We start from the raw sequence: 57,671 nt of genomic DNA on the forward strand, positions 1-57,671 counted from the left end.
GATCAAAATGGCGGCTATCACTCAATGGAATATTATTATCATGATAAGCGAATCCGACAAGTAATGGATCAGCTAACAAATGGTTTTTTCCCGGATTCAGATAATGAGTTTGAACCCATTTTTGATTCCTTGCTCATCGAGAATGATCAATATTTTGTCCTAAGGGACTTCGATTCATATTCGGCTATACAAGCACAGGCCGGCAAGGTTTATGAAAATCAAAATCAATGGAGAAAAATGAGCTTAATGAATATTGCAGAATCTGGCTATTTTTCTAGTGATCGTACCATTAAAGAGTACGCAAAAGATATTTGGAATATAAATCCAGGTCACTATTAACTTCTAGAAATAGGCAAAGTACAGCATCGAAAAGCTCCACCAGATTTAGTGATTTCAGAGATATCTACTTCTACAACTTTGTACCCTCTCGATAGGAGCTTTTTATTCACATTTTTATTTATTGGCATACTAAAAACTTTATTATTGCCAATAGAAAGGACATTGGCGGAATGGGTGAGCAGTTCTTCTTTTGTCATTTCAATTAAATCGTAACGTGATTTTAAAAGCTTGACTTGTTCACTTTTCACTTCACTTGAACAGATTAAAGCCTCTTTTGATGACAATATATTAAAAACATAATCGAGATGAAGGAATTCATCATTAAAAGGAACAGGAATGACTTCATGGTGGGGCAAAATTTCTTGCATATGATTGACGGCCTGCATATCCGTCCGTGTACTGATTCCAACATAGACTGTTTCTCTGTCGATGATAACATCACCGCCTTCGATGTTGCAGCCAATTAGTTGTTGAAAGGGGATATTTTCCAAATCCAACCGTTGTTTAAGCAGGGTTTCTTCGTTTTGACGATGATAGGTTTGTATTTCGGTAACATAGATCGTATCGCCGATCGTAAAACCAATATCACGAGTGAACACTTGATCTGGAAATTTTTTGTCTGGCGGAAGAAGAATTACATCTACACCGTGGCTTTCTAGAGCACTAACAAAATGTTTATGCTGTTTTATGGCAAGATCAATATTAATTGATACATTTTTAAATACCTTATGGTTAGGATCATTTATGGACATATAGGTTGGTTCACATAAGACAACTTTTTGAAGGGTACTGTATTCGGTATGACAGAAAATATTGCGCTTTACGGCCATATATTGATCCTCCTGATAGGCTTTAAAAGAAATTTACACCCTTACAGGATGAAAGTGGCGTATAAGGTTTAGTATGAGCGTTAATGGTAAAATCATGACGGAAAGAAAAAAGCCTTTGCTTGAAGGCAAAGGCTTTCGTGTTTTTTTAGATGAAATAACCAATAAAAAGACCAATGGATAATAAGAATCCGAAGATCGTATTTGTTTGTGCAGTTGCTTTCATGGCAGGCATCATTTGAATCGGAATTGTTTTTCCGATAAATCCCTTTGTCGCTTTAATCGCTTTCGGTGCACTTAGTACAACGATAGCAAGCCATGGAGAGATAATATTTAACGCAATTAGGATGAAAACCCATGCATAGGAAACAGTAAACATTCCAGCAAGTAATTTAATAGCCGCTTTTCTGCCGATTAAAATAGCTAGTGTTTTCCGGCCAAATTCCTTGTCACCATCTAAATCACGGATATTATTAGAAAGCATTATGGCTCCAACTAGAATAAAAATTGGAATTGATACTAAAACGCTTGTAGAAGTCACGGTACCAGTTTGAATAAAGAATGAAATCAGGATTATAATCATTCCCATAAAGAACCCAGATACGATTTCCCCAAAAGGCGTATGAGCGATTGGCAGTGGACCACCCGTATATAAATAGCCAATTAGCATACAGAAGAGGCCAACAAGCGCAAGCCACCAGCTGCTGCTGCTGCAAATATAAATTCCTAAAAGTAGAGCGATACCGTAAAGAGAAAGGGCTACACTCAGAATGGTTTTTGGCTTAATGCCTTCACGGACAATCGCCCCGCCGATTCCGTGTGAATCTTCCGTATCCAGTCCTCTTACATAATCATAGTATTCATTAAACATATTTGTTGCAGCTTGAATAAGTAAGCTTGCAATTAACATCGCCAGAAATAATCCAAAATGAAGATCTGTTTCGTACATAGCTAATGCTGTTCCAAGCAAGACAGGTACGAAAGATGCGGTTAGTGTGTGTGGTCTTGTTTGCTGCCACCAAACCTTCCAGGTTTTCTTCGAATTAGAAGGCTGAACATTCATATGCGTCTGTGGTTGCATCTAACTCTCCCCTTGTTATCTATATTTAAGTAACAACTCATTTTAACTTTATCAAACCTATTTATTATATCGAACAACTCCTGCTTCTGTCAAAATGCATGGTGCAAACTTTTATCTTTTAATAGTTGGTTTTGCTCAAATTCTTTGGTTTATGATAGAAGAGAAAAACAGTCACGAGTGAGTACGATCATTGACATTTGAATGATAAGAAGTGTATGTTAAAATTAGCTTAGACGATGGATAACAGCTATAGGCTGTTGTTGGAGGGATTTTTTTGGTTACGATACTAGAAACGGAACTAAAAGAAGGAATCCTGAAAGCGATTGAGAGGGCAAAGGCCTTATCTAAACCAGTTTTAGTAAGTGAAGTGCAGGAAATTAATCATATAGAACCTCTTACTTTTTTCGCAGCAGGACACGAGCCTTTTTTAGGGGAGCGTTTTTTCTGGAAAGACCCAGCCGATGAAACTTTTATAATCGGACTTGGAATATGCAAGCAAATTCAATCGGATCAGGCGGCTGACCGCTTTTTTCTTGTGGAAGAAGAATGGAAAAACTTTATTGAGGATGCGATTATCGATAATCCATTTCAACTGAATGGAATCGGTCCTTTAATGTTCGGAGGATTTTCATTTGATCCGTATAAAGAGAAAACAAGATTGTGGTCTAAATATTCAGACTCTCTTTTTCATATTCCAAAATTTATGTACAGTGAAATAAATGGACGCACCTTTTTTACAACGAATATTGTATGCACACAGCATGATGATCTATCTCTTGCAGAGGCTGTACAAAAGGAAAGAAGAACACTATTTACAGCACTTGCAGATGACATTTTTCAAGAAAAATATGAACTCATAAATGAAGACGAGATCAATCCTGAAAAATGGAAGGATACCGTAGCAGAAGTTGTAAATGAACTGAAACAAGGAGAGTTAAATAAAGTTGTCCTTGCAAGAGAAACAAGATTGCATTTTAGCCAATCCATTCAGTTAGAACAAGTTTTGATGAATTTATTTAAACTACAGCGTGAAAGCTTTATTTTTGCATTTGAATCGAATGGGGATTGCTTTATCGGTGCTTCGCCTGAACGTCTGGTGAAAAAAAGTGGGGCAAGCTTTTTCACCACCTGTCTTGCAGGTTCAATAGCAAGAGGGAAAACAGAAGAGGAAGACCGGGTATTGGGTGATACATTGTTAGCAGATCCGAAAAATATCATTGAGCATGAATATGTTGTACGGATGATAAAAGCGGCAATGGAAGAGGTATGTGAAGAAGTCACTATGCCGAGTAAGACTCAACTGCTGAAAACGAGAGATATTCAGCATCTTTACACCCCAGTAACGGGAAAGGCAAAAAAAGATACTTCCTTGCTTCTATTAGTTGACCGATTGCATCCGACACCTGCCTTGGGAGGACTGCCGAAAGAGAAGGCAGTCGAGAAGATAAGGGAAGTGGAGGAACTGGATCGTGGCTTTTATGGTGCCCCATTAGGCTGGGTGGACTATAAAGGAAATGGGGAATTCGCAGTATCGATCAGATCGGGACTAATTCAAGGAGACGAGGCTTCGCTCTTTGCAGGCTGTGGTGTTGTTGAGGATTCCAACCCAGAAAGTGAATATGTGGAAACGAAGATTAAATTTCGACCGATGCTAACGGCACTTGGGGGGAGTAATTAATGAATCATCAAGAAGCTTTAACCTCTTATATTGCAGCATTTGTATCCGAATTATATAAGAATGGGGTAGAGGACGTAGTTGTAAGCCCTGGTTCTAGGTCTACCCCGATGGCAATGGTAATGGCAGAACATCCTGAACTTCGTGTACATGTTCATGTAGACGAACGTTCCGCTGCCTTTTTTGCATTAGGTATCGCAAAGGCTTCCAAAAAGCCAGTAGCTATTTTATGTACATCAGGCACAGCTGCTGCTAACTATTTTCCAGCAATTGTAGAGGCGAATATAGCAAGGGTTCCATTAATCGTTATGACTGCTGATCGTCCGCATGAATTAAGGGATGTAGGAGCTCCACAAGCAATTGACCAAATTCATTTATATGGCAACCATGTTAAATGGTTTGTAGAGATGGCATTGCCGGAAAATTCTACAGAAATTACTCGGTATGCGCGTACAGTTTGTGCGAGAGCAGCAAGTACTGCCCTTCGAGCCCCAGCGGGACCTGTTCACTTGAATTTTCCGTTTAGAGAACCATTAATTCCACAATTGGACCGAGAAGATTTATTTGAACCACGTGAGCGTTCTAACGGGTATGTGAAGATTCAGTCTGGTGAATTGACTTTAAGTAATGAGCAATACAAGGAAATAGCTGAAAGTATCAGCACATACAAAAAAGGTATGATTGTTTGTGGATCGCTTGAGTCTGATGGGTTTGCTGAAGCTGTAACAAGTCTTGCTAAGAAGCTGCAGTATCCTATTCTTGCAGATCCACTTTCTCAATTGAGAAGTGGAAAACATGACGGAACATATATTATTGATACATATGATACATTTTTAAAAAATGAGGATGCAAAGGATGTTTTAAAGCCAGATCTCATCATCAGGTTTGGTGCTATGCCAGTATCTAAGCCGTTAACCATTTTCCTTAAAGAAAATTATGATGTCCGGCAGTTTGTAGTTGATGGCGGCGGCGGATGGCGTGATCCTGGCATGGTATCCTCTGAGATGATCTATAGTGAAGAATCATTGTTTTGTAAATCGGTCAGCACTTTTATTAGTCCAGTGGAAGATACTAGCTATTTTGCACAGTGGGAAGAAATTAATCAATTAACACGCCGTGAATTAGCAGCCATCAGCGAGCTGGACGTATTAAGTGAAGGCAAGCTATTCTATCAATTAGCTGAAAAGCTTCCTGATGGAGCAACATTATTTGTTGGCAATAGCATGCCTATACGTGATTTAGACACCTTTTTCCATTTTAATAACAAGTCGATTCGAATCATGGCGAATCGAGGAGCAAATGGCATTGATGGGGTTATTTCAACGGCTTTAGGGGCAGGAACCTGTTCACAGCCACTTTATTTAGTTCTAGGGGACTTAACCTTTTTCCATGATTTAAATGGGTTAATTGCTGCGAAGCAGTTTGGCATCAATATTCATATTCTATTAATTAATAATAATGGGGGAGGAATTTTTTCATTTCTGCCACAAGCAAGCCATCCAAAGAACTTTGAAAAATTGTTTGGCACTCCATTAGATTTGCAATTTGAGCATGTAGTAAAAATGTACGGGGGACAGTATGAGTTGATTTCTAATTGGACACATTTTACAACTGTCCTTCAATCAGAAGTGTCTGGTTTAAGAGTGACGGAGATTACCACAAATAGAGACCGGAATATCTTGGAGCATCGCGAATTATGGGATGCGGTTTCCCGGGAAATAGGTCGATTACTGGATGACAAATGCTGATGAATTTTGACATTGATGGACTTACCTATTATGTAGACGTATGGGAGACCGCTCATAATCAAAGAGAAACAGTATCTATTGGGAATAAACCTTTAGTTTTGCTGCATGGTTTTACAGGGAATGCAAGCTCTTGGAGAAAACTAAAGCCTCATTTTGAGGGGATCACGAATGTATTTGCCATTGATATTGTAGGTCATGGGAAAACAGATGCTCCTGAGGATGTTTCTAGATATACGATCGAATCAGCAGCAAGGGATATTGATTTGATCTTTGAACAAATGGGGATTGAACAAACCAATATTTTAGGCTATTCAATGGGAGGCAGACTTGCGTTAACGTTTGCGCTTAAATACCCAAATAGAGTAGAAAAGTTAATTCTAGAGAGCGCTTCTCCTGGTCTTGAAGAAGAGGAGCAGCGGGCAGCAAGGCGAATCCAAGATGAGAAGCTTGCGATACGAATTCTGGAGGAGGGTATCCCTTCCTTTATTGACTATTGGGAGAACATTCCTCTGTTTGGCACTCAAAAAAGATTAGCAGAAAATATTCAAGAAGAAATCCGTAATCAGCGTCTAACAAATTCTCAGATTGGAATAGTTAACAGCCTTAAAGGAATGGGAACGGGTTCTCAGCCTTCGTGGTGGAATCAGTTAGATGAGCTTTCCATGCCTGTTCTTTTGCTTACAGGAAATCTAGATGAAAAATTTTGTCAGATTGCTGATAGGATGCAAGGAATCATGAAGAATGCGCGCAGAATAACGATTTCTGAGTGTGGCCATGCAATACATGTGGAGAAACCAAAAATATTTGGTACAATAGTAAGTGAATTCTTGTCGAATGAAAAAGGACAGGCTTTAAGCCCCTTTTTAATGAGGGAAGATATACATACAAAGGAGGATTCAGTTATGTCAGCAGTAGAATGGATTGCGGGAAAACAGTATGAAGAAATTATTTATGAAACATACAATGGGATTGCAAAGATAACAATCAATCGTCCTGAAAAACATAATGCGTTCACACCAAGAACCGTTATGGAATTGATTGATGCATTTGCTTATGCACGTGATGATGCAAATGTTGGAGTTATCATCTTAACGGGTGCAGGAGACCGCGCATTTTGTTCAGGTGGAGACCAGTCTGTTCGTGGACATGGTGGATATGTGGGTGATGACCAAATCCCTCGCTTGAATGTCCTTGATTTACAGCGTTTAATTCGTGTAATTCCAAAACCAGTTGTTGCAATGGTTAAAGGGTATGCGATAGGTGGAGGACATGTATTACATATCGTTTGTGATTTAACAATTGCTGCAGATAATGCTGTATTTGGCCAAACAGGGCCAAAAGTTGGCAGCTTTGATGCAGGCTATGGTTCCGGTTATTTAGCTAGAATTGTTGGTCATAAAAAAGCTCGTGAAATTTGGTACTTATGCCGTCAGTATAATGCACAGGAAGCATTAGATATGGGTCTGGTAAACACTGTTGTTCCTCTTGACCAAGTCGAGGAAGAAACAATTAAATGGTGTGAAGAAATGCTTGAAAAAAGCCCAACTGCTCTTCGCTTCTTAAAAGCTGCATTTAATGCGGATACAGATGGACTTGCAGGCATTCAGCAATTTGCTGGAGATGCTACATTACTTTACTATACTACAGATGAAGCAAAAGAAGGCCGCGATGCATTCAAAGAGAAGCGCAAGCCTGATTTTGGTCAATTCCCACGTTTCCCTTAATGAAAAAATAAAACTTTATTGCAGCTTGATGGTTATGCCATCAGGCTGTTTTTATCTAGATACGACCTTTTAGACATAAAAATGCTTATTTGCAAAATAAAGCAGTTTTTTGCAGTATATATTGGATTTCAAGAATGAGGTGTACAAATGGCAAATCAAGTGATGCCAAATCTTTTATTAAAGAGAGCCTTCCTCACACCTGACAGGCCTGCTATTCAGTTTAAGAACGAAACATACTCTTTTAAAGAAGTGTATGAGAAATCTTATCAGATTGCCGGTCAATTAATCCACCTTGGCTTAACAAAGGGTGATTATGCTGGTGTTTTACTAAGTAATCATGCGGAGACAGCATTTATATATTTAGCATTTCAGTTGCTTGATATCAAAGCAGTTATTTTAAATAATCGGTTAACAGCTGAAGAAATAGCCTGGCAATTAACCGATTCAAAGGCAGTCGTTTTAATAACGGAGACAGCCTTTGCCTGCAAGTACGAAGAAATATATAAAGCATTGCCAGAGTTGACAGTTACTTCAAAAGAAGAGCTGTTTTCAGCAGATTTTATTGAACCAATTATTACAGAGGAAATCAACCTTGATGATGTGTGTACAGTTATGTATACATCTGGAACGACAGGACATCCAAAGGGCGTGCTGCAAACATACGGAAATCATTGGTGGAGCGCGGTTGGTTCTGCCCTTAACCTTGGACTTTCTGAAAAAGACTGTTGGCTATGCGTTGTTCCAATGTTTCATATTAGCGGGTATTCGATTCTTATTCGGAGCATCGTCTATGGCATGAGAATGGTGATTCAGGATACATTCAATGAAAAAGAAATTATTAAAGCGATTCAAAATGAAAAAGTAACGATTATGTCTGTTGTGAGCACGATGCTTATTCGTATCGAGGCAGAGCTAGGAGATAACAAATTGCCCGAAGAATTTCGCTGTATGCTATTAGGAGGCGGACCGGCATCCAAAACATTACTTGAAAACTGTATGGTGAAGGGAATACCAGTATTCCAGACGTATGGTATGACAGAGACCGCCTCTCAAATCGTGACGCTTTCACCAGAGTATAGCTTAAGTAAATTAGGCTCTGCAGGGAAACCCCTCTTTCCCTCTCAATTAAAAATTATGGATCCAAATGGGGAAGAAGCAAGGGGTAAAACAGCAGGCGAAATTATAGTTAAAGGACCAAATGTAACGATAGGGTATTTGAATCGGGAGGAAGAGTCATCTGAAAAAATCGTTAATGGCTGGTTTTCAACTGGAGATATTGGATATTTAGATGAAGATGGATTCTTGTATGTTCTGGATCGCCGTTCCGATTTAATTATTTCAGGCGGAGAAAATGTATATCCTGCTGAAGTTGAAGGTGTGCTTACTTCCCATCCAGACATAGTGGATGCAGGTGTAATAGGCGTGGAAGATGAAAACTGGGGGGAAGTCCCTATAGCTTTCCTAACAACAAAAACAGAGATAGATAAAGATAAGATTTCCACGTTTTGCCTGCAGAAATTAGCAAAATATAAAGTACCAAAACAATTATACATCATCGATCAAATCCCAAGAAATGCTGCTAAGAAAATTTTACGTAGAGAGCTTCGGCAGTATTTGAAGGAATTAAAAAGACAGGATTGCAACTAATATGCAAATCCTGTCTTTTCTTAAAAGTGACTATTACCGGTGAAATTTAAGAATATTCTGGTTCAAAGGTTTTACAATCAGTTTCACGGCTATTTTCTGCCGTATCCCCTTTGTGGCTGACTACGTAAATTTGTTCAGCTCCACATTTATTCCCTTTTTCCCAGAATGTACAATTATTGACCTCACATAAAACATCTTTTGCCACTTCGCTTCACTCCTCTATGTGCAGAACATGCGCATGCACCGATTCGATAAAAAACGCAGGTGGTGTCTTTCCACCTATTTTAGCTTGTGACTGATTGCTGCTATGGATTCATTCCAATTGAAGGTTGAACTGGTAATTAGTTATTTAATGCAGTTTTTAGCGCCTCTAAGTTCGTTTTCATAATAGAAAAATAGGTACTCTCATTACTTATATCTTCATCAGTTAAAACAGATAGATTATGAAGTATGAGCGGCTCTGCGCCAAGCTCATTCTTAATAATTTCTGTGAGCTTAGAGCTAACATTTTGTTCAAAGAATACGTATTTTAACTGATGTTTCTTTCCTTCAGCTATGATCTTTTCAAGATCCTTTTGGGTTGGTTCATTCGCAGAGTTTAAGCCTGAAACACTAATTTGGTGTATGCCATAGCGCTGCTCCCAATAGCCGAATGCTGAGTGGGATACGATGATTTCTTTATGCTTTGCATCATGGATGGTTTGTTCAAAGTCTTCATTTAATTGGTCAAGTTCATCTGCTACTAAACGATAATTGGCTTCAAATTCTTCTTTATGTTCTGGCATTTTATCAGTTAAAGCAGTTTTGATAGTTGCTGCTAAATCCTTCGAATATAATGGATCGATCCATACATGCGGGTCAATATCTCCATGATGATGGCCATCATCTTCATGACTGTGTTCATCCTCTTCATGGGCTTGAACCTCGTCAAAATGAATATTTTCCCCTGCTCCGATCATCGTTACATCTTCGTTTTTTAACGTTTTTTTAGCCTTTTCTACGAATCCTTCTAAACCAAGACCGACAAATATAAACAGGTCAGCATCTGCTAGCTTAGTCATATCTTTTTGTGTAGGCTCGAACGAATGCTCATCTGCTCCAGGCGGATAAATAGTCTTTGTTTCAACATATTCCCCACCGATTCGGTCAGTAAAATATTGCAATGGATAAACAGTTGTATAAACGGAAAGTTTACTGCTATCTTTTTGCTCATCCTTTGATTCGTTTGTACAAGCAGTTAAGAGCATACTAATTATTAGTATAAAAACAAAAATAATCTTTTTCATATTTTCCCCTTTCTAACTCATTAAATCGTATTAATTACGATTTAATGAAGAAAAAAATAACTTTTTGCCATAAATATCAAGATAATCCGTAATCATTACGATTCCCAAAAGTAATTCTACAAAAAAAAATCGTGAAAATCAAGTATTAAATTTGTTTGTATGAAAAGTATTTTGTATCCTTATAATGTAGAAATAAAAATAAGTAAGGAGTAAAGCATATGAAACTACTTGATGAAATATTAGAATTTAACAATGAATTTGTGGAAGAAAAAAAATATGTAGAATTTGCAACAACAAAGCTGCCGAATAAACGAATGGTTGTACTAACATGCATGGATACACGTTTAGTGGAACTCCTGCCAAGAGCCTTGAATGTAAAAAATGGCGATATAAAGCTTGTTAAAAATGCAGGGGCACTTGTTACTCACCCGTTTGGAAGTATTATGAGGAGCTTGCTTGTAGCCGTTTATGAGCTTCAGGCTGATGAGGTATTAATCATCGGTCACCATGATTGCGGGATGAGCGGGATGAAGCCAGATGGTATTATGGAACATATGAGAAAAAGAGGAAAATCTGAAGCAGCACTGGATACAATTACATATTCGGGTGTAGATGTGAGAGAATGGCTTAAAGGCTTCGATAACGTAGAAGAGAGTGTTGCTCATAGTGTTTCTATGGTGAAAAAGCATCCGCTTATGCCAAACGATGTCCCTGTTCATGGGTTGGTTATTCACCCTAGTACAGGGAAATTAGATTTAGTAGTAAATGGATACGAAGACTAATTTTCCTTTATCTTTGGTGATTTCTCTGGTACTGGATCAAAACCACCGGGATGAAACGGATGACATTTTACGATTCTTTTAATGGCTAGCCATCCTCCTTTAAGTGCGCCAAAGCGTTTTACTGATTCTAACCCATAATGAGAGCAAGTTGGGTAGAATCGGCATGTTGGAGGTTTTAGCGGGGAGATAACAATTTGATAAAAGCGAATGACTCCAATCATTAATTGTTTCAGCATGTTTATCAGTCCAATCTTTTTTCTAAAGGAATCTCAAGTAAAAGATAGCATACAATGATGTAATAGTCGAAAAATAAATTCCTTATTTTGTTGATGAAATTACTCGGGATTTAAGTTACAATAATAGGAGAATCGAAAAAGGAGTGGACATACATGCCTTCAGTTGAAAGCTTTGAATTAGACCATAATGCCGTTAAAGCACCTTATGTTAGACATTGCGGAGTTCATAAAGTCGGAACAGATGGGGTTGTAAATAAGTTTGATATTCGTTTTTGCCAGCCGAATAAACAAGCAATGAAGCCTGATGCGATTCATACATTAGAACATCTTCTTGCTTTCAATATTCGTACGTATTCGGAAAAATATGATCACTTTGATATCATTGACATCTCTCCAATGGGCTGTCAGACAGGCTTCTACTTAGTTGTAAGCGGAGAGCCGACTGTAGGGGAAATCATTGACTTGCTCGATGAAACAATGAAAGCTGCAGTTGAAATTACAGATATCCCAGCTGCTAATGAAAAGCAGTGCGGCCAAGCTAAGCTTCATGATTTAGATGGGGCGAAACGTTTAATGCGGTTCTGGCTTGAGCAGTCAAAGGAAGAATTGAAGCAAGTTTTTGCATAAAAAGTCGAAAAACCGGACTATTGCAGTCCGGTTTTCTTTATGATGTTTTTTTATCATCTTCTTGTTCAAAGGTATTTTCATTCGTATATGGATTTTCATCTATTGTATCAACCGTATGCTTGTACGTATACGCTTTAGAGGTTGTAATAACAGAAAGAAAAATAACAATTGCAATAATAATTACCGAAATAGCTAGAATGGCAACCATGATCAAACCTCCTTTTACTATACATAGTGTAACATGAAAACGGTTTGATTTACTTATGCTACAATAAAAATATTCTTGTGTTTAGCTCGTCCTATCTCAGGGTACTATAAAAATGGGAGGATGATAATATGAGTGAAAATTTAATCCAATCAGTGAATAGGCAAGTTGCAAACTGGACGATCTTGTATGTAAAGCTTCATAACTACCATTGGTATATCAAAGGAAGACACTTCTTTACTTTGCACGAGAAATTTGAGGAGCTATACAACGAAGCCAATCAGCATATAGATGAATTGGCAGAGAGAATTCTATCCCTTGAGGGTAGCCCTGTTGCAACAATGAAAGAATGTTTAGAAATGGCATCTATCGAAGAGGCGACTGGAAAAGAAAAAGAGGAAGACATGGTTAAATCCATTTGTGCAGATTTTGTTAAAATGGCAGACGAGCTGCAAGAAGGCATTCAGTTAGCAGAAGAAGCAAATGATGAAGGCACCGGTGATATGCTTATTGCCATTAAGCAAAGTCTAAAGAAGCATATTTGGATGTTAAAGGCATACTTAGGTTAGGGCATAATAAAAAGATGGTTCAATATAGGGCAATCAGCCTTTATGAACCATCCTTTTTTATGTATAAAATATAATTTTTTAGTGAATATTTCGCTGCTGCAGATTCGGATTGCGGGGCTGTCTGTAGTCTTCACTCGCAAACTTTCCTTTTAAGCTTTCAATTAAATAAATTCCCATTAAGTTGTACAGTTCCTGGTTATTTAACTCGTTAATCATACCCAATAAATCCTCTCGGTTCATTTCCTCTAAAAAAGCGAAAGCAAGCATGTCAATATCCTCTTCGTCTCCAGTAAGCTTATTCCGATAAAGTTCATAAAGCTCATCAATAATTTTCATTCTTACACCTCCAGCCTTCGTTTTTATTTCTTTTATTGTATACTTTTTTAATACCCTTGATGATAAAAATTAATCGCTTACGCATAGTTTTTTTCTAAGATTAAATGTAGTATATGTAATTTTCATCAGAATGATCGTAAATTCGCATATTTTTAATCGAAATGTGGGAAACGATAAGTAATGACAAAAAGGGGCTGAACAGGATGGAACAAAATAAAAAAACGTATTATATAACTATTGCACATGGACAAATCTCACAAAGTGCAACAGATTCCCCATGGGATTTCAAAATTGAAGCGACAGATAATGAAATTCATACGTTACGGGAGTATTTTAATCAGAATTATGGAACAGAATGGGCGGGATTTTGGCGAGCCCATGTCCCATTTATAGAATACCATAATGATAAGTCAAATGATGAGTATGACAGTAAAATCAAGAAGGTATACGGATTGATTTATCAGCTCGGGGACGAAGAAGCAAAAGAACATATTGAAAATATGGGGATATTGAATGAAGAAATTCAATAATGGAGCTGAAAAAAGGAAATCGGCTAATTGCCGATTTCCTTTAAATTACATACCCATTTCTACAGCCGAATCAATTACTTCTTGAGGAACAGTGATCGCTTCAACGCTGTTGTAGTTTGAATATTGTCCGTTCATTTTTTGCTTCATGGCGATGGTTTGGCCTTCGATCGTCATTTCTAAATCCATATCCATATTTAATTCAACTGGATAAAATGTCTTTTTGTCGACAAGGATTTCATATTCAACAGCATTAATTTTCATCCCGCTTAGCGCGTCTTCCGCCGACATTTCAGGCGGCAATTGCTGAACAGCTGTTTCTTTAATGAAATCATTAAACTTTTCTCCAGATGCCTTTAATTTAAGTATATAGTTATTTGAATCTTGCTCAAAAGTAAAATCTTCCATGAATTGCTGTAATTTCTTTAGCTCTTCCCCTGGATTGGATTGCTGACCCGACATTTGCAGGAATGTATCGGTCATTTCCTGCGGGAACTTCATCCATTGACTAGTTGAAGGTTCATAGAAAAACATTCCAGCCTCTGAAAAATAGCTTTCTGTTTCAAAGCTTTCTGCTTCTTCTCCCATTGACATTTTCATTTTTTGATAGTAAGCCATTGGCTCGGTAACGATGTTCATATCGATGACCGAGTTTGTTTGGACATTCAGTTCACCTTGATCAGTCATATCCTGAGTTAAATCCATTTTTACAGAAAAGCTTTTTAAGCCTTCTGAAGCTTCTGTGGATTTATTCAATACTTCTTCAAGTGTCAGTTCCGATGCTTTTTCCTCGGTTTTCTCAGTTGATGAAGCTTTTTCATTTTCTTTTGCGGGCTCATCCACAGGCTTGGCTGTTTGATTACAAGCGGCTAACATAAATACTAATAAGAAGCCTGCAAGAATGGAAAGTGATTTTTTCAAAATAAGCACTCCTTTAATATTAATGAAATAAGAAAAACTTTACATAAATTATAACAGGTGTGGTTTCTCTTACCCTCTAATTCTACGATAAAAAAATAGGTAAAGTTTCAAAATATTGTAATTTGATACTTTTATCATATAAGAAAAATATGGAAGATGTCATTAGTCACAATTTTTTTTTCGCTGTATAATAGCTGTATGAATGAAGAGTGAAAGGAGGAATTCGATGGAAACATTTATTGATGCAAATGGTGGAGTAGTCAAATTTTCATTTAACTCACATGCGTTTAATAAAAAGCCGGAGCACGTCCTTGTAATATGCAAAAAAGGCAAGGGATGGCTGCTAACGAACCATAAAAAAAGAGGGCTGGAATTTCCAGGAGGAAAGCTTGAAAAAGGGGAGACATTGGAAGAGGCGGCGCGCCGAGAAGTACTGGAGGAAACAGGAGCTACTCTAAAGCAGCTGGAACGTATCGGTGAGTATGAGGTGTCTTTGAATGAAAAGACTTTTGTTAAAGCTATATTCTATGGGGAAGTAGAAGAGATTGGCGAAAATCTGCATTATTATGAAACAGAAGGACCCGTACTTATTGAAGGAAATATATTAGATTTAAGGTGGGGGGACGAATACAGCTTTATTATGAAAGACGAAGTGGTCGAAAGGAGTATTCTAAGAATAGAGGGATAGGGGCAGAAAGGGTGAATTCAATGCTGCATATCAATCCGGATTCATTTATCCTAATACCAGCGTTTGCGACGATCCATTGCGAGCCGAACTGGAAATGGAGGAAACGAAATAAACCACTTCCTAACTATGATTTGTTTTATGTTTGGAGTGGAAAAGGGACTGTGGTGCTTAATGGGAAATTATATGATGTACATAAAGGAAGCTGTTTTTTATTTAAGCCAGGTGATTGGACGACGGCTACCCATGATCCGCAAAATCCGTTAGTGTTGAGCTATATTCATTTTGACTTAGAGGGAACCCCAGTATTGATGCCAAAAACCTACCGGATTGTTCAAGACCCTATCCCCTTTGAATCCCTGCTAACACGTTATATTCGTTTATTTTTGGTGAAAACCTTCGGAGCCGAAATTGAGGCAAAGCTAATCCTAAAGCAATTAATGATTCACTTATTAAGGGAAGAGCGGGAAATAGATAAGCAGCTGGAGCATTCAAGCAACGATCTTTTAGAGACGATTCGAGAGATCGCAAACTTTATCCAGCAGCATCCGGGTGATCCGCACTCAATCGAAAGTTTAGCAATGCGGGCCAATCTTTCTCCACGCTATTTTTCCCAGAAATTCAAAGAGATTATTGGACATACGGTTAGAAATTACATTATTCATTCTCGGATTAATCGAGCAGAGCACTTGCTTCATAACATGGGGATGACAGTAACAGAAGCAGCAAATGCTCTCGGCTATAATGATCTTCATTTTTTCAGCAGACAATTTAAAAAGTATACAGGGAAGAATCCTTCCGATATACGTTAAAAGCTAGACTCGTTTAATAGTTGGATTTTGATAATGCCTTTTTCATTGAGAAGGTTGTTGAATCGGCTGACAAATAAATGTGAGAAGGTGTTTTAAAGTGTTCGCTAAAGCACAAGAACTAGATTCAATCGAGAGTTATATAGATTCACCAGAAAAGCTAAAAAAGCTTTATAGACGAGTGTTGTTCATTGTGAGTCTATCACAAATCTTTGGTGGGGCAGGGCTTGCCGCAGGAGTTACTGTAGGTGCCCTATTGGCACAACAAATGCTAGGAACTGATGCTTTTGCAGGAGTCCCTGTAGCCTTACTTACTTTAGGATCTGCAGGAGCAGCTTTTATCATAGGAAAACTTTCTCAACGATTTGGACGCCGTACAGGTTTATCGACAGGTTTTATTGTAGGGGGAATCGGTGCAATTGGAGTTGTGATTGCTGCCATGGTGAATAGTATAATTTTATTATTTGCGTCTCTGCTGATCTATGGTGCGGGAACTGCGGCAAATTTACAAGCTCGTTATGCAGGGACCGATTTAGCAAATAAGAAACAAAGAGGAACTGCTATTAGTACGACGATGGTTATGACAACATTTGGGGCGGTTGCAGGTCCGAACCTAGTAGAAGTTATGGGTGAATTTGCTAGTCTCATTGGTGTTCCGTCTCTTGCAGGTCCATTTATATTATCAGCTGCTGCGTTTATTTTAGCAGGTCTCGTTCTTTTTATTATGCTGCGTCCTGACCCATTATTTATTGCAAACAAGATAGCAGCTTATAACCAAGAAGATGAACATGTAAATAAAACGGATTCCTTTGATAAATCAATAAATAGAAGAGGAATAATGGTAGGTGCCACGGTTATGGTTCTTACTCAAATTGTAATGGTTGCAATTATGACTATGACACCGGTACATATGAAACATCATGGTCATGATCTAGCTGAAGTAGGAATTGTTATTGGTTTTCACATAGGTGCAATGTATCTTCCCTCACTTATCACAGGCGTACTTGTAGATAAAGCAGGGCGAACATCTATGAGCATAGCTGCGGGCATTATATTGTTATTCGCTGGTTTATTAGCAGCATTCGCACCAAGTGATTCAATGATTCTATTAGTAATTGCTCTAACTTTACTTGGATTAGGGTGGAACTTTGGCTTAATAAGTGGGACTGCTCAAATAGTTGATTCAACAGAGCCTTCAATACGTGCGAAAACCCAAGGTACACTTGATGTTTTTATTGCATTAGCAGGAGCTTCCGGCGGTGCACTTTCGGGAATGGTGGTAGCTAATACCAGTTATGCAACGTTATCTTTGAGTGGAGGACTTTTATCTTTAGTTCTCATACCTGTTGTGATATGGTCCCGTAAAGCCAAGGCGTAATAGAGTTATAATGGTATTCTTTTATATTTAACTTATTATGAGGAAACGATTATCTTGCTGAGGTGAATAGGTTGGTTCGAACGGCTTTAGTTACAGTTACCCATGATCCACATGGGAGAAACGTCAGGCTTTTTCAAGAGTTCAAAGATCTGTTGGAAGATGTTTATTCCGAGCTTTTTATTACCGTAAGTGAGGAATCATCAATTAATCTAATGGATGTGTTAAAAAATAGTAAATTCAAAACAAAGAAAATCCCCAAATTAGGTGCAGCTTACGCAAGGAGAGAGGCTGTTAAGTTTGGTCTATCTGGAACAAGCCAGTACTTTCATTATTGCGATTTTGATAGGTTATTAACCTGGGTACAGAATCACTCGATTGAATTAAGAAAAATTGTAAGTTTACTCCCTCAATTTGATTATTTAATTTTAGGCAGAACAGAAAGAGCATTTAATACTCACCCAATTGAGTGGATAGAAACGGAAAAAATTACTAATAAGATTTTCTCTATAGAGCTTGGGAAAGAAGTGGACATTACTGCTGGTTCTTGTGGGTTCTCGAGAGAGGCTGGGAACTATATAAAGGACTACTCTAAAGAAAAAATGACAGATGCAGAATGGGCTATGATTGTACATAGAATCGCAAACTTAGAGGTTAAGTATCTCCCAGTGGAAGGATTGGAATATCAAGAGGATATAAATAGTATCAATGGACGTGTAACTGATTCGGAAGCATGGTTAAGTCGTTTAAAGTTAAGTTTCATAATAAGTGAGACAGCATGTAAAGTAGGGAAATATAAATAATTTATTATAGTGTTTACCAATCTGTACTGAACAAATAAAGGGCTAGAGAGCGTTGATCCAAGAAGGATTTACGCTCTTTTTCATAGAAGCTACTATACAAGGATATATGTAGTTTATAAGAAAGTAGTATATTATTAACCGAATGAGAGGTAGATTAAATGATTTCACACCGATTGCTTACACAAGAAGCTATAGTTCAATTAATCGATCAAGTTGATAAGGATCAGCACTTACTTTTTTACAGCTATTTAACACAACGAAAGGAAAAAGCCCAATTTATTGGTCAATATGCAGATAATCAGTTGACTGCTGTCTTAGCTTATCTAAGGGAGCTATCTTTTCCCGCCTTTTCCTTTTATCGAATCAATCATCAAGAAGTTTTCTTCCCAGAACTAATTGTTTTTACAAGATCTACTATTAAACTTGATAAAAATGCTATTTGCGGGATTATTCTATGTCAACGTGACCTTCAGCTTTTTCAGTCCTTTGGTCTCATTACAGGTATCCCGCGGCGTTTTTTTACAATGAAACATATAGATCAATCGAAGCTGCTCGAATCGAGCATGACTCAACTAGTTAAGGAGAATGAGTTTTCCAAGGTGATTGCTTTTTTACAAAAGGGAGAAATGAAGTTTTTTACAAGAAGTGAATTAGAGCGGTGTCCTTTCCTCGGAATAAAGGATGGTGGAGAATTCATTGCAATAGGTGGTTTTCATTTCTATGATCCTCAGCTTGTAGAGCTTGGGAACATTGTTACTAGACCAGACCACAGAGGGAATGGCCTTGCGAAGCTTGTAACGAGTGAACTTACACACATAGGCAAACAACTTTCATCAGATGTTTATCTCGGTGTATTAGCAGAGAACTTGCCTGCTGTACATATATATGAAAGTCTTGGTTTTCAAACAACAGCTGAGCTATCATTGTGGATTTTACAATGTCTTTGTCATAAAATTTCTTCCTTCTCCTATGTATAGTCTTGTTAGCAAGGAACACTGACTGGAGCAATAATGAAATTTCATTCCTCCTGTAGACTCACTGAATGCGTCTATTTGTCCTACCATTATCCAATTCCCTTCCCTTCAAGCTTTATGTAAAACATACAGCTTATCTCTGCTTTATCAATTAGTTAGCTAGCTAACTAATTGATAATGAATATCTATTCTCTTTTTTTTATGTGTAAAAAAGTGCAAATATTTAATTAATGGGTGTAAATCCAAATGGCCATTGAAATGATAAGATGTATCATAACATTTTAGATTAGCAGACCTACATTGGAGGATTCATAATGACAACCGATTATATTCAGCAGCTGTTTGCAGACCGTATAGGCGGATCGCGATTTGGATTGAAAGAGGAAATATATAAATTCGAAAAGATTAAACGAGCAAAAAGAGAAGCCATTCAAGCGAATCCTCATATGGAGTTGATTGATTTAGGAGTAGGTGAACCTGATGCCATGGCGGATGACAGGGTCATTCAAAAATTGACAGAGGAAGCAGGCAAGCCCGAAAATCGCTTTTATGCAGATAACGGCATCGCTGAGTTTAAGCAAGCGGCTGCTTCTTATATGGAAAAGGTATTTGGTGTTTATCATCTTAATCCGGAAACTGAAATTAACCATGTGATCGGTTCAAAGTCGGCATTAGCCATGCTGCCGACAGCTTTTATTAACCAAGGAGATCTTATACTAATGCCTTCTCCTTGTTATCCAATATTAGCTACCCATACAAAGTACTGTGGTGGGGATGTCGTTCAGCTGCCTCTTACGGAAGAAAATTTGTTTCTTCCAAAGCTAGACACATTGAGTGATAGTGTTCTAGAAAAGGCGAAGCTTTTGTATTTAAACTACCCGAATAATCCGACTGGAGCGACTGCAACTGCAGCATTTTTTGAAGAAGTTGTTCAATTTGCAAAGAAGCATAAGCTTATTGTTGTGCATGATGCCGCTTATTCAGCACTTGTTTTTGAAGGGGAAAAGCCGCTTAGCTTTCTCTCCGTACCAGGGGCAAAGGAAGTTGGCATTGAGCTTCATTCCTTGTCAAAATCTTTCAATATGACAGGATGGCGTATCGGTTTTATCTCAGGAAATGAAAAGCTTGTAAAGGCGTTTGCGACAGTTAAGGATAACAATGATTCCGGTCAATTCATCGCCATTCAGAAAGCGGCTGCCTATGCTCTTGCGCATCCGGAAATTACCATCCAAACTGCTGAAAAATATTCACGGAGGCATGAATTATTGGCAAATGCACTGGTTGCATGTGGCTTTAATGCGGAGAAGCCGAGGGGATCATTTTTCTTATATACGAGGGCGCCGAAAGCAGTGGCAGATGGTCCATCATTTCAATCGGCAGAGGAGTTTAGCCAATATTTAATACGAGAGCATTTAATCTCTACTGTTCCATGGGATGAGGCAGGTCAATATGTACGATTTTCAGTTACCTTCCAAGCAAATGGGATCGAGGAAGAGCTACGAGTAATCGAAGAGATTGCAGTTAGATTAAGGCGAGATACATTCATCTTTTGAAAGGAGGACCCTTATGCAATTTACGAAAATGCATGGATTGGGGAATAATTATATTTTTTTTAACCTATTGGATATGCCAATGGAAGATCAAGACTTTGAACTGCTTGCTAGAACAGTCTCTAATGTAAATACCGGAATCGGATCAGATGGCATGATCTTAATTTGTCCTTCTGAAATGGCTGATTTTAAAATGAGGATATTTAATGAAGATGGTTCAGAAGGGAAGAATTGTGGAAATGGCCTGCGATGTGTAGCGAAGTATCTCTTCGACCACATGTATGCAACAAGCACTGATTTTTCAATTGAAACGTTAGGCGGAATTGTTCATGTCAAGGTGGAACCGGATAAAAAACGGATTGTCCGATCGGTGACCATTGATATGGGAAAGCCAAAACTGACTAAAGGAATGATTCCGATGAAAGGAGACCCAGAAGCACAGACGATAAATGAACTCCTTACAATTGGCAAGCATAGTTTTCCTGTGACATGTGTTTCGATGGGCAATCCACATGCGATTCTATTTGTTGATAATATAGACACTTTTCCATTAGAAGAAGTCGGCCCTGAAATTGAATACTCCGATTTATTCCCTGAACGAGTGAACTTAGGTATTGTCCACGTGAAAAGCCGCCAAGAGATCTATTACCGTGTATGGGAGAGAGGCTCGGGGCTAACAATGGCATGCGGCACAGGTGCGTGTGCAGCTGTTGTTGCCGCCACATTAAATCACTTGGTAGATCAATATATTCCAATAACCGTTCATCTCCCAGGAGGGCAACTGACAATAAGCTTGGATGAAAATGACCATGTTTGGAAAAAGGGGGAAGCTGCCTATATTTGCCATGGTGAATTAGTTATGGAGAGGTAATCAAACAAGTGAAAAAATTTAGTAGTAAAACAAATTGAATCCAGTTCTCCTATGAAAAAGTAAAAAGGACATCAATAGCCCCTATTGAGTTCAGTTTTCCTGTAAAAAAAGCAAAAAAGGTTATCAATAGCCTCTATTGAGTTCAGTTTTCCTATAAAAAAGGCTAAAAAGGACATCAATAGCCCCTATTGAGTTCAGTTTTCCTGTAAAAAAAGCAAAAAAGGTTATCAATAGCCTCTATTGAGTTCAGTTTTCCTGTGAAAATAGCAAAAAGGTTATCAATACCCCAAATGATTCCAGTTTTTCTTATAAAATACTAAAAAAGGTCACCAATAATATTATTATTTTGCAAAAGGGAGGAATTTAGATGACAAAGTCTTATAGCAAAGACGAAATTATGAAAGTTGCCAAAGAGGAAAATGTTCGATACATCCGTTTACAGTTTACTGATTTATTCGGAACGATAAAAAATGTGGAAATTCCAATCAGCCAGCTTTCAAAGGCATTGGATAATAAAATGATGTTTGATGGCTCGTCAATCGAAGGATTTGTCCGTATCGAAGAGTCAGATATGTATTTATATCCTGATCTAGACACATTTGTTATTTTTCCATGGACAGCTGAAAAAGGAAAGGTTGCCCGATTGATCTGCGATATTTATCATCCAGATGGCACCCCTTTTGAAGGAGACCCCCGCAGTAATTTAAAACGTATTTTAAATGAAATGAGAGAATTAGGATTTACGGATTTTAATGTTGGACCAGAGCCGGAATTTTTCTTATTTAAACTAGATGGAAATGGCCAGCCTACGCTGGAGCTGAATGATCAAGGCGGATATTTTGATTTGGCACCAACCGATCTTGGCGAAAACTGCCGTCGTGACATCGTTATAGAGTTAGAAGAAATGGGCTTTGAAATCGAGGCTTCCCATCATGAAGTAGCACCCGGGCAGCATGAAATTGATTTTAAATATCAGAATGCATTAAAGGCATGTGATGATATTCAAACATTTAAGCTTGTTGTGAAAACTATTGCCCGCAAGCATGGCCTACATGCAACATTTATGCCTAAGCCGTTGTTTGGAGTCAACGGATCTGGAATGCATAGTAATCTTTCCTTGTTTAAGGAAGGGGAGAATGCTTTCTATGAGAAGAGTGGTTCGTTAGAGTTAAGTGAGACAGCGAGACAGTTTATTGCAGGTATTTTAAAACATGCCCCTAATTTTACAGCAATTACAAATCCGACAGTTAATTCGTATAAAAGGCTAGTGCCTGGCTATGAGGCACCGTGTTATGTCGCGTGGTCAGCGAGAAATAGAAGCCCGCTTATACGCATCCCAGCATCCCGTGGAATGAGTACCCGTGTAGAAGTAAGAAGTGTGGATCCTGCTGCTAATCCGTACTTGGCAATGGCCGTTTTATTAGCTGCAGGACTGGATGGAATAAAAAATAGTTTAACTCCTCCTGAGCCGGTGGATAGAAACATCTACATTATGTCTAAAGAAGAACGGATTGAAAATGGCATCGTGGATTTGCCGTCTACTTTAGCACATGCACTTGAAAATTTAAAATCAGATGAAGTAATAACAAGTGCGCTAGGTGTGCATCTTTTTGAACATTTTATTGAAGCGAAAGAAATCGAGTGGGATATGTTCCGTACGCAGGTCCATCCATGGGAGCGGGAACAGTACATTTTACAATATTAATAGCCAAAAAATAACGAAAGAGTGTGATAATCTGTGTGTGGAATAACAGGATGGATTAATTGGCATCGAGATTTGACAAAAGAAGAATTCATCGTGGAAAAGATGGCGCAAACCTTAGCAAAGCGCGGTCCAGATGCTTCGAGTGTCTGGAGCGCACGCCATGCCACATTTGGACATAAACGGCTTATCGTTGTTGATCCTGAAGGTGGCGTACAGCCGATGACTAAAACAAAAAACGGAAACACATATACAATCGTATATAATGGGGAGCTTTATAATACGGAGGACATTCGAAAAGAGTTAATTCAGCGTGGCCACTCATTTAAAAGCCATTCTGATACGGAAGTTTTTTTAACATCTTACATGGAGTGGGCAGAGGGCTGCATAGTCCATTTAAATGGAATCTTTGCCTTTGCTGTATGGGACCATAGGCAGGAGAAGCTTTTCATGGCGAGAGATCGACTAGGTGTGAAACCTCTTTTTTATAAGGAAGAGCATGGTTCATTATTATTTGGTTCAGAGTTAAAAGCCATTTTGGCTCATCCTAATGTGAAAGCGGAAGTCGATAGGGAAGGACTTCAGGAAGTGTTCGGATTAGGTCCGTCAAAGACTCCTGGTCATGGGGTTTTTAGGGGAATCAAGGAACTTCGCCCCGCCCATGCCCTTACATTTACGAGAGATGGCATGAAAATTTGGCGCTATTGGAATGTAGAAAGCAAGAGACACCAGCATTCATTAGATGATACCGTAGACCAAGTAAGATTTTTAGTGAAGGATGCTGTTGAACGCCAGTTGGTTGCAGATGTGCCTGTTTGCACTTTTTTATCAGGCGGTATTGATTCAAGCGCCCTCAGTGCCTTTGCTTCTGCTTATTTTAAAAAGGAAGGAAGGGGTTCACTCCATACGTATTCGATTGATTATGATCGCAACAGTGAGTATTTCAAAGCAAGTACGTTTCAGCCTGATCAGGATGGTCCATGGATTCAAAGGATGCAGAAGCATTTGGGCTCGATCCATCACTCAGCAATCATTGATAATGAACAGCTTGCTGACCGTTTGGAGGATGCTGTCCGGATGAGAGATTTGCCAGGCATGGCAGATGTCGACTCTTCTCTTCTTTGGTTTTGTGAGCAAATAAAACAGGATTTCACTGTTGCTTTGTCAGGCGAATGTGCAGATGAAATATTTGGAGGATACCCTTGGTTTTATAGAGAAGAATTGCTTCATACAAATGGGTTTCCATGGATGAGGTCGCATGCTGAAAGAGAGCAGCTGCTTCTTCCGAAATGGCAGGAAAAACTTGATTTGCAAAGCTATGTGAAGGATCGCTACAACGAAACAGTTGCAGAAACGCCGCTATTAGATGGAGAATCGTCAGTAGAAGCTCGCCGCCGGGAAATGTTTTATTTAAACATGGTCTGGTTTATGCAAACATTGCTTGATCGTAAAGATCGTATGAGCATGGGGGCAAGCTTAGAGGTGCGGGTGCCATTTGCTGATCATCGCATTGTTGAATATGCCTGGAATATCCCCTGGGACATGAAAATGCTAAATGGCCGTGAAAAAGGGATATTACGAAAGGCTTTAGAAGGGGTGCTTCCAAATGAAGTGCTATACAGGAAAAAGAGTCCATACCCAAAAACCTATCATCCACAATATATGAAACTCGTAAAAAATCGTCTAACAACTATCCTCAACAACAAAACATCTCCAATCCTAGAACTAGTCTCAAAGCAAAAAGTCCAAGATATTATTGATTCAGACGGATCCTCATTCAAAGTTCCGTGGTATGGTCAGCTAATGACTGGCCCTCAGCTCATCGCACATCTAGCGCAAATCAATATGTGGCTTGATCATTATAAAATTAATATTATTGATAACTAAAAAATGGGTCGTAAGAAAAGTGTGATCTACTTTTCTTACGACCCATTCTTAATTAATTTTCTTTCTAATAGTTCAACCAGTTGATACATAATTGTTGCACATACGGCAATCACAAGCAAAGAAAGCATGACAAGTGTGAAATTAAATACTTGGAATCCATAGATGATCATGTATCCAAGACCCTTTGAGGCGACAAGGAATTCACCAACAATGACACCGACCCAGGATAAGCCGACATTGACTTTGAGTGTGGAGATGATGACAGGGAATGAAGCAGGTAAAATGGCTTCCTTGAAAATTTGAAATCGGGTTGCACCAAAGGTTTGCAATACTTTAATATAGTTTGGATCGACTTCTTTAAATGAAGTATAGACAACAATTGTTGTGATGATGATGGAGATGATTGCCCCCATTGCCACGATGGATGTAAAGCTCGGACCTAGTGCTACGATCAAAATCGGGCCAAGTGCTACTTTAGGCATCGAGTTTAAGACGACTAAATAGGGATCCGCTATTTTTGAAAGCAGCGGTGACCACCAAAGGATGGCTGCAAGCAAGGTACCCAGTACAGTTCCTAAAATAAAACCAAATATAGTTTCAAAAAGGGTATAGCTTAAATCTACAAATAAGGTTCCGTCTTGTACTTTTGCAAGGAAGAGCTCCCATACTTTGGAGGGGGAACTAAAGATTAACGGATCAATCCATTGCAGCCTGCTAGCAATCTCCCATCCAGAAAAAAAGACTAGAAAAATAATAAGCTGGTAAAAACGGACCCATTTCTTTTCACGCTTTAACGATTGAAGATATCTACGGTGCCCCTGTTCAATGTTTGTTTGCGGGTTCAAGAGATTCCAGCTCCTTCCAGACAGTTTGAAAGATACTTGAATAAGCTTCATGGTTCCGTGCATTGAATGGAGTTGCTTCCCTTAATTCATCAGGCATAATAAACGTTTTATGAATCTGTCCTGGACTGGAAGAGAAGAGGAAAATTCGATCGCTCATCGCAATGGCTTCTCCAATATCATGGGTGACTAGAATCGCAGTTTTTCCAAACGATTTTAACGTATTTGAGACGAGATCCTCTAGCTTTAGCTTTGTTTGATAATCAAGTGCTGAGAAAGGTTCATCAAGCATGAGCAGCTTCGGCTCGGTTGCTAATGTTCTTACTAATGCAACACGCTGTCTCATTCCGCCTGATAGTTGTTTTGGATATTGTTTCTCAACTCCTTTTAGTCCCATTTTCTCAAGTAAGGTGAGCGCGTAATCTCTATTTGAATCATTAAGACTGCCATCAATTTTAAACCCTAATAAGATATTTTCTTCGATTGTTTTCCATGGAAAAAGATAATCCTGCTGGAGCATGTAGCCAATATTTTTGCTTGCCTCTTGAACATCCTTTCCCTCTAATGTAATCGCTCCTGCAGTCGGCTCAAGCAAACCGGCAATAATCGAAAGCAGGGTTGTTTTTCCGCATCCGCTTGGACCGAGGAAGGAAACAAATTCTCCCTCCCCGATCTCAAGGGAAATATCTGAGAGGGCCGTTGTGGCAGAGGTTTTTGTAAAATACGTATGGTGAATTTCCTGTAAACTTAAGAAATCCATTGGAGCCCTCCTTACTATCCTTTTTTTCATCATTTTTAACCTTGGTTTAGGAACGAAAAGCGAGTAATCATACCTGTTATTGAGTAAAAAGCAGATACACGGGAATGAATAGGAGTTACTTCATTACACCTTTAGCAATTTTTGTATTGACAAGTGTTTCATAGTCAATTCGTTCTGGAAGCTCGCCAGCCTCCTCCATGACATCTTGCAGGTTATTCCAGCCCTCTTCATTTAATATTGGATTTGTTGCAAAGGAGCCTTGATTTTTATACCGTTCAACAACCATTTCAATTGTTTCAATATTTGTGTTGTCAAAATAGCCTTTAATTGCATCAGCGATTTCTTCTGCACTATGTGTGTCAACCCATTGTTGAGCCTTATAAATAGCTCGTGTAAACTTTTCAACTGTTTCTTTCTTTTCTTTAATGGTGCTTTCTTTTGTCATAAATGTCGTGTATGGAAGGTTCCCAGATTCCTCACCGAATGAGGCAACGATGTAACCTTTTCCTTCTTGTTCAAACACACTGGCTGTTGGTTCGAAAAGCTGGACAAATTCACCAGTCCCTGAGGCAAATGCTGGAGCGATATTTGCAAAATCAACATTTTGGATTAAATCTAAATCTTGATGTGGATCGATGCCATGTTTCTTCAGAACGAATTCACCAACCATTTGCGGCATGCCGCCTTTGCGCTGCCCAAGGAAGATTGCTCCTTTTAATTGTTCCCAAGAAAAATTGTCTATTTTTTCACGAGAAACAAGAAATGTTCCATCTGTTTGAGTGAGTGCCGCAAAGTTGATAACAGGATCATTTGAGCCTTGTGCATAAACATAGATAGATGTTTCAGAGCCTACAAGGGCTATGTCGATACTATCTGACAATAATGCTGTCATGGTCTTATCTCCGCCAGCAGTAGTGGTCAGTTCGACATTCAGACCCTCCTCTTCAAAAAAACCCTTTTCAAGTGCAACATATTGCGGCGCATAGAAAATGGATCTTGTTACTTCTCCGATACGAATATTTTGAACCTTATCTTTTCCACAGGCTGCAAGGGGTATAATAAGAATGGCAATTAAAACAAGGGAAAAACTAACTTTTAGCCATTTTTTCATCGCTCAAACCTCCATTAATCACAAGATATATCAGCTTCAAAGCCTACATTATCGTATGAGGGTGCAAAAAATGTGTGAATGCCTAGAAAAACTTTTTATTTATAGATTTATTAGGGAAATCCGGTCAATATAATGATATTCCGGTCAGATTTAGGAATAATCCGGTCAAAATTACAATAATCCGGTCAGATTAAGAATGAATCCGGTCAATTGCAAGAATAGGAGATGAACTATAGATGGACCAAATCATACATAAGGAAAGGTTTCCATCACCTAACCCTGGCATCGAGTTATCTATCGTTACCTATCGATCAGATGGTTTAAAAGTAAAGGGGCTTTTAGCTGAGCCAAAAGGAAATGAAATCTATGATGGTTTTCTTTACTTACGCGGTGGTATCAAAAATGTTGGGAAAGTGAGGCCGGGACGTATTGTTCAGTTTGCTTCAGAGGGTTTTATTGTCTTTGCGCCATTTTACCGGGGAAATCAAGAAGGGGAAGGCAACGAGGATTTTGCTGGCGATGATCGAGAGGATGCCTTTTCAGCTTTTAGACTTTTGCAATCTCATCCAAGGGTAAAAGGTGCACATATTTTTGGCTTTTCTAGAGGCGGTGTCATGGCACTATTGACAGCCATTCAATTTCCTGAGGCAAAGTCAATGGTGACCTGGGGCGGAGTCAGTGATATGTTTCTAACATATGCAGAGAGAGAGGATTTACGACGAATGATGAAAAGGGTGATCGGTGGGACACCAACGAAGTTTCCGGAGCGGTACGAGTATCGAACGCCACTTTTTCAAATAGAGAGGCTACAGTCTCCCGTATTAATAATCCATGGGGAAAAAGATGAAAATGTCTCAGCCGAACATGCCTATCGTTTAGAGAAAAGATTAAAGGCACTAAACAAAAAAGTAGAAAGCTGGTATTTTCAAGGATTTACTCATTACTTTCCACCCGCAATTAATCGAAAGGTCGTCCAGGATTTAACGAATTGGATGAAGAAGCAGTAAGAAGTTGAAAAAGGAATTGCCATTTAAGGCAATTCCTTTTTTCGGGGAATGAAGCTGAATTTACAACATCGATATATAGAGTATATTAAGCGGTTGGACCGCCTTTTTCTTCAATTTCAGATGGAACGTTTGAGAACTTCTTGAAGTTTTCACGGAACTTAGCTGCAAGTTCTTTCGCTTTTACTTCATAGGCTGCTTGATTGTCCCAAGTTTTGTTTGGCTGGAGCACTTCATCTGGTACACCAGGTACATGCAGTGGAATTTCTAGGCCAAAAATTTCATCCTTAATGGTTTCTACATTGTTCAATTCGCCTTCTAGAGCAGATTGAACCATTGCACGAGTATATGGAAGCTTCATACGATTTCCAACCCCATATTCGCCGCCAGTCCAGCCTGTATTCACAAGGTATACCTTTGCATTATGCTCATCGATTTTCTTACCAAGCATTTCAGCATATTCAGTCGCTGCACGAGGCAAGAATGGTGAACCAAAGCATGTAGAGAAGGTTGCTTCTGGTGAAGTCACTCCACGCTCTGTACCAGCAAGCTTAGATGTATAACCGCTAAGGAAATGGTACATTGCTTGCTCTTTCGTTAATTTAGAGATAGGAGGAAGGACGCCAAAGGCATCAGCCGTTAAAAATATAATCGTATTAGGGTGTCCAGCAATACTTGGATCTACAATATTATCAATCGCTTGGATTGGGTAGGCAGCACGAGTATTTTCAGTTAATGTGTTGTCATCATAGTCGGCCACTCGGCTCTCGCTATTAATAACTACGTTTTCTAGCACTGCACCAAAACGGATTGCATCAAAAATTTGTGGTTCTTTCTCACGAGTAAGGTTGATGCATTTCGCATAGCATCCACCTTCAATATTGAAAACACCGTTTGGAGACCATCCGTGTTCATCATCACCGATTAAACGACGATTTGGATCTGCTGATAAAGTTGTTTTTCCAGTTCCAGAAAGACCGAAGAACAGAGCAACATCCCCTTCAAGTCCAACGTTAGCAGAACAATGCATAGGGAGAATTCCGTTTTCTGGAAGCAGATAATTCATGATAGAGAATATTGATTTCTTGATTTCACCAGCATATTCAGTTCCGCCAATTAATACCGTACGTTTTTCAAAAGAAACAATAATAAAGGTTTCAGATGCAGTTCCATCAACAGCAGGGTCCGCTTTAAAGTTTGGTGCGGATATAACTGTGAATTCTGCTTGGTGATCCAATAATTCTTCATCTGTAGGGCGAATGAATAGCTGATGTGCAAATAAGTTATGCCAAGCGTACTCGTTAATGACTTGGATTGGCAGTCTATGTTTTTTATCAGCGCCTGCAAATCCTTTAAAAACAAACACTTCGTCTTTTTCTTGTAAGTAGCTTAACACTTTATTATATAAATTAGAGAATACTTCTTCAGAAATTGGCTGGTTCACACTTCCCCAATCAACTGTATCTAATGTTGAAGCTTCTTTCACAATATACTTATCTTTAGGCGAACGGCCTGTATATTTGCCAGTTGTTGCAGCAACAGCTCCAGTTGATGTCAGTGATCCTTCATTACGGTTCAATACCTTTTCAACAAGCTGAGGGACAGACAATTGAATTTGAATATTATTACCTTTTAGTAAATCAATCAATTTATTTGGAATGCTAACAGAATTCATCTGATGAATACCTTCCTTTATCCAGGATTATTTTTGAAAGTGATTACATCTCCTAATTAGTATAACACATTTAGATGATTAATCTATACTATTAAGAAATTTTTCTTTAAATTAATAAAAATGTCACAATTGGTTTTAAGCCAATGTAAGAAGGACACTTGAAAAAACAGGAAGAACTCCTTCCATATATGTTAAAATCGTAATAACAAAACATAAATGGGATGATCTTATGAAATCGACTGCATTATACGATGGAACATGCTCGTTATGCAAGGAATCTAAGCGAATTTTTTGTAAGCTTGACTGGTTTCGTCAAATCGAATGGGTTTCATTACAGGAATATGAAAAAAATGAACATCCACTTTCGTTTGATAAAGCTAGTTTGCGAAAAGAACTTCATATTATTACATCCAATGGTCATGTGTTAAAAGGCTTTTACGCAATAAGATATTTGTTTCTTCGTCTCCCTATGTTCTACCTTTTAGGAGCTTTTTTATATATCCCATTTTCCTATTTAATTGGAAATCCAGTGTATCAATGGATTGCAAAAAATCGCCACAAATTTTTAAAAGGAAAATGTGAAGATGGAAGTTGTTCATTATAGTATAGGTTATTAATGAAAAAACAAGAATTTTATACAGATAGTTATTGACATGAATTCATTTTATACGTTATGATTTTACCTTGAACGGATACTCTCTTATCCCGAGCTGGCGGAGGGACAGGCCCAATGAAGCCCAGCAACCTGTTAAAGATTTTTTTTAGCAAAGGTGCTAACCTGACGCAAGGACTTAGGGCCTTGAACGATAAGAGTGAAAGGCGCGAATCGATTTGTTTTCAACCTTTTCACATATGAAAAGGTTTTTTTGTACTTTATGAACTTTTAATTATGGATTAAAGTATAATAAAAACGAAGGCTTTCGCCATAACAACTTGGCGATAAGCAAAGTTTTTATAATGCAAATTTGATGGACGGCTTTTGGTTTTTTGAGTTTTTTAATATGACTGTGTTTAAGTGTTAAAGGGGCATATTAATAAAAACTCCCTGTTTATTTCATACTACTTAGGGAATGAGTTCCGTATCAACCTAAGGTTGCTTTCTGCTAAGTAATCTTGCCTATTATATAAATAAGGAGGAATCCAGATGTCAACAAAGCGTCGTTTGTTTACTTCTGAATCAGTTACTGAAGGCCATCCGGATAAAATTTGTGATCAAATTTCTGATGCGATTTTGGATGCCATTTTAGCAAAGGATGCGAATGCACGTGTTGCTGCAGAAACTTCTGTAACAACAGGTCTCGTTCTGGTAGCTGGTGAAATTACTACTTCTACGTATGTAGATATTCCGAAGATTGTACGTGAAACGGTGAAAGAGATTGGCTATACACGTGCAAAATACGGTTTCGATGCGGAAACTTGTGCGGTATTAACATCGATTGATGAGCAATCTGCGGATATTGCGATGGGTGTTGACCAAGCACTTGAAGCACGTGAAGGTTCAATGAGTGATGAAGAAATCGAAGCAATCGGTGCAGGAGATCAAGGCTTGATGTTTGGTTATGCTTGTAACGAAACAAAAGAGCTTATGCCGCTGCCAATTTCATTAGCACATAAATTATCCCGTCGTTTAACAGAAGTGCGTAAAGAAGATATTCTTCCGTACCTCCGTCCAGATGGTAAAACGCAAGTAACAGTAGAATATGATGAAAATAACAAACCTGTTCGTATTGATACGATTGTTATTTCAACTCAGCACCACCCTGAGATTAGCCTTGAGCAAATTCAACGTAATCTGAAGGAGCATGTGATTAACCCCGTTGTTCCGAAAGAGCTAATTGATGAAAATACAAAGTATTTTATTAACCCAACAGGCCGTTTCGTTATTGGCGGACCTCAAGGGGATGCTGGTTTAACTGGTCGTAAAATTATTGTTGATACTTACGGCGGATATGCTCGCCATGGCGGTGGTGCATTCTCTGGTAAGGATCCTACAAAGGTTGACCGTTCAGCTGCTTATGCTGCGCGTTATGTGGCGAAAAATATTGTAGCCGCAGAATTAGCAGATAAAGTAGAAGTTCAGCTAGCTTATGCAATTGGCGTTGCGCAGCCAGTTTCCATTTCTGTCGATACATTTGGTACTGGAAAAGTTAGCGAGGATGTATTGGTTGATCTTGTTCGCAAACATTTTGACCTTCGTCCAGCTGGTATTATCAATATGCTTAACCTACGTCGCCCTATTTATAAGCAAACAGCTGCATATGGCCACTTTGGCCGTACAGATGTGGACCTTCCTTGGGAACGTACGGATAAAGCAGAAGCTTTACGAGCAGAAGCAACAAAATAATATAGAAAACAGGAACTGCATTTTGCGGTTCCTGTTTTTTTGTGTGTTTTGAAACCTGAAATATCAAATAAAGGTTGAAAAGGATGCAGAATATAGAATGGAACCTGGAATATCCAAATATAGGAAAATCCAGTCGAAAAAAAGAGAATAGGAACCCCCTTGATGACGATATACATAATTATAATTAAAATAGGAAATATTAAATCATTATATGCCATTTATTTTTGAAGAGCTTTGTAATAATGCCCCTTTTCGGCATATTCTCTGCTTATGCGTTCCATTTCCTTTATATCTTCTTGTGTTAATTCACGAATCACTTTTGCAGGTCTGCCAAACGCAAGTGTGTTCGGTGGGATTTTCTTTCCTTGAGGAACAAGGCTCCCTGCCCCGATAAATGCCCCTTCGCCAATTTCAGCTTGATCTAGTACAATAGAGCCCATCCCAATGAGAGCTTTTTTCCGAATAATGCAGCTATGAAGAATAACTTGGTGACCGATAGTTACTTCATCTTCAAGAATTAATGGATTGTTTGGGCTTTGATGGAGGACAGAATTGTCTTGAATATTTACCTTTTTTCCAATAATTGTAGGAGCCACATCGCCTCTAATAACAGTATTAAACCAGACACTTGAATTTTCTCCTATCTCTACATCTCCAGTAATTGTTGTGAAATCAGCAATAAATGCAGAATCAGCAATTTTCGGCATTTTATCTTTATAAGGATAAATCATTTGTAACGCCCCTTATATTCGTATTTACAATTTATTCTAACATAGGTAGATGAGACAAAAAGGAACTTGTAAACTCAAATTGCTGAAAAAAATGATTTAAATGAAAAATAACGGGATAAAATGTGATGAATTCCGGTTTCTAAGCTATAATTTAGAAAGAATGGTTTTTCGCTTCAACATAAGGTTTAGGAGGAAATATGATGTGGAAATGGGAAGCTGAAGGAGAGGCTAAAGCGGTCATTGTAATGGTTCATGGTGCGATGGAGCATCATCGCCGCTATGGGTGGCTTATAGAAAAATGGCGATTATCAGGTTTTCATGTCATTATGGGAGATCTTCCTGGCCAAGGGATGACAACAAGATCAAGCAGGGGCCATATCGAATCATTTGATGAGTATCTTTCCGAAGTGAAGGATTGGATTCAAACAGCCTATCAGTTTGATTTACCTGTTTTCCTTTTTGGTCATAGTATGGGTGGATTAATTTCCATTCGCCTGCTTCAGGAGGAAAAAATGAATCTAGCTGGAGTGATCCTGTCTTCTCCATGTCTTGGATTAATTAAAAAACCTTCTAAGTTGATTGATATTCTTTCGATCGGGCTTAATCTGATTATTCCAAGCTTAAGAATGGATTCGGGACTTACTGTAGATATGGCAACGAGCAATCAGGATGTTCGTGATGCGGATGCGAATGATGCTTTGTATGTAAAGAAAGTGTCTGTTAGATGGTATCGAGAACTACTGAATGCGATTAAACTAGGATTTGAAAAGCTTGAAAAGATACAAGATGTTCCGCTGCTTGTTATGCAGGGTGGGGATGACTTGATTGTCAATAAGAAAACAGTGAGCGAATGGTTTAATCTTGCCCCTTTTTCCGAAAAGCGGTATAAAGAATGGCCTAAATTTTATCATGAAATATTTAATGAGTCTGACCGGGAAGATGTATTTGAATATGCAAAGGATTTTGTTTCCAGTCAATTAAAGGCAATTGGTTATATTGAGAATTAAGAAGAAATTGTCTAGCGCAAGCATCCTATCGCTGGCATACAGGATATACTAGTGTCGACAATGCGATAGGATAAGGAGAACTTCGGCAGCGGCATATCAAACTGACCAAAAGGAAAGCTTATTGGGTAACGTCACGCTTTTATCGACCTCGAGGTCACAAGCCAATCTGGCAAGGAGGTCAAAGAACAATGCCAGTTTGACTTGTGCTTGTCGGGGGTGAGCACTAAGGACCCCTACTTAGTGTAATGATCGCAAGAACAATCAGTTTTTGATTGTTCTGAAGCCGCTTGCATATTTCTTTAAGGAGTGAATTTATGAGCGTTCCTTCCATGCCAATTAGTTTAATGTCTAAAGTCTATCGAAGGGTCTTGCCATTAGTTCATAAGGAATTAAACTATTGGAAAGAAAGAGCTGAGGAGATTCCAGATCAGGAGTTAAGGAAGCAGGCATTGGCAAGCATTGAACATAAAACCTTTCATTGTGAGGGCGGTTCGATTATGGCATTAATGGCAAAAGAAAAATTTCCATTAGCCATTAAGTTTATTGTTGCGTACCAAACAATTAGCGATTACTTAGATAATTTATGTGACCGCAGCACATCTCTCAATGCGGAAGATTTTTCGGCTCTTCATGAGTCTATGATGGATGCACTAACTCTTGATGCAAAACCGAAGAATTACTATCGCTTTCGCATGGAGCAGGAGGATGGCAACTACTTAGCTGACCTTGCAGCTACCTGCAGGAATGTACTTTCAGAAGTTCGAGACTATAAAGAAATTAAGAATTATCTGTTCGAGTTATGTCGGTATTATTGTGATTTGCAAATCCACAAGCATGTGAAAGTTGATGAGCGGGTTCCACGCTTGCAAGAATGGTTTCAACAATGTAAAGGTAGAATTCCTGAAATGGAATGGTATGAGTTTTCTGCGTGTTCTGGATCCACATTAGGAATCTTCTGCCTCATTTCGTATGCAATGAGGGATGACTTTGAAATAGGGTATGCTGAAAATATCCGCAATGGCTATTTTCCTTACATACAGGGTCTGCATATTCTTTTGGATTATTTCATTGATCAGGAAGAAGATCTTGCAGGCGGGGATTTAAACTTTTGTTTTTATTATGAGAACGAGGAAAAGCTATTTAATCGGTTAAAACATTTTGTCATTGAAGCGGACAAGCATACGGAGCAGCTTCCGCATAAACGGTTTCATCAGTTAATTAATCGTGGTCTGCTCGGTATTTATTTATCAGATAAAAAAGTAAGAAAACAAAAGAATGTCAAGAAACTTGCAAGGAGCATGATAAAAACGGGTGGAGGAATTAGCTATTTCTTCTACTGGAACGGAAGGGTATATCGTGCCATGCAAAATTGGATTCCTGCCTCTTTTAAGAGAGTGTTATTACGTTAAAAAACCTGCAAAAATTTTGCAGGTTTTTTGATTCTATTACCGTTTTTCAATCGCAATAATAAATGGTGGATTGTTCTCCTGATTAATAAATTGATACTGCAATACATGAGCAGCCTTTTGATCCAAATGTTTCACAAATGGAAGAAGTGCATCTCTTTCTATTGCTCCTTCTTGATGTCCATGGTAAATGACAAGCACAATGATGCTCTCAGGAGCCATAATTTCAAGCAGCTGCTTTATGGCAGAGATTGTTGTCGAAGGAGTTGTAACAATCGATTTGTCCCCTCCAGGCAGGTAGCCTAAATTAAAAATAGCTGCTTTTATTTTTCCATGGTGAGATTCTGGAATACTGGTAAGAATATGTTCATGCCCTTTATGAAACAAGGTAACTCTATCTGCAAGCTGCTCATCCAACAAACGTTTTTGCGTATTCGAAACAGCCTCTTCCTGAATATCAAATCCAAAAACCATTCCAGATTCACCAATCAAATGAGCTAGGAATAGTGTATCATGCCCATTGCCAAGCGTGGCATCAACAACGCAGTTACCATGAGATACAGTTTTTTCAATCAATTGCCGGGCAAAAGGCAAAATTCCATCAAGCTTCATGCTTGAATCTCCACTTGACTTGGCTTATAAAACTTACCCTGCCAGCTGTTTCTTCGTTTTAACTCTGCATCAATCGCGTTAAGGACTTCCCACTTATTTACGCTCCACATTGGTCCAACCATTAACTCAATTGGACCATCACCTGTAATGCGGTGAATAATCATTTCTGGTGGTAAAATTTCTAATTGGTCGCAAACTAGGCTTACATAGTTTTCAAACGATAAGAACTCAAGCATTCCCTTTTCATATTGCTTGACCATTGGTGTTCCTTTTAAAAGGTGAAGCAGGTGAATTTTGATTCCTTGTACATCAAGCTTTGCTACTTCTTTCGCGGTTTCCATCATCATTTCTGGCGTTTCGAGCGGGAGGCCGTTAATGATATGTGTACAAACGCGAATGCCATGCTTTCGAAGCTTTTCTACTCCTTCAACATAGCATTTGTAATCATGTGCCCGGTTAATTAGAAGAGCGGTCCTTTCATGAACCGTCTGCAGCCCAAGCTCCACCCATAAATAAGTTCGTTCATTTAGCTCAGCTAAATATTCAACGACATCATCTGGAAGACAATCAGGTCTTGTCGCAATGGATAAACCGACAACACCTTCCTGCTGCAGCACTCTTTCATACATATCTCTCAACACTTCAACAGGTGCGTGTGTATTTGTGAATGCCTGGAAATAGGCCATATATTTGCCATCTTTCCATTTATGATGCATTTTTTCTTTAATTTCATTAAATTGTGTTTCTAGATCATCTGCCCGGTTGCCGGCGTAGTCCCCTGATCCTGCAGCACTGCAGAATGTACAGCCACCATGTGCAACTGTACCGTCCCGATTCGGGCAATCAAAGCCGCCGTCAAGTGCAACCTTAAATACTTTATGGCCAAATTCATTCCGTAAATGGTAATTCCATGTATGGTAACGTTTGTCATCAGCGGCAAACGGAAAAGGATTTGTCTGAGCCATTCAGAAACCTCCTATAAGTAAGTCATATCGAAAATACTGCATAAAAATAATCATAACATGAAGTAATACTGATAGCCAAAGTAAATTGTTTCAAGTTATATTGCCAGCAATTTATATAATAGGAAGCGAAAATATGAACAAACTAATGGATGAAGCCTGAAGCTTCTTAAAAACCCATTCTGAAGTAGGAGGGGAATAGATGGCAACTCGTGAATCGATGGATAAGCTTATTCAACAATGCGAGGATGCGATTCGCTTTGCACATGATCAGTATGAAGAGGGGAGACTGCAGGCGCATTATAATGATGAAGGGTATACAAATGCGCTTCAATCTCTTGAGAATGCTTATAATGACTTAGCTAAGATGGCACTTAGCGCGAATGCACAGCAGCGAGAGCAGCTTCATCGAATGAGGCTCCAATTGCAGCAGCTTCAGAACCAGATGATAATTCTTCCGCATGATTAGGAGGGAATGGAATGGTGAAAAAACGTTCAAAGCAGAATAACCCTGAACAGAAAACGAAAAATGGCGTAAATAGCAATGATTTAGAATTAGGCAGTGATTTTGATTTAGTTAAGCAGGCAAAGAAAATGTATGAAAAAAAAGGACAGCCAGTTACATCCAAATTCCATCCTGAATAAGAATAATAAATGCCCTGATGCGATCTTATGCATCAGGGTTTTTAATTAGTGAATTTTCCTCGTTCACAAAGTGGTAAAGAACTTACAGATATAACGTGCTTAAAGTCACAGATGAACAGCCTTATAAAATGGTTTAAATAAGGTAAGCAAATAAAGAGGGTCTCGATGGATTAAAAGAATAGACTTTACTTCAAGTTGTGTCGGTTCTTTTCTAAAAGTATACATGTGAAATTATTCACAAAATGTTCATAATATGAGTTTCCCATCGGAAAGGGTGTCAAATGATGAAAAAAACAATCTTGACTTGGATAGGGATGATGATTTTCCTTGTTAGTTTACCAAGCTACACAGGAGCTGAAAATCAAGCCTCTATCCTCAAGATGGAAGAGTTAAAGGTTCAAGTTATGCCAGAGTATGCTAATCATCCAAAGGATAAAGAAAAAAGTCATCCTTCTTTATTGATTGGTTATCATGGCACGTTAATCAATCCGACAGATCGACCCGTTAAAGGAGAAATTGAGATCCCTCTTCCAATGGACGAGGATGAATTCCGAATAGGATTTGTCGCAGATTATAATCGAGATTTAACAGAGCTGAATGAAATCGAATATGAAATGGATAAAAAAAATCGAACAATCTCGTGGAAAACAAGCGAAGATATACGGCCAAATGAGCCATACAAATTTGTCGTTGAATATTATACAAACCAATTAATTGGTAACAAGGAAACAAAGAAATTATCGTATCAATTTAAAAGTTTTGCTGATATTGGTCTCGTCAGTATGGTTTTTCTAGAACCATTGAAATCTGAGAGCTTTCAATTAACTCCCGCAGCTGATTCCCACCAAGAAAATGGATATGGGATGAATATGTTCTTATACCAGATTCAAGGAATGAAGCCCGATGTGACCAAAGAATTTCAGCTTGAGTATAAGCGGTCAGAAACAAAAACAACAATGGAAATTATGGAAGAGATGACAGGAAATTCGGAGCATGCAGAAAAAGCAATGCAGAAAAATGAAACGCTGCCAATGTGGTTAATTCTTACTGTTGTTGGGGGTGTAAGTGCAATCGCTGCAATCCTGCTTATTTTCCTCATGAAGAGGAAAAAAGGGTCTCATCCGATTCACAATAAACAATCAGGTGAGATACAGAAAGATGAAAAAGCGAAAAAATCGCGTTTACGAGCAATGCTTTTAGAAGGGAGTATTTCTCAACAAGAATACGATGAATTGCTAAAAAAACTAGGGGGATAAAAAATGTCTAAAAACAAAAAAATTATCTTTGGTTTGTCACTCTTTGCCGTTGCGATTATGATTATGTTTTTTTCTACCATGCCGAGTGCAGGAAGCAAGGAGATTTCCATTGAGGAATTGCTTACTGATAACTATAAGGATGAGTACGTTTTGACTCAAGGACTTCTAAAACAAGATTCGGTCAAATGGGATGCGGATAAGATTGAGTTGACCTTCGAAATTGTTGATGAAGAAAGCAGTGCAACCCTTCCTATTATTTATAAGGGAGTTAAACCAGATAATTTTTCAGATGATGTCATTGTGATTGTTGAAGGGTTTATAAAGGATAATGGAGTGTTTGAAGCAGAAAAGGTTCAGACGAAATGCCCTTCAAAGTATGAAGGGGAAGATACAGAAAACTATGACATGGAAATGCATAAAAACATGAACGAAAATAAGCAGGATGAATAAGACAGGCGGGTGACAACAACATGTATCTAATCGGCAATATCGCTCTTATACTGGGAATCGTCATTTCGTTATACTCGTTAGCAGCAAATATTATCGGGATGAAAAAAAATAATAGAAAATGGTTGGAAAGTGCTAGGGGAGGAATCCTATCCCTTGCTTTTGTAACGAGTATATCTGCTTTTCTGCTTTTCTATATTCTTGGTACGAGCCAATTTCAATTCAAATATGTTGCAGCCTACACAAATAATCAGCTGCCGCTTGTTTATAAGCTTGCCGCTTTTTGGGCAGGAAACGCAGGATCCTTATTGCTATGGGCATTTTTATTAAGTATATATGCTGCCATCATCGTGTTAAGTAAGAAAAAGCAAAACAATATGATTCCGTATGTTTCCAATGTTTTGCTGTTAAATATTCTGTTTTTCTATATTGTAATGGTCTTTAATGCAAATCCATTCGAGATGACAGATACGATTCCGGCTGATGGCAAGGGGCTGAATCCAATGCTCCAAAATCCTGGAATGGTCATTCATCCTGTCACTTTATATATGGGATACGTCGGACTAGCCGTGCCATTTGCTTATGCCATTGCCGCATTGCTAATGAAGAACATGGATTCAGGATGGATAAAATTAACAAGAAGATGGACACTTACAGCCTGGCTCTTTCTAACAATCGGCAATATTGTCGGCGGATGGTGGGCCTATCTTGAACTTGGCTGGGGCGGCTATTGGGCATGGGATCCAGTAGAAAATGCATCCTTCCTTCCTTGGTTGACGGTTTCTGCTTTTCTGCATTCGGTTATGATTCAAGAAAGAAAAAATATGCTTAGAACATGGAATTTAAGCTTAATTATCTTGTCCTATATTCTCTCTCTCTTTGGGACATTCCTTGTACGAAGCGGGATTTTAACAAGTGTTCATGCCTTTGGTGATAGTAATCTAGGAACCTATTTCTTAATTTTTATGGCTTTTATGATGATCTTTGCTATTTATGTTGTTATAACTCGTTATCAGCTGATTAAAAAGGAAAGCAAGCCAATTGAAGCTTATTTTTCAAAGGAAAGCAGTTTCTTATTAAATAACTTCATATTAGTTGCTGCGGCATTTGCTGTTTTCTTTGGAACGATGTATCCGCTAATTTCTGAAACATTAACGGGAACGAAAGTAAATGTGGGTGCCCCATATTTTAATAAAGTGATGGCGCCCATTATGCTTGCCCTCTTGCTTTTAATGGCCATTTGTCCACTTATTTCGTGGCAAAAGGCTGTCTTTGAGCGGTTTCTCAAAAATACACTTGCACCAATAATCGTAGCTCTTCTATTTGCAGGAGCTCTTGTAGCAATGGGTGTAAAAGGAATATATGCCATTATTGGTCTAACGGTTACTGTATTTATGTTTAATGTACATCTAGCCGAGTTTTGGCGTGGTGTGAGAGCAAGGAGAAAGGCAACGAAAGAAGGATTCTTAAAAGCTGCTTTCCAATTAACAAGGAAAAATCAGCGAAGATATGGCGGTTACATCGTTCATATCGGGATTGCAGTTATTGCAGTTGGAGTCATTTCTTCTAATGCTTACTCTGAAGAGGTAATGAAAACGGTAAATCAAGGTGAAAGCTTTAAAGTCGGAAATTACGAGCTTACCTTTAATGAGCTGACTGAGACGGAAGAAAGAGGCAATGGAATTGTTGCAGCAGATATTGATGTTAAATATAAAGGCAAAAGCAATGGAACTATCCATCCAGAGAAAATATTCTATGGAACATGGCCGGAGCCTTCTTCAGAAGTAGCAATAAAAACGAATTGGAAAGAGGACTTATATGTTGTGCTCAGCTCATGGGAAAGCAAAGAGAAAGTGACTGTTGTTGTGAAAATTAATCCCTTTGTCAGCTGGATTTGGGCAGGAGGAATTTTGATGATGATCGGAACAGCCATTGCGCTTATTGGAGGAAAGACTTCATCCTTCTTTAGAGTGAATGGCCGGCAGGCAGGTGTTCAGTCATGAAAGAATTAACAAGGAGGAGAATGATAAAATGCTCACTCGCTATGATAGCATCTATCATTCTGATTGACCTAGGTTTTAATGAAAAAAGAGTAAAGGCAAATACAAAGTTTGATTATAATTCCAAGGAATTCCAATCTATTATTAATCAGTTAGATATGCAGGGACACGCAGATCATGATATTTCTACTTGTTCCATTAAAAAAGTCTATTATGAGGAAGTTATTGAGGCATTAAATCAGGGACAGTCTGAAAGGAAGATCCTGCAATCCTATATTGATGAATATGGTCAGGCGGCACTCCGTACCCCTGCAACAGATAGCAGCGGCATCATTGCTTGGATAACTCCTGCACTCGGATTTTTATTAGGAGCCATTGTAGTTGGTTTCGGCATTAAGAAATTAACGTATAAACAAGGTGGAAAGGAAACAGTACCTATAGTCTGTGACGAAATGACTGAAATGGAAAGAGAAATTGTTGAAATTACCTTTGAAGAAGAGCGGAAAAAGCACTTTTGAACAAAAGGAGAAATCACTATGGATTACATTTTTTTACTCCTCGGATCAATGATCGTTATTACCTGTTTTTACTTTATTGTTTCTCCCTTTTTTAATAAAGGTGAAGAAAACTATAGCAATTCAGGAGTAAGGGAAACAGAAATGCCTGTAGAAATGATCTATGCAGCAGTAAATGAACTGGAAATGGACTTTCTAATGAAGAAGTTGACCCAAGATGATTTTGAGAGGATGAAGAAACAGTATCATACACTTGCAGCTAGTTATTTAAAATCAGAGACAAAACAAAATAGAATCCAGCCAAAGGGAAACAGAGATATGGATATTGTTGATCGTGAAATTCTAAAAGAACTGAACAAAATACGGAAACAAAAAAAGGGATAAGGGGTGATTGAAATGCCGCCGTTTCACCCGGATTGGCTTGTTAACTTTTGGCTGGGAACACCTTTTCTCAATATGTTTGACCCGCATGCAGTACTAATATTTCTAATAGTTGTTACTGTCATGATTGTGTTTATTCAAAGAAAAAACCACACCTATAAACAAGAGTTTGCTGCTGATGAAAATCAATTTCAACTGCTCTTAAAGAAGAAGTCGGTAATTGAAGATCAAATGGCCTTGCTGGATAAACAAAAGATGCAGGGAGAGATAGGTGAAGATCAATATATCGATCGAAAGAATGAATATGAGCTTCATCTGAATAATGTCAAAAGTGAGCTGATTCGATTTACTTGATGAAGCCCCACCTATAAAAAATGTATACATTTTGAACTTGGATTACTGTCTAGCTCCAGCGCCTAATGGACTTCCCACTTCCTCCTGCGATAAGTCAAGCACGAATGCGCGATCGCTCTTCGTGTTTCCTTTATCTCGTCGGAGGCGGTCCAGTCCATACGTCGCTAAGCAAGGCGCTTGCGCTTTTCTCATGATCCTTTTACAGAAAGAGTTGGATTATATGCTTGAGCTAAAAGAAATCACAAAAATAATTGGTGACAAGATTATCTTAAGAAATTTTTCTCTGGCCTTATCTCCGGGAGAGAGTGTTGCTGTGATCGGACCAAACGGAGCTGGGAAGAGCACATTTTTTAAGCTTGCCGCTGGTCTGATGCAGCCAACAAGTGGAGAAATTCTTCTAAACGGTGAGCAAATAAAGAAGAAAACTCATCTTTTGAAAAAGAGAATCGGCTATCTCGGACATGAGTCTTTTTTATACAACTCTTTGACACCGCTAGAAAATTTACGATTCTACGGTAAGTTATACAAAGTAAAAAATATCGAGGAGAAGGGAATGGAGCTGCTTAAAGCAGTTGGACTGCATTATTTTAAAGATATACCTATTCGTTCCTTTTCAAGGGGAATGATCCAGCGATTGGCCATTGCCCGAGTTCTTCTTGCAGAACCTGAATTCCTGCTTCTAGATGAACCGCATACCGGATTGGATCAAGAAGCAGTCTCACTGCTAAATCAATTAATGAAAGAGAGACAGAAACAAGGGATTTCGATCCTATTAATCTCTCATGATTTCGAACAGGTGATAAATGTATGTGATCGGGTGCTTATATTGAATAAAGGAAGGGTGATTAGTGATAGGAATATTGACCCTCAATTAGAATTGATGTCATTTAAGAAATGGTATGAAGCGGCGGTGATCGGGAAATGAAGATTATTCTTGCGGATGCCTTAACGATAGCAGCGAAAGACTTACGGAATGAATTGAAGTCGAAACAGACCATTGGAATGATGATTATCTTTTCAAGTTTAGTCATCCTGATTTTCAGCTTTGCATTTGATCCAACGAATAATACAGTAAAAGCGATTATTCCAGGCCTGATTTGGGTGATTACGATTTTTTCTGGCTTGCTCGGGCTGAATCGCTCATTCATATCGGAGCAGGAGAATGATAGCTTAACAGGATTGAGAGTGGCACCTATTGACCCATCTAGTATTTTTCTAGGTAAGGTGGTAGCTAACCTAGTTCTCGTTATTATCGTTCAATTGATAAGCATCCCTATTTTATTTTTATTATTTGATTACCGGTTTCATGGCGAGATGATTTGGTTTCTATTAATAGTCCTTACAGCCACTATTGGATTCATCGTGATCGGAACGTTTCTTGCGGCACTTGCTGCAAATGCAAAAAATAGTGAAATGCTGCTGCCAGTTTTATTATTGCCGCTGCTAAGTCCATTAATGATTGGCGCCGTTCAGGCAACAAAAATTGTGCTAGAGCAAGAAGGAATGAAGGATGCCGTTTCATGGCTTCAGCTTATGGCTGCGTATGATTTATTGTTTTTTGCAGCCTGCTTTTTCTTATTTGAATACTTAATGGAGGGATCTTAAATGAAGCAACCGTCTGCGTTTGTCGATCGAATGCTGTATATACTTCTCGTGCCAGCTATGTTTGTTTCTTTATATTTAATTTTTATTTGGTCGCCTATTGAAAAACAAATGGGTGCCTCCCAGAAAATATTTTATTTCCATGTCAGTACAGCGTGGGTCGCATTCCTCGCATTCTTTGTTGTTGGCTATTATTGTGTCTTAACTTTAAAAAAACCGACAGAATCCCGTTTTATTAAGGCAGGAATTTCTGCTGAAATAGGTGTAGTTTTTACAACGATTACTCTATTAACAGGGATGATTTGGGGGAAGTCAGCCTGGAATACTTGGTGGACATGGGAGCCCCGATTAGTAACTGTTCTTATTCTGTTATTCATCTATATTGCCTATTTATTTGTACGAAAAATGGAGGGCACTTGGGAAAAAATTGCGAAGCTTTCCGCTGTTTTTGGAATTATTGGGTGTATCAATGTACCGATTGTATTTATGGCCATTCGCTGGTGGAATACAAAACTTCACCCAGTCGTTTTCGGTGAAGGGAAAAACCAGAGTGGCGGAGGTGTAGAGCCTGATATGCTTGTAACTTTATTATTCTGTATTGGTACGATCACCTTGCTCTATTTATTCATGATGCGGAAAGGCATTGAAATTGAAAAAATGCGTCTTACTGTAAGAAAAGCAAAATCAAAAGTGATTGAAAAATTAGCTAGTTAAATAGGGGGAGAACAATATGAGTTATTTATTTATGGCTTACACAATTATTTGGGCTTTACTTGCAGGATATATATTCATTCTAGGCAAACGCCAAAAGGATTTGAAAAAAGAGCTTAAAGTTCTTGAAGATTGGAAATCAGAACAATAAAAGCAGGTGAAGCCGAATGAGAAAAAGGGTAATTCCAATTATCGTACTAGCAATTGTTGCAGGTGTCCTTGGAATCCTCATTAACGGGATGAGTGGGAAAGCATCTGCGAGTCCTGGTGATGAGGCAATAGATTTTCAGTTAAGGGATATCGAAGGAAAAGAATATCAGTTATCTGACCGCAAAGGGAAAATTGTTGTTTTAAACTTTTTTGCTACTTGGTGCCAGCCTTGTATAGATGAAGCGCCTGAGCTTGAAGCTTTTGGGGCTGAATATGAAGGAGCTGAGCTTTATATCATCGCAAAAGGTGAAACAAAAAAAAGAATAGAAAAGTACATGAAGGAATCAAATTCTAAGTTAACTTATTTACTCGATACGAAAGAAGAAATCTCGAAGGAATATAATGTCATTGGGCAGCCAGAAACGATCATAATCGATGAAAATGGCGTCATTTTTGAAAGATTCTCAGGACCGACAACGAAGAAAAACTTGATAGAAATTATTGAAAGTATTCACTAACCCTTGGGTTAAAATGCTAAATCAGCATTTTAATATATGCTTTTGCATTATTTTTTAGAGGAGGTGAAAAAGATGAGAAAAATGCTTAAAAAGTTATTGGCCATTGATAAGAGATTATTAATATTTATTGGATTATTTGCAGGGATCGTTCTTTCAGTTGTTACGGTGAAAACTTTTGCTTATACAGACTCGCCTGAATTCTGTCAAAGCTGTCACATCATGACAAGTGCACATGATACCTTTGCAGATTCGACTCATGCGACTCTTGCATGCAGTGACTGCCACTTGCCTCATGATACGTTAGCGAATAAGCTCGTATTTAAAGCAAAGTCTGGCCTTGGTCACGTATATTACAACACGTTAGGAGCTGAAAAGATTCCAAATGTGTTAATAGCAACAGAAGGGTCAACTGATGCTATTAATCAGAACTGTATTGATTGCCATGAGAGTACATTGGATAATGTTTCTCACGACGCAAAGGACAGCTGTTCAAGCTGCCATCAGGCAATCCCGCATGGCAATGGCTTTAAAACAGAAGATTATTTTAAACCGCCTAAATCAGGTGAGCTTTTAGAAAACAAAGGAGGTACGATGAACAATGGCTAGGACTTATCGATGGTTATTACTTTCCCTGGCTGCTGTCATACTGATAATTACAGGCTGTTCAAGCTCTGATGCCACGACTGCTGCAGAAGATGCGAAGACTGGATTATCAAAAGATGAAATCAGCAATGAGGCGTTTAAAGATTTATTCCCGCTTCAATATGACAGTTATCAGAAAAATGCAGAGGATACAAAGGATACAAAATATAGCGGATCAGTCAAACGTAGTAAGTTCGATCCGGATAAAGAACCATATTTGCCTGTTCTTTTTAATGGGTATGGATTTGCAACAGACTATAATGAAGACCGCGGGCATATTTATGCGAACGAGGATATACGTACAACAGCTCGGATAACTGACAAATCTATCGGTTCCTGTTTAACATGTAAATCGACCGCAGTTCCACATATGATTGAAGAAATGGGCGATGACTATTGGGGAAGTAGCTTCAATGATGTCATTTGGCCAAAGGCAGAGTCTATGGGCCATTCCCCTATTGGGTGTTCAGACTGTCATGATCCAGAAACAATGGATCTTCGCATTACTCGTCCAAGCTTTACTAAAGGAATGGAAGCGCAAGGAATTGATACTTCCAAAGCAACAAAGAATGATATGAGAAACTATGTTTGTGCACAATGCCATGTGGAGTACCATTTTGCAGCAGAAAATAGTGAAGTAACTTTCCCATGGGAAAATGGATTTAAACCGGAAGACATGTATCAATATTATGAAACAACAGCCAAAGAGAATGGGTTTAAACAAGACTTTATTCATAATGTATCTGGAACGCCAATCGTAAAAGCACAGCATCCGGATTTTGAGACACATATAGAAGGACCTCACGGACAGGCAGGCGTCACATGTGCTGACTGCCATATGCCATATGAACGTGTAGACGGCAAGAAGAAAATCAGTTCTCACTGGTGGCAATCACCACTTAAAACAATGGATCAGTCATGTGCTACATGCCATAGTGACCGTGAACTTGAAGATCTGGAAAAGCGTGTAGCTGAAATTCAAGATACACATATGGAAGGTTTGCATAAAGCAGAGGATATCTCAATAAGTTCGCATTATTATGTAAATAAAATGATTACTTCCGGGGTAAGTGAAGAGAAAATAAAAGAAGCTCAAGAACATATCCGTAAAGGGCAATGGTTCTGGGATATTGTCGCTGCCGAAAGTGGAGCAGGTTTCCATAACCCGCAAGGTGGAATGAAAGCTTTAAGAGTTTCAAGTGATGAATCGAATAAAGCGATCCAAATTGCTACTGAAGAGCTTGTTAAAAAAGGTGTCAATATCGAAGAATTAAAAGAAGAGATTGAAAAAGTGAAGAAGGCTGTTTCTGAAGAAAAAGATAATGCTAAAAAGAAAGTGCATGCGACCAACAGCTACTTTCCTGCTCAGCAGCCTCCTCCAAAATAGAGAATAAAGTAAGCTATGAAAACACTGTACAATTAAGTTTGTACGGTGTTTTCTTTATTGTGTCAAAATGTTGAATAAGTGTCAATTAACTCACTCCATTTTCTAAATAATTCACAATTGAAGTTTTCTGAATTTTTATATTTAAATAGCAGGCGAAATACTTATTGCAAGGACAATAAAAAAGAAATAAAATTTACTTTGGAATACGAAATAAAGAGAATTTTAAGTTCACATATAAAAGAATAATGAACAAATTTTAAGATAGAATTATCTTGGTGAAAGCGACCTAATTAAGGCGCTTTTTAGTCTTTCTATGAAAGGAGCGTTCTTTTTCATGCCACGTGTTTTATGGCTTTTAGTTATTGGGATGGCAGTGAATGTAACAGGCTCTTCTTTTTTATGGCCTTTAAACACCATTTACATTCACGACCATCTTGGAAAATCATTGTCAGTAGCAGGAATTGTGCTTATGTTAAACTCTGGAGCGACTGTTGTCGGAAATTTATTTGGAGGAGCACTTTTTGATAAAATTGGCGGTTATAAATCTGTCCTGCTCGGAATTGGAATCTCGTTATTCTCCCTAATTGGTTTAACCTTTTGGCATGGCTGGCCAATGTATGTTATCTTTTTAACGATTGCTGGTTTTGGAGCAGGAATTGTCTTTCCATCGATGTTTGCGATGGCAGGCTCTGTTTGGAAAGAAGGAGGAAGAAAAGCCTTTAATGCGATGTATGTCGCGCAAAATTTAGGGGTTGCAGTAGGTGCTGCACTTGGAGGGTTTGTTGCTTCTTATTCCTTTCAGCTGATCTTTTTAGCGAATACACTTATGTATGTAATCTTTCTTCTTATTGCCGTTTTAGGTTATCGAAAGATTAATACCATTTCAGTTTCACAAAGTTCCGTTTTAAAAGAAAATACCGGTGTAAAAAACCATACAAAATTATATGCCTTATTAATTCTTTGTCTTGGGTATTTACTGTGTTGGGTTGGATATGTTCAGTGGCAGACGACAATCGCAGCTTTCACACAGGAGTTAAATATTACATTAAAACAATATAGCTTCCTTTGGACAGTTAATGGCGCATTGATCGTACTTGGTCAGCCGCTAGTCAATATCTTTGTGAAGCGAATTAAGTCACTCAAAACACAAATTAATATAGGAATTATTATTTTTATAGGTTCATTTGCACTGACAGCAGGGGCAAAAGAGTTCCCAATCTTTCTTACAGCAATGATTATTTTAACGATTGGTGAAATGTTTATTTGGCCAGCCGTCCCAACAGTTGCTAATGATTTGGCACCAAAGGGAAGAGACGGCTTTTATCAAGGGATCGTAAACAGTACAGCAACTGGGGGAAGAATGATAGGACCATTGCTTGGAGGGGTTTTAGTCGATGTTTACGGAACTTCCATGTTATTTACAGTTCTCATTATTCTTCTTGTCATATCAATTTTTACTACTTTGATTTATGATCGGAAAATTAAAGAAAAGAAGCAATTGGCACATGCGTCTTAATATATGAAAGCAGCGGATTTCAACAGAAGGAGTCCGCTGCTTTTTTTATTTTGGGAAAGTAGAACTGATAAAGTTCAAAGAAGCCTATGATTCTCAAAAAAGAGAAAAAAGCAATTCAGCGGTAATTAAAGAAGTTATATGTTTTTTTGTTGAAATGCTGTTGTACAAATAGCACTTCATTGAAATAGCTCTTTATTCGTATCCACCTTGCTGGATAGGAATGAAGAAATCTTGAAATTGCTTCTTCGGAAAAAATGACTAGATAATCCAAATGAACACCAGAATGCTGTTTTAAGTCATACAAAAGTGCATGCGGAATGGTATAGTAATCTTTTATTTGCAAAGGGTTAAGCTTTATCGCAGAAATATGGTGTTCATTTAAATAAGTTTGCAAAGCATGTTTCTGTACCTCAATACTCTGCTCTCTAGTAAGGTCTTCAGCTTGCCATAGCTCATTGATTATATAAATTCCCTTCATTTAAATTCACCCCATTGATTTGATTACTATTGTTATGGGCAAAAAATGGCCAGTAAATACTTCTTAACGATAAATTATCGGAAAAGTATGATAATATAGTAAGAAATTATTTTTGATAAGGGGATTTGGATGAGAAGTGCGTTATTAGATATACCAATTGATATTGTAGAGACCATTGTGGAAAATGCTTTTGGCTGGCTTGTCGTTGTTGATAAAGAGGGCAAGATCATTTATATAAATAAAAATTATTGTGATTTTCTAGAAGTAGAGCGAGATACAGTGATTGGTGTACATGTTTCCAAGGTAATAGAAAACTCACGGATGCATATCGTTGCTGCAACGGGAAAAGAAGAAATTGCAGATCTCCAGTACATAAGAGGAAACTATATGATTGCTAATCGAATTCCAATTGTTTCAAATAATTTTGTGGTTGGCGCATTTGGTACTGTTTTTTTTCGGGATACAAAGGAATGGATGAAAATGAACAGTCATGTAAAAAGTATGCTGACGAAAATTCAAAGCTATATACAAGACATTGACCGCAGTGTGAAATATAGCTTAGATGATCTTCTTGGCAATTCGAAGCAAATTCAGAGCTTAAAAGATAAAGTAAAGATGATTGCTGCAAGTGACATATCTGTTTTAATTCGCGGAGAAAGCGGGACAGGAAAGGAATTATTTGCCCATAGTATTCATCAATTAAGCAACAGAAGTCATCAGCCTTTTGTGAAGATAAATTGTGGAGCCATTCCAGAGCATCTTTTGGAATCAGAATTATTTGGTTATGAGGAAGGTGCTTTTACTGGAGCTAGAAAAGGAGGAAAGAAGGGAAAGTTTCAATTAGCAGATGGAGGGACATTATTTTTAGATGAAATTGGTGATATGCCAATCAATATGCAAGTAAAGCTATTAAGAGCTTTACAGGAGGGGGAAGTGGAGAGTGTAGGATCAACTGAACCTGTTCATATTGATGTAAGAATTATTGCTGCTACGAATCGCCCGCTTGAAAAGATGATGGAAGAGAAAAGATTCAGAGAAGATTTGTTTTATCGAATAAATGTTGTGCCATTCATGATTCCCCCTTTGCGTGAGCGAATGGAAGATGTTCCTATTTTAATGGATTATTTTATAAAAAAAATTACGAAGAAGTCAGGAAAAAGAATTATGTCCATAGACGAGGATGTTATTGAAAGGTTTCAGCAATATAGCTGGCCAGGCAATATTAGAGAACTGGAGAATGTCATTGAAGCAGCTATTCATCTGACAAACAATGAAGTGATTACATTGGAATCCCTTCCAGATTATTTGAAGGAATCCTCGCTTTTTCCTGTAGGTAAAAAGAAATTAAAGGAAATCATCGAAGAGACGGAAAGGCGAATATTACTTCAAAGCCTGGCAAAATACAATAACAATAAACTTGAAGCAGCAAAGGCTCTGGGGATTAGTAAATCATCACTTTATGAAAAATTGAAAAAATATGGGATTGATCATTCGTAGTCCAGAATTTTGGAAGGTGTTCCAGAATTCTGGACTTTCTTTTTCCTCTTCAATCAACATGGGCTTCTATGAAACTAATTAAAATATTAATCACTCGAAGTCCAGTTTTCTGGAAAAAAGTTCACAAAATTTTCAAATATGATTGTTCCATATAGTTTTTATTTTTGGCACGCTACTTGCAATAAACCAGAAGGAGGAACATTTTGAACCTTGCCAGAAAGTTATTTCAAAATGTAATCGTTTACAAAAAGGGGGCTGAAATAAAGGCAAAAAAGTATGCAGTGAATGTAAGCATCAAACTCACAAAAAAGGAGGAACAAAAAATGCTTAGCATGATCGGATTAATCGGTGGATTGGCATTATTAATATTTTTAACAATGCGCGGAATGAACCTTCTTGTCGTAGGTCCATTGTCAGCCATATTTGTTGCCGTATTTAGCGGGATGCCGTTATTTCCGCAGCTGGCTGGGGAGGGAGAGGCAAATCTGGTTGGCAATTATATGTCAGGGTTCTCGGGGTTTGTTACCTCTTGGTATTTAATGTTTTTATTAGGTGCTATTTTTGGAAAAGTAATGGAGGATAGCGGAGCAGCGGATAGTGTTTCCAAGCTGATTGTTGATAAGCTTGGAATGAAGTATGCGGTTCTGGCCATTGTCGTTTCCTGTGCCTTTTTAACCTATGGCGGTGTCAGCTTATTCGTTGTTGCCTTTTCAGTTTATCCAATGGCATTAAGCTTATTTAAGCAAGCAAACTTGCCGAGAAGATTTATTCCAGCTGCACTTGCCTTCGGATCGGTCACATTTACGATGACCTCTGCTGGGTCCCCAGAAATTCAAAACTGGATTCCAATTGAATATCTTGGTACAACGCCATATGCCGGTCTGGAAGTTAGTATAATTGTTGCGGTCTTTATGATGATTTTTGGCTATTGGTGGCTGAAGAGAATGATTACTAAAGCAGTACAAAGAGGAGAAACATTTGTAGCAAGAGAAAAAGATCCTGTGACAGTAGATAAAAACTTGCCAAACCCGCTTATGGGGGCAATCCCATTAATTGTAGTACTCATTATTTCATTCATTTTCCATGATTCTCTTAAGCAATCGGCGTTAATCATTGCTTTATTAGGCGGGGTAATTGCAACCTATCTACTAAATCGCAGGTATTTCAAAGACTTCTGGAATGCTGTTTCTGAGGGAACGCTAGGAGCATTAATCGCAATTGGAAATACAGCAGCAGTTGTTGGTTTTGGCGGTGTGGCTAAGGCAGTACCTGCGTTTGAAACAGCAGTGGATTTTATGACCAACATCCCCGGAAGTCCGCTAATTGGGGCAGCAATCGCCGTGAGTGTAATTGCAGGAATGACTGGATCTGCCTCTGGAGGACAGGTCATCGCACTTCCGCTATTAGCACCACATTATATGGATATGGGGGTAAATCCGGAAGCGCTTCACAGAGTCGCTGCGATTTCGTCCGGTGCACTGGATTCACTGCCTCATAATGGATATGTTGTGACAACGGTTCGTTCCATTTGTGGAGAAAGCCATCAGGATGCCTATGGTGCAGTTGGAGCTCTCACAGTTATCGTACCAGCGATAGGCGTTGTTCTTGCAATTATACTATTCTCTTTCGGACTTGGTATCTAAGTCTAGGAGTTTCTATTTTTAGCATCGTTTTTCGAAAGGAGTTTATTTATGGTTCAGACAAAGGTAGTTTTTATAACCGGAGCGGCACAAGGCATTGGTTATGAGATTGGAAAAAGGTTTGCAGGGAATGGGGCAGCAATTGTCTTAACAGATATCCAAGAAGAATCTGTGAAACTAGCTGCTGGAAAATTGCAGGATGAAGGCTACGAAGCGATCGGATTAAAATGTGATGTTACTTCAGAAAAAGAAATGGAATGTTGTATACAAGAAACAGTTCGGCATTTTGGAAGCCTGGATGTTCTTATAAACAATGCAGGGCTTCAGCATGTATCGCTGATTGAAGATTTTCCAACAGAAAAGTTCGAATTCCTTATTAAAGTTATGCTGACGGCTCCATTTATTGCAATGAAACATGTCTTACCAATAATGAAGCAACAGCAGTTTGGACGGATCATTAATATGGCATCGATTAATGGATTAATAGGCTTTGCTGGGAAGGCAGCCTATAATAGTGCGAAGCATGGGGTGATTGGGTTAACAAAAGTAGCCGCATTAGAAACTGCTGAGCAAGGAATTACTATCAATGCCTTGTGTCCTGGCTATATTGACACACCTCTTGTTCGAAATCAGCTTAGCGATCTTGCAGCAATAAGGAATATACCAATTGAAAAGGCGCTTGAAGAAGTCATCTTCCCGTTAGTTCCACAAAGAAGGCTGTTAACTGTTGAAGAGATTGCTGACTATGCTATATTCTTGTCGGGGGAATCCGCAAGAGGTATTACAGGGCAGGCAATTGTTATTGATGGGGGATATACAGTTCAGTAAGGTATAAGAGGACAGTTATTTACTGTCCTCATTTTAATATATGATTAAAGGAACACCTTCTCATTTCTAAGCATACACTATCTATTACACTTCCCGTCAGGATGAGCCCCCTTGCATCTTGGCGGGAAATTTTATACAATAGCAATAAAATATTAACTATCTGCCACGATAAGGAGCAGTAGTGGTGTTGAATCCTTTTAGAGAGCTGACGGTAGGTGCAAGTCAGCAGGAAGCCATCATGAACTCGCCTTTGAGCAGCAAGTGTGAAGTAGTAGTAATGCTTGCCGTTTTCCGCGTTAAGGATGAATGAAGCGAATGACTTTTGTCATTAATGTGGGTGGTACCGCGGGAGATTCATACATAATCCTCTCGTCCCTATTTTGGGATGAGAGGTTTTTTTATTACTTATTTTAGGGAGGAAAAGACAATGAGCTTCAATCACCAGAAGATTGAAAAGAAGTGGCAAACCGTCTGGGAAGACAATAAAACCTTTAAGACGAGTGAAGATAAAGGGAAAAATAAATTCTACGCACTAGATATGTTTCCATACCCATCCGGTGCAGGTCTTCATGTAGGACACCCGGAAGGCTATACAGCAACAGATATTCTTTCCCGCATGAAGCGGATGCAGGGCTTTAATGTTCTTCATCCAATGGGATGGGATGCATTTGGGTTGCCAGCTGAGCAGTATGCATTAGATACAGGCAATGATCCGGCTGAATTTACGGCGCAAAATATTAATACTTTCCGCCGTCAAATTAAAGCATTAGGTTTTTCATATGACTGGGATCGCGAAGTGAATACGACTGATCCGGAATATTACAAATGGACACAATGGATTTTCTTAAAGCTTTATGAAAAAGGGCTTGCTTATATTGATGAAGTAGCGGTTAACTGGTGCCCAGCACTTGGTACCGTACTTGCCAATGAAGAAGTAATTGATGGAAAAAGTGAGCGCGGCGGACATCCAGTTGTTCGTAAACCAATGAGACAGTGGATGTTGAAAATTACAGCGTATGCTGACCGCTTACTTGAAGACCTAGATTTATTGGATTGGCCAGAAAGCCTTAAGGATATGCAGCGCAACTGGATTGGACGCTCAGAAGGCGCAGAAGTGACTTTCCAAATTGAAGGACACGAAGGAACATTCACTGTATTTACAACTCGCCCAGATACTCTTTTTGGTGCAACATATGCGGTGCTAGCTCCAGAGCATGCTTTAGTCAATACAATTACAACAGATGGCCAGAGAGAAGCTGTTGATGCTTATATTGAAAAAATCCAAAGCAAAAGTGATCTTGAAAGAACAGATTTGGCAAAAGAAAAGACAGGTGTTTTCACTGGTGCCTATGCAGTAAATCCAGTAAATGGTGAGAAGATGCCAATTTGGATCGCTGATTATGTATTAGCTAGCTACGGAACAGGTGCAATCATGGCAGTACCAGGACATGATGAGCGTGATTATGAGTTCGCAAAGCAATTTGACCTTCCAATTATTGAGGTGGTTGCCGGTGGAGATGTTCAAAAAGAGGCATACACAGGTGATGGTGAGCATGTAAACTCAGGCTTCTTGAATGGAATGAACAAGGAAGATGCAATTGAAAAGATGATTGCGTGGCTTGAAGAAAAGGAAATCGGTACGAAGAAGGTAACTTATCGTCTTCGCGATTGGCTATTTAGCCGCCAGCGTTACTGGGGTGAACCGATTCCTATCATTCATTGGGAGGACGGCACTTCGTCAGCTGTTCCTGAAGACCAGCTTCCATTAATCCTTCCAAAGACAACAGAAATTAAGCCTTCTGGTACAGGGGAATCTCCACTTGCGAATATTGAAGAGTGGGTAAATGTTGTTGATCCGGAAACTGGCAAAAAGGGCCGCAGGGAAACGAATACAATGCCGCAATGGGCAGGTAGCTGCTGGTATTATTTACGCTATATCGATCCGAAAAATCCAGAAGCACTTGCAGATGCAGAAAAACTAAAGGAATGGCTTCCGGTTGATATTTATATCGGCGGAGCAGAGCATGCGGTGCTTCACCTTTTATATGCACGCTTCTGGCACAAGGTTCTATATGATATCGGTGTGGTTCATACGAAGGAGCCTTTCCAAAAGTTATTTAACCAAGGGATGATTCTTGGTGAAGGTAATGAAAAAATGAGTAAGTCAAAAGGGAATGTTGTAAACCCTGACGATATTATTGACAGCCACGGCGCTGATACGCTTCGCTTATATGAAATGTTCATGGGACCATTAGATGCTTCGATTGCTTGGTCAACAAATGGATTAGATGGATCCAGAAGATTCTTAGACCGTGTTTGGCGTTTATTGGTTGAGGAGAATGGCGAGTTAAATCCGAAAATCCAAGTAGTTGAAGATGCTGGTGACTTAGAGAAGATCTATCATCAAACGGTGAAAAAGGTGACAGAGGATTATGAAGGATTACGTTTTAATACAGCGATTTCACAGTTAATGGTCTTTATTAATGAAGCGTATAAATCAACAGTTCTTCCGAAGCATTTTATAGAAGGGTTTGTAAAAATGCTATCACCAATCACACCACACGTGGCAGAAGAACTATGGGAAAAACTTGGCCATAGCGGAACAATTGCTTATGAAGCATGGCCAGCATTTGATGAAGCGAAACTAGTGGATGATGAAGTTGAAATTGTTATTCAGATTAACGGCAAAGTAAAGGCAAAGCTTCGTGTTCCATCTGATGCCCAAAAAGATGCACTTGAAAAAATCGCCATGGACGATGACAAAGTGAAAGAGCAAATTGATGGGAAAACCATTCGTAAAGTTATTGCAGTACCTGGAAAGTTAGTTAATATAGTGGCTAATTAAAAAAGCAAGGGCAACTATTCAGCATCCTCCGATTGTGTTTTCGGAGGATGTTTTTTACAATAGGGAGATAATTAAATTTAGAAGGGATTTTTTCAATGGAATCAATCGAAATCATTACAACAGATGAATTAGAGGAAAAAATAGATGCAGGTGAAAAGCTGGAGCTTGTAGATGTAAGAGAAGATGAAGAGGTAGCACAAGGGATAATACCTGGTGCTAAACATATCCGCATGATGACCATTCCAGAAAACCTGGATTACTTTGATAAAGACAAGGAATACATTTTTATTTGCCGATCCGGCGGAAGAAGCGAGAACGTCTGTTATTACATGCAAGATCAAGGCTTCAAGGTTAGAAATATGATTGGCGGCATGCTAAATTGGTCTGGGGAAACTGTAAAGCCTGAAAAGTAAGCCGACGACATAATAAAAGAGCAGACAGCTAGGTATAAAGCTGTCTGTTTTTTTGCTTAAACAGAATTCTTTTCTAAGCTTTTCAAATTCTCAATAAATAGTTTTGCAGCTAATGATAAAGTTTTGTTTTTATGATAAACAAGATAAAAAAACCTTTCATCATGAAAGTCCTTAATTTCATACATATGAATTAAATTGGCAGAAGC

Annotated in this window: 61 protein-coding genes, 1 pseudogene, 1 riboswitch and 1 other annotated feature (2 of these 64 running past the window's edge); of the genes and pseudogenes, 45 read left to right on the plus strand and 17 right to left on the minus strand. The window is 38.6% G+C overall.

The annotated features are described in order from the left end of the window. Positions 1-339 carry the 3' portion of a glycogen/starch/alpha-glucan phosphorylase gene (locus tag FI644_RS14785; RefSeq protein WP_142108579.1) on the plus strand. The gene continues 2,061 nt to the left of window position 1, outside the view, so the window shows 339 of its 2,400 coding nt (coding positions 2,062-2,400); the start codon falls outside the window, past its left edge; it ends in the stop codon at positions 337-339. Here FI644_RS14785 and FI644_RS14790 read toward each other — a convergent pair. Together FI644_RS14790 and FI644_RS14795 are read right to left on the minus strand one after the other, a co-directional pair. Next, the gene (locus FI644_RS14790; protein ID WP_053477429.1) at positions 336-1,169 is read right to left on the minus strand and encodes a dimethylarginine dimethylaminohydrolase family protein; all 834 of its coding nucleotides are present in this window, start codon (positions 1,167-1,169) and stop codon (positions 336-338) included. The two genes, FI644_RS14785 and FI644_RS14790, sit on opposite strands and share 4 nt — an antisense overlap. A gap of 145 nt (positions 1,170-1,314) precedes the next feature. Beyond that, positions 1,315-2,247 (minus strand): 1,4-dihydroxy-2-naphthoate polyprenyltransferase, encoded by a 933-nt coding sequence (locus FI644_RS14795; protein WP_142108580.1) that lies wholly within the window; start codon positions 2,245-2,247, stop codon positions 1,315-1,317. A gap of 274 nt (positions 2,248-2,521) precedes the next feature. Between FI644_RS14795 and FI644_RS14800 the strand changes: the two genes are divergently transcribed. The 5 genes and pseudogenes from FI644_RS14800 (at position 2,522) to FI644_RS14815 (ending at position 9,041) form a co-directional block, all read left to right on the plus strand. Further along, positions 2,522-3,925: an isochorismate synthase gene (locus FI644_RS14800; RefSeq protein WP_142108581.1), complete on the plus strand. Its 1,404-nt coding sequence runs from the start codon at positions 2,522-2,524 to the stop codon at positions 3,923-3,925. Next, positions 3,925-5,670: a 2-succinyl-5-enolpyruvyl-6-hydroxy-3-cyclohexene-1-carboxylic-acid synthase gene (gene menD, locus FI644_RS14805; protein ID WP_142108582.1), complete on the plus strand. Its 1,746-nt coding sequence runs from the start codon at positions 3,925-3,927 to the stop codon at positions 5,668-5,670. Before FI644_RS14800 ends, menD begins: the two co-directional genes overlap by 1 nt. Continuing rightward, positions 5,670-6,440, plus strand: a pseudogene (menH, locus tag FI644_RS26920) (2-succinyl-6-hydroxy-2,4-cyclohexadiene-1-carboxylate synthase); the annotation flags it as partial. The gene menD and the pseudogene menH, both read left to right, overlap by 1 nt. A gap of 132 nt (positions 6,441-6,572) precedes the next feature. Continuing rightward, on the plus strand, positions 6,573-7,394 hold the full coding sequence (gene menB / locus FI644_RS26925) for a 1,4-dihydroxy-2-naphthoyl-CoA synthase (protein WP_053477616.1): 822 nt from the start codon (positions 6,573-6,575) through the stop codon (positions 7,392-7,394). Between the two features lie 147 nt (positions 7,395-7,541). Next, complete coding sequence (locus tag FI644_RS14815; RefSeq protein WP_056686059.1) at positions 7,542-9,041, plus strand: o-succinylbenzoate--CoA ligase; 1,500 nt, start codon at positions 7,542-7,544, stop codon at positions 9,039-9,041. Positions 9,042-9,087: 46 nt separating this feature from the next. On the opposite strand, the gene FI644_RS14820 is transcribed toward FI644_RS14815, so the two are convergent. Both FI644_RS14820 and FI644_RS14825 read right to left on the minus strand, forming a co-directional pair. Continuing rightward, positions 9,088-9,246, minus strand: a complete 159-nt coding sequence (locus tag FI644_RS14820; protein WP_075209209.1) for a DUF1540 domain-containing protein — start codon at positions 9,244-9,246, stop codon at positions 9,088-9,090. A 136-nt stretch (positions 9,247-9,382) separates the two neighbouring features. Next, positions 9,383-10,327: a metal ABC transporter solute-binding protein, Zn/Mn family gene (locus tag FI644_RS14825; protein ID WP_053477424.1), complete on the minus strand. Its 945-nt coding sequence runs from the start codon at positions 10,325-10,327 to the stop codon at positions 9,383-9,385. 218 nt (positions 10,328-10,545) lie between these two features. Here FI644_RS14825 and FI644_RS14830 point away from each other — a divergent pair, with 218 nt between their 5' ends. Further along, entirely contained in the window at positions 10,546-11,109 is a 564-nt protein-coding gene (locus FI644_RS14830; protein ID WP_053477423.1) for a beta-class carbonic anhydrase, read from the plus strand. Here the strand turns inward: FI644_RS14830 and yidD are convergent. After that, positions 11,106-11,345: a membrane protein insertion efficiency factor YidD gene (gene yidD, locus FI644_RS14835; protein ID WP_053477422.1), complete on the minus strand. Its 240-nt coding sequence runs from the start codon at positions 11,343-11,345 to the stop codon at positions 11,106-11,108. The two genes, FI644_RS14830 and yidD, sit on opposite strands and share 4 nt — an antisense overlap. A gap of 153 nt (positions 11,346-11,498) precedes the next feature. On the opposite strand from yidD, the gene FI644_RS14840 reads away from it, so the two are divergent. Further along, the gene (locus FI644_RS14840; RefSeq protein WP_053477421.1) at positions 11,499-11,972 is read left to right on the plus strand and encodes an S-ribosylhomocysteine lyase; all 474 of its coding nucleotides are present in this window, start codon (positions 11,499-11,501) and stop codon (positions 11,970-11,972) included. Between the two features lie 37 nt (positions 11,973-12,009). Here the strand turns inward: FI644_RS14840 and ytzI are convergent, their stop codons facing one another. Then, positions 12,010-12,180 (minus strand): YtzI protein, encoded by a 171-nt coding sequence (gene ytzI, locus FI644_RS14845; protein WP_075209207.1) that lies wholly within the window; start codon positions 12,178-12,180, stop codon positions 12,010-12,012. 128 nt (positions 12,181-12,308) lie between these two features. On the opposite strand from ytzI, the gene FI644_RS14850 reads away from it, so the two are divergent. Further along, positions 12,309-12,746, plus strand: a complete 438-nt coding sequence (locus FI644_RS14850; protein ID WP_053477420.1) for a Dps family protein — start codon at positions 12,309-12,311, stop codon at positions 12,744-12,746. A 78-nt stretch (positions 12,747-12,824) separates the two neighbouring features. On the opposite strand, the gene FI644_RS14855 is transcribed toward FI644_RS14850, so the two are convergent. Beyond that, the gene (locus FI644_RS14855; protein WP_053477419.1) at positions 12,825-13,082 is read right to left on the minus strand and encodes a DUF6154 family protein; all 258 of its coding nucleotides are present in this window, start codon (positions 13,080-13,082) and stop codon (positions 12,825-12,827) included. A gap of 203 nt (positions 13,083-13,285) precedes the next feature. Between FI644_RS14855 and FI644_RS14860 the strand changes: the two genes are divergently transcribed. Beyond that, a complete protein-coding gene (locus FI644_RS14860; RefSeq protein WP_056686056.1) occupies positions 13,286-13,612 on the plus strand; it encodes a hypothetical protein in 327 nt (108 codons plus the stop codon). Positions 13,613-13,657: 45 nt separating this feature from the next. Here the strand turns inward: FI644_RS14860 and FI644_RS14865 are convergent, their stop codons facing one another. After that, positions 13,658-14,530 carry a DUF6612 family protein gene (locus FI644_RS14865; RefSeq protein ID WP_053477417.1) on the minus strand — a complete coding sequence of 291 codons (873 nt, stop codon included), beginning with the start codon at positions 14,528-14,530 and terminating at the stop codon, positions 13,658-13,660. 226 nt (positions 14,531-14,756) lie between these two features. Here FI644_RS14865 and ytkD point away from each other — a divergent pair, with 226 nt between their 5' ends. The 9 genes from ytkD to asnB all read left to right on the plus strand — a co-directional run bounded on the left by ytkD (position 14,757) and on the right by asnB (position 25,186). Then, positions 14,757-15,218 (plus strand): RNA deprotection pyrophosphohydrolase, encoded by a 462-nt coding sequence (ytkD, locus tag FI644_RS14870; protein WP_053477416.1) that lies wholly within the window; start codon positions 14,757-14,759, stop codon positions 15,216-15,218. Between the two features lie 20 nt (positions 15,219-15,238). Then, positions 15,239-16,027 carry a helix-turn-helix domain-containing protein gene (locus FI644_RS14875; protein WP_053477615.1) on the plus strand — a complete coding sequence of 263 codons (789 nt, stop codon included), beginning with the start codon at positions 15,239-15,241 and terminating at the stop codon, positions 16,025-16,027. Between the two features lie 97 nt (positions 16,028-16,124). Then, positions 16,125-17,402 (plus strand): MFS transporter, encoded by a 1,278-nt coding sequence (locus FI644_RS14880; RefSeq protein ID WP_053477415.1) that lies wholly within the window; start codon positions 16,125-16,127, stop codon positions 17,400-17,402. Between the two features lie 71 nt (positions 17,403-17,473). Next, positions 17,474-18,202, plus strand: coding sequence for a hypothetical protein (locus FI644_RS14885; protein WP_053477414.1), 729 nt, complete (start codon positions 17,474-17,476; stop codon positions 18,200-18,202). Positions 18,203-18,360: 158 nt separating this feature from the next. Then, entirely contained in the window at positions 18,361-19,179 is an 819-nt protein-coding gene (locus FI644_RS14890; RefSeq protein ID WP_142108583.1) for a GNAT family N-acetyltransferase, read from the plus strand. Between the two features lie 311 nt (positions 19,180-19,490). Further along, positions 19,491-20,729 carry an LL-diaminopimelate aminotransferase gene (locus FI644_RS14895; RefSeq protein WP_142108584.1) on the plus strand — a complete coding sequence of 413 codons (1,239 nt, stop codon included), beginning with the start codon at positions 19,491-19,493 and terminating at the stop codon, positions 20,727-20,729. 13 nt (positions 20,730-20,742) lie between these two features. Beyond that, positions 20,743-21,597, plus strand: a complete 855-nt coding sequence (gene dapF / locus FI644_RS14900; RefSeq protein ID WP_053477411.1) for a diaminopimelate epimerase — start codon at positions 20,743-20,745, stop codon at positions 21,595-21,597. Positions 21,598-21,964: 367 nt separating this feature from the next. Next, the gene (glnA, locus tag FI644_RS14905) at positions 21,965-23,302 is read left to right on the plus strand and encodes a type I glutamate--ammonia ligase (protein WP_142108585.1); all 1,338 of its coding nucleotides are present in this window, start codon (positions 21,965-21,967) and stop codon (positions 23,300-23,302) included. A 33-nt stretch (positions 23,303-23,335) separates the two neighbouring features. After that, on the plus strand, positions 23,336-25,186 hold the full coding sequence (asnB, locus tag FI644_RS14910; RefSeq protein WP_142108586.1) for an asparagine synthase (glutamine-hydrolyzing): 1,851 nt from the start codon (positions 23,336-23,338) through the stop codon (positions 25,184-25,186). Positions 25,187-25,221: 35 nt separating this feature from the next. Here the strand turns inward: asnB and FI644_RS14915 are convergent, their stop codons facing one another. The 3 genes from FI644_RS14915 to FI644_RS14925 all read right to left on the minus strand — a co-directional run bounded on the left by FI644_RS14915 (position 25,222) and on the right by FI644_RS14925 (position 27,899). Next, entirely contained in the window at positions 25,222-26,031 is an 810-nt protein-coding gene (locus tag FI644_RS14915) for an ABC transporter permease (RefSeq protein ID WP_053477408.1), read from the minus strand. Continuing rightward, positions 26,009-26,788 carry an ABC transporter ATP-binding protein gene (locus FI644_RS14920; protein WP_053477407.1) on the minus strand — a complete coding sequence of 260 codons (780 nt, stop codon included), beginning with the start codon at positions 26,786-26,788 and terminating at the stop codon, positions 26,009-26,011. Before FI644_RS14920 ends, FI644_RS14915 begins: the two co-directional genes overlap by 23 nt. 115 nt (positions 26,789-26,903) lie before the next feature. Then, positions 26,904-27,899 carry an ABC transporter substrate-binding protein gene (locus FI644_RS14925; RefSeq protein WP_053477406.1) on the minus strand — a complete coding sequence of 332 codons (996 nt, stop codon included), beginning with the start codon at positions 27,897-27,899 and terminating at the stop codon, positions 26,904-26,906. 236 nt (positions 27,900-28,135) lie between these two features. Here FI644_RS14925 and FI644_RS14930 point away from each other — a divergent pair, with 236 nt between their 5' ends. Further along, positions 28,136-28,906 (plus strand): alpha/beta hydrolase family protein, encoded by a 771-nt coding sequence (locus FI644_RS14930; protein WP_053477405.1) that lies wholly within the window; start codon positions 28,136-28,138, stop codon positions 28,904-28,906. An 85-nt stretch (positions 28,907-28,991) separates the two neighbouring features. On the opposite strand, the gene pckA is transcribed toward FI644_RS14930, so the two are convergent. Continuing rightward, positions 28,992-30,578 carry a phosphoenolpyruvate carboxykinase (ATP) gene (gene pckA / locus FI644_RS14935; protein WP_053477404.1) on the minus strand — a complete coding sequence of 529 codons (1,587 nt, stop codon included), beginning with the start codon at positions 30,576-30,578 and terminating at the stop codon, positions 28,992-28,994. Positions 30,579-30,807: 229 nt separating this feature from the next. Here pckA and FI644_RS14940 point away from each other — a divergent pair, with 229 nt between their 5' ends. Continuing rightward, complete coding sequence (locus tag FI644_RS14940; protein ID WP_053477403.1) at positions 30,808-31,182, plus strand: thiol-disulfide oxidoreductase DCC family protein; 375 nt, start codon at positions 30,808-30,810, stop codon at positions 31,180-31,182. Positions 31,183-31,275: 93 nt separating this feature from the next. Continuing rightward, positions 31,276-31,391, plus strand: a riboswitch (SAM riboswitch). A gap of 331 nt (positions 31,392-31,722) precedes the next feature. Then, positions 31,723-32,922, plus strand: a complete 1,200-nt coding sequence (gene metK / locus FI644_RS14945; RefSeq protein WP_053477402.1) for a methionine adenosyltransferase — start codon at positions 31,723-31,725, stop codon at positions 32,920-32,922. 218 nt (positions 32,923-33,140) lie between these two features. Here metK and FI644_RS14950 read toward each other — a convergent pair whose 3' ends face one another. After that, positions 33,141-33,653, minus strand: coding sequence for a gamma carbonic anhydrase (locus FI644_RS14950; RefSeq protein WP_053477401.1), 513 nt, complete (start codon positions 33,651-33,653; stop codon positions 33,141-33,143). A gap of 200 nt (positions 33,654-33,853) precedes the next feature. On the opposite strand from FI644_RS14950, the gene FI644_RS14955 reads away from it, so the two are divergent. Both FI644_RS14955 and tbcS read left to right on the plus strand, forming a co-directional pair. Further along, entirely contained in the window at positions 33,854-34,660 is an 807-nt protein-coding gene (locus tag FI644_RS14955; protein WP_053477400.1) for an alpha/beta hydrolase, read from the plus strand. A 314-nt stretch (positions 34,661-34,974) separates the two neighbouring features. Continuing rightward, a complete protein-coding gene (tbcS, locus tag FI644_RS14960) occupies positions 34,975-36,069 on the plus strand; it encodes a tetraprenyl-beta-curcumene synthase (RefSeq protein ID WP_053477399.1) in 1,095 nt (364 codons plus the stop codon). 36 nt (positions 36,070-36,105) lie between these two features. Here the strand turns inward: tbcS and mnmM are convergent, their stop codons facing one another. Further along, positions 36,106-36,678, minus strand: a complete 573-nt coding sequence (gene mnmM / locus FI644_RS14965) for a tRNA 5-(aminomethyl)-2-thiouridylate-methyltransferase MnmM (RefSeq protein ID WP_053477398.1) — start codon at positions 36,676-36,678, stop codon at positions 36,106-36,108. Next, a complete protein-coding gene (mnmL, locus tag FI644_RS14970) occupies positions 36,675-37,643 on the minus strand; it encodes a tRNA modification radical SAM protein MnmL/YtqA (protein ID WP_053477397.1) in 969 nt (322 codons plus the stop codon). Before mnmL ends, mnmM begins: the two co-directional genes overlap by 4 nt. A gap of 199 nt (positions 37,644-37,842) precedes the next feature. On the opposite strand from mnmL, the gene FI644_RS14975 reads away from it, so the two are divergent. From FI644_RS14975 to FI644_RS15050, 16 genes are all read left to right on the plus strand, one after another. Continuing rightward, positions 37,843-38,109, plus strand: coding sequence for a YtzC family protein (locus FI644_RS14975; protein ID WP_053477396.1), 267 nt, complete (start codon positions 37,843-37,845; stop codon positions 38,107-38,109). A 14-nt stretch (positions 38,110-38,123) separates the two neighbouring features. Continuing rightward, complete coding sequence (locus FI644_RS14980; protein ID WP_172797722.1) at positions 38,124-38,285, plus strand: glycogen biosynthesis protein GlgD; 162 nt, start codon at positions 38,124-38,126, stop codon at positions 38,283-38,285. A 284-nt stretch (positions 38,286-38,569) separates the two neighbouring features. Continuing rightward, positions 38,570-39,541, plus strand: coding sequence for a hypothetical protein (locus FI644_RS14985; RefSeq protein WP_053477394.1), 972 nt, complete (start codon positions 38,570-38,572; stop codon positions 39,539-39,541). Positions 39,542-39,544: 3 nt separating this feature from the next. Further along, positions 39,545-39,991, plus strand: a complete 447-nt coding sequence (locus FI644_RS14990; protein WP_053477393.1) for a cytochrome c maturation protein CcmE — start codon at positions 39,545-39,547, stop codon at positions 39,989-39,991. A gap of 20 nt (positions 39,992-40,011) precedes the next feature. After that, positions 40,012-41,991 carry a heme lyase CcmF/NrfE family subunit gene (locus tag FI644_RS14995; RefSeq protein ID WP_053477392.1) on the plus strand — a complete coding sequence of 660 codons (1,980 nt, stop codon included), beginning with the start codon at positions 40,012-40,014 and terminating at the stop codon, positions 41,989-41,991. Beyond that, positions 41,988-42,506, plus strand: a complete 519-nt coding sequence (locus FI644_RS15000; protein ID WP_053477391.1) for a cytochrome c-type biogenesis protein CcmH — start codon at positions 41,988-41,990, stop codon at positions 42,504-42,506. The genes FI644_RS14995 and FI644_RS15000 overlap by 4 nt, the downstream gene beginning before the upstream one ends. Positions 42,507-42,524: 18 nt before the next feature. Continuing rightward, a complete protein-coding gene (locus FI644_RS15005; protein WP_053477390.1) occupies positions 42,525-42,887 on the plus strand; it encodes a hypothetical protein in 363 nt (120 codons plus the stop codon). 12 nt (positions 42,888-42,899) lie between these two features. Beyond that, complete coding sequence (locus FI644_RS15010; RefSeq protein WP_142108587.1) at positions 42,900-43,238, plus strand: hypothetical protein; 339 nt, start codon at positions 42,900-42,902, stop codon at positions 43,236-43,238. Positions 43,239-43,458: 220 nt separating this feature from the next. Next, the gene (gene ccmA, locus FI644_RS15015; RefSeq protein WP_053477388.1) at positions 43,459-44,163 is read left to right on the plus strand and encodes a heme ABC exporter ATP-binding protein CcmA; all 705 of its coding nucleotides are present in this window, start codon (positions 43,459-43,461) and stop codon (positions 44,161-44,163) included. Beyond that, entirely contained in the window at positions 44,160-44,843 is a 684-nt protein-coding gene (locus tag FI644_RS15020) for a heme exporter protein CcmB (protein ID WP_053477387.1), read from the plus strand. Before ccmA ends, FI644_RS15020 begins: the two co-directional genes overlap by 4 nt. Continuing rightward, a complete protein-coding gene (locus tag FI644_RS15025) occupies positions 44,844-45,554 on the plus strand; it encodes a cytochrome c biogenesis protein (protein WP_053477386.1) in 711 nt (236 codons plus the stop codon). 16 nt (positions 45,555-45,570) lie between these two features. Further along, positions 45,571-45,702 (plus strand): CcmD family protein, encoded by a 132-nt coding sequence (locus FI644_RS15030; protein ID WP_082446665.1) that lies wholly within the window; start codon positions 45,571-45,573, stop codon positions 45,700-45,702. Between the two features lie 16 nt (positions 45,703-45,718). Then, positions 45,719-46,219, plus strand: a complete 501-nt coding sequence (locus FI644_RS15035; protein WP_053477385.1) for a TlpA family protein disulfide reductase — start codon at positions 45,719-45,721, stop codon at positions 46,217-46,219. Positions 46,220-46,291: 72 nt separating this feature from the next. Further along, complete coding sequence (locus FI644_RS15040; RefSeq protein WP_231690106.1) at positions 46,292-46,825, plus strand: cytochrome c3 family protein; 534 nt, start codon at positions 46,292-46,294, stop codon at positions 46,823-46,825. Beyond that, positions 46,818-48,248: an ammonia-forming cytochrome c nitrite reductase subunit c552 gene (locus tag FI644_RS15045; protein WP_053477384.1), complete on the plus strand. Its 1,431-nt coding sequence runs from the start codon at positions 46,818-46,820 to the stop codon at positions 48,246-48,248. The genes FI644_RS15040 and FI644_RS15045 overlap by 8 nt, the downstream gene beginning before the upstream one ends. Positions 48,249-48,582: 334 nt before the next feature. After that, positions 48,583-49,764 carry an MDR family MFS transporter gene (locus tag FI644_RS15050; RefSeq protein WP_142108588.1) on the plus strand — a complete coding sequence of 394 codons (1,182 nt, stop codon included), beginning with the start codon at positions 48,583-48,585 and terminating at the stop codon, positions 49,762-49,764. 115 nt (positions 49,765-49,879) lie between these two features. Here FI644_RS15050 and FI644_RS15055 read toward each other — a convergent pair whose 3' ends face one another. Next, entirely contained in the window at positions 49,880-50,242 is a 363-nt protein-coding gene (locus FI644_RS15055) for a hypothetical protein (RefSeq protein ID WP_053477382.1), read from the minus strand. 129 nt (positions 50,243-50,371) lie between these two features. Between FI644_RS15055 and FI644_RS15060 the strand changes: the two genes are divergently transcribed. The 5 genes from FI644_RS15060 to FI644_RS15080 all read left to right on the plus strand — a co-directional run bounded on the left by FI644_RS15060 (position 50,372) and on the right by FI644_RS15080 (position 57,465). Beyond that, positions 50,372-51,739, plus strand: coding sequence for a sigma-54 interaction domain-containing protein (locus FI644_RS15060; protein ID WP_053477381.1), 1,368 nt, complete (start codon positions 50,372-50,374; stop codon positions 51,737-51,739). Between the two features lie 323 nt (positions 51,740-52,062). Continuing rightward, on the plus strand, positions 52,063-53,382 hold the full coding sequence (locus FI644_RS15065; RefSeq protein WP_053477613.1) for a GntP family permease: 1,320 nt from the start codon (positions 52,063-52,065) through the stop codon (positions 53,380-53,382). 48 nt (positions 53,383-53,430) lie between these two features. Then, on the plus strand, positions 53,431-54,207 hold the full coding sequence (locus tag FI644_RS15070; protein WP_053477380.1) for a 3-hydroxybutyrate dehydrogenase: 777 nt from the start codon (positions 53,431-53,433) through the stop codon (positions 54,205-54,207). 156 nt (positions 54,208-54,363) lie between these two features. Next, positions 54,364-54,587, plus strand: a binding site (T-box leader). A gap of 47 nt (positions 54,588-54,634) precedes the next feature. Beyond that, entirely contained in the window at positions 54,635-57,052 is a 2,418-nt protein-coding gene (gene leuS, locus FI644_RS15075; RefSeq protein ID WP_053477379.1) for a leucine--tRNA ligase, read from the plus strand. A 95-nt stretch (positions 57,053-57,147) separates the two neighbouring features. Continuing rightward, positions 57,148-57,465 carry a rhodanese-like domain-containing protein gene (locus FI644_RS15080; RefSeq protein WP_053477378.1) on the plus strand — a complete coding sequence of 106 codons (318 nt, stop codon included), beginning with the start codon at positions 57,148-57,150 and terminating at the stop codon, positions 57,463-57,465. Positions 57,466-57,521: 56 nt separating this feature from the next. Here the strand turns inward: FI644_RS15080 and FI644_RS15085 are convergent, their stop codons facing one another. After that, positions 57,522-57,671, minus strand: partial view of a selenium metabolism-associated LysR family transcriptional regulator gene (locus FI644_RS15085; protein ID WP_053477377.1) — the end only. The gene runs 747 nt beyond the window's last position; only the last 150 of its 897 coding nucleotides appear in the window; the start codon falls outside the window, past its right edge — the gene reads right to left on this strand; the stop codon is at positions 57,522-57,524.

The sequence above is a fragment of the Cytobacillus solani genome (assembly GCF_006704205.1).
GTDB lineage: Bacteria > Bacillota > Bacilli > Bacillales > Cytobacillaceae > Cytobacillus > Cytobacillus solani.

Bases quoted from the DNA above. Each gene is read 5' to 3' on its own strand.
- FI644_RS14860 (WP_056686056.1), top strand. From the start codon at position 13,286: ATGGAACAAAATAAAAAAACGTATTATATAACTATTGCACATGGACAA.
- ytzI (WP_075209207.1), bottom strand. From the start codon at position 12,180: ATGGTTGCCATTCTAGCTATTTCGGTAATTATTATTGCAATTGTTATT.
- FI644_RS14920 (WP_053477407.1), bottom strand. From the start codon at position 26,788: ATGGATTTCTTAAGTTTACAGGAAATTCACCATACGTATTTTACAAAA.
- FI644_RS15045 (WP_053477384.1), top strand. From the start codon at position 46,818: ATGGCTAGGACTTATCGATGGTTATTACTTTCCCTGGCTGCTGTCATA.
- FI644_RS15030 (WP_082446665.1), top strand. From the start codon at position 45,571: ATGAGTTATTTATTTATGGCTTACACAATTATTTGGGCTTTACTTGCA.
- FI644_RS14975 (WP_053477396.1), top strand. From the start codon at position 37,843: ATGGCAACTCGTGAATCGATGGATAAGCTTATTCAACAATGCGAGGAT.
- FI644_RS14855 (WP_053477419.1), bottom strand. From the start codon at position 13,082: ATGAAAATTATTGATGAGCTTTATGAACTTTATCGGAATAAGCTTACT.
- FI644_RS14815 (WP_056686059.1), top strand. From the start codon at position 7,542: ATGGCAAATCAAGTGATGCCAAATCTTTTATTAAAGAGAGCCTTCCTC.
- yidD (WP_053477422.1), bottom strand. From the start codon at position 11,345: ATGCTGAAACAATTAATGATTGGAGTCATTCGCTTTTATCAAATTGTT.
- tbcS (WP_053477399.1), top strand. From the start codon at position 34,975: ATGAGCGTTCCTTCCATGCCAATTAGTTTAATGTCTAAAGTCTATCGA.
- metK (WP_053477402.1), top strand. From the start codon at position 31,723: ATGTCAACAAAGCGTCGTTTGTTTACTTCTGAATCAGTTACTGAAGGC.
- FI644_RS14825 (WP_053477424.1), bottom strand. From the start codon at position 10,327: ATGAAAAAGATTATTTTTGTTTTTATACTAATAATTAGTATGCTCTTA.
- FI644_RS15065 (WP_053477613.1), top strand. From the start codon at position 52,063: ATGCTTAGCATGATCGGATTAATCGGTGGATTGGCATTATTAATATTT.
- FI644_RS14985 (WP_053477394.1), top strand. From the start codon at position 38,570: ATGAAAAAAACAATCTTGACTTGGATAGGGATGATGATTTTCCTTGTT.
- FI644_RS14790 (WP_053477429.1), bottom strand. From the start codon at position 1,169: ATGGCCGTAAAGCGCAATATTTTCTGTCATACCGAATACAGTACCCTT.
- FI644_RS14955 (WP_053477400.1), top strand. From the start codon at position 33,854: ATGTGGAAATGGGAAGCTGAAGGAGAGGCTAAAGCGGTCATTGTAATG.
- ytkD (WP_053477416.1), top strand. From the start codon at position 14,757: ATGGAAACATTTATTGATGCAAATGGTGGAGTAGTCAAATTTTCATTT.
- FI644_RS15000 (WP_053477391.1), top strand. From the start codon at position 41,988: ATGAAAGAATTAACAAGGAGGAGAATGATAAAATGCTCACTCGCTATG.
- FI644_RS15070 (WP_053477380.1), top strand. From the start codon at position 53,431: ATGGTTCAGACAAAGGTAGTTTTTATAACCGGAGCGGCACAAGGCATT.
- FI644_RS15020 (WP_053477387.1), top strand. From the start codon at position 44,160: ATGAAGATTATTCTTGCGGATGCCTTAACGATAGCAGCGAAAGACTTA.
- FI644_RS15080 (WP_053477378.1), top strand. From the start codon at position 57,148: ATGGAATCAATCGAAATCATTACAACAGATGAATTAGAGGAAAAAATA.
- FI644_RS14940 (WP_053477403.1), top strand. From the start codon at position 30,808: ATGAAATCGACTGCATTATACGATGGAACATGCTCGTTATGCAAGGAA.
- FI644_RS14830 (WP_053477423.1), top strand. From the start codon at position 10,546: ATGAAACTACTTGATGAAATATTAGAATTTAACAATGAATTTGTGGAA.
- ccmA (WP_053477388.1), top strand. From the start codon at position 43,459: ATGCTTGAGCTAAAAGAAATCACAAAAATAATTGGTGACAAGATTATC.
- menB (WP_053477616.1), top strand. From the start codon at position 6,573: ATGTCAGCAGTAGAATGGATTGCGGGAAAACAGTATGAAGAAATTATT.
- FI644_RS14990 (WP_053477393.1), top strand. From the start codon at position 39,545: ATGTCTAAAAACAAAAAAATTATCTTTGGTTTGTCACTCTTTGCCGTT.
- FI644_RS14995 (WP_053477392.1), top strand. From the start codon at position 40,012: ATGTATCTAATCGGCAATATCGCTCTTATACTGGGAATCGTCATTTCG.
- FI644_RS14890 (WP_142108583.1), top strand. From the start codon at position 18,361: ATGATTTCACACCGATTGCTTACACAAGAAGCTATAGTTCAATTAATC.
- dapF (WP_053477411.1), top strand. From the start codon at position 20,743: ATGCAATTTACGAAAATGCATGGATTGGGGAATAATTATATTTTTTTT.
- FI644_RS15040 (WP_231690106.1), top strand. From the start codon at position 46,292: ATGAGAAAAATGCTTAAAAAGTTATTGGCCATTGATAAGAGATTATTA.
- mnmM (WP_053477398.1), bottom strand. From the start codon at position 36,678: ATGAAGCTTGATGGAATTTTGCCTTTTGCCCGGCAATTGATTGAAAAA.
- FI644_RS14930 (WP_053477405.1), top strand. From the start codon at position 28,136: ATGGACCAAATCATACATAAGGAAAGGTTTCCATCACCTAACCCTGGC.
- FI644_RS14925 (WP_053477406.1), bottom strand. From the start codon at position 27,899: ATGAAAAAATGGCTAAAAGTTAGTTTTTCCCTTGTTTTAATTGCCATT.
- FI644_RS15035 (WP_053477385.1), top strand. From the start codon at position 45,719: ATGAGAAAAAGGGTAATTCCAATTATCGTACTAGCAATTGTTGCAGGT.
- pckA (WP_053477404.1), bottom strand. From the start codon at position 30,578: ATGAATTCTGTTAGCATTCCAAATAAATTGATTGATTTACTAAAAGGT.
- FI644_RS15050 (WP_142108588.1), top strand. From the start codon at position 48,583: ATGCCACGTGTTTTATGGCTTTTAGTTATTGGGATGGCAGTGAATGTA.
- glnA (WP_142108585.1), top strand. From the start codon at position 21,965: ATGACAAAGTCTTATAGCAAAGACGAAATTATGAAAGTTGCCAAAGAG.
- FI644_RS14950 (WP_053477401.1), bottom strand. From the start codon at position 33,653: ATGATTTATCCTTATAAAGATAAAATGCCGAAAATTGCTGATTCTGCA.
- leuS (WP_053477379.1), top strand. From the start codon at position 54,635: ATGAGCTTCAATCACCAGAAGATTGAAAAGAAGTGGCAAACCGTCTGG.
- FI644_RS15055 (WP_053477382.1), bottom strand. From the start codon at position 50,242: ATGAAGGGAATTTATATAATCAATGAGCTATGGCAAGCTGAAGACCTT.
- FI644_RS15060 (WP_053477381.1), top strand. From the start codon at position 50,372: ATGAGAAGTGCGTTATTAGATATACCAATTGATATTGTAGAGACCATT.
- FI644_RS15025 (WP_053477386.1), top strand. From the start codon at position 44,844: ATGAAGCAACCGTCTGCGTTTGTCGATCGAATGCTGTATATACTTCTC.
- FI644_RS14875 (WP_053477615.1), top strand. From the start codon at position 15,239: ATGCTGCATATCAATCCGGATTCATTTATCCTAATACCAGCGTTTGCG.
- FI644_RS15010 (WP_142108587.1), top strand. From the start codon at position 42,900: ATGCCGCCGTTTCACCCGGATTGGCTTGTTAACTTTTGGCTGGGAACA.
- mnmL (WP_053477397.1), bottom strand. From the start codon at position 37,643: ATGGCTCAGACAAATCCTTTTCCGTTTGCCGCTGATGACAAACGTTAC.
- FI644_RS14895 (WP_142108584.1), top strand. From the start codon at position 19,491: ATGACAACCGATTATATTCAGCAGCTGTTTGCAGACCGTATAGGCGGA.
- FI644_RS14795 (WP_142108580.1), bottom strand. From the start codon at position 2,247: ATGCAACCACAGACGCATATGAATGTTCAGCCTTCTAATTCGAAGAAA.
- FI644_RS14850 (WP_053477420.1), top strand. From the start codon at position 12,309: ATGAGTGAAAATTTAATCCAATCAGTGAATAGGCAAGTTGCAAACTGG.
- menD (WP_142108582.1), top strand. From the start codon at position 3,925: ATGAATCATCAAGAAGCTTTAACCTCTTATATTGCAGCATTTGTATCC.
- FI644_RS15005 (WP_053477390.1), top strand. From the start codon at position 42,525: ATGGATTACATTTTTTTACTCCTCGGATCAATGATCGTTATTACCTGT.
- FI644_RS14840 (WP_053477421.1), top strand. From the start codon at position 11,499: ATGCCTTCAGTTGAAAGCTTTGAATTAGACCATAATGCCGTTAAAGCA.